This is a genomic window from Cupriavidus sp. MPR-AND1C (assembly GCF_058809705.1).
In genome coordinates, this window is record NZ_JBXASU010000047.1 from 1 (window position 1) to 56,767 (window position 56,767).

General features: G+C 65.8%; 49 protein-coding genes and 1 tRNA gene (1 of these 50 cut by a window edge). 16 read left to right on the plus strand and 34 right to left on the minus strand.

What is annotated here, in order from left to right; translation table 11 throughout:
- Positions 1-203 (minus strand): hypothetical protein (locus AC1RWI_RS23025; protein WP_492868964.1); only part of this gene is annotated, 203 nt, incomplete at its 3' end.
- A gap of 17 nt (positions 204-220) precedes the next feature.
- On the minus strand, positions 221-2,275 hold the full coding sequence (locus tag AC1RWI_RS23030) for a hypothetical protein (protein ID WP_492868966.1): 2,055 nt from the start codon (positions 2,273-2,275) through the stop codon (positions 221-223).
- A gap of 282 nt (positions 2,276-2,557) precedes the next feature.
- Between AC1RWI_RS23030 and AC1RWI_RS23035 the strand changes: the two genes are divergently transcribed.
- Both AC1RWI_RS23035 and AC1RWI_RS23040 read left to right on the plus strand, forming a co-directional pair.
- Positions 2,558-2,770 (plus strand): DUF6566 family protein, encoded by a 213-nt coding sequence (locus tag AC1RWI_RS23035; protein WP_043355591.1) that lies wholly within the window; start codon positions 2,558-2,560, stop codon positions 2,768-2,770.
- A 141-nt stretch (positions 2,771-2,911) separates the two neighbouring features.
- Positions 2,912-2,987 (plus strand) — tRNA-Met (locus tag AC1RWI_RS23040).
- 314 nt (positions 2,988-3,301) lie between these two features.
- Here AC1RWI_RS23040 and AC1RWI_RS23045 read toward each other — a convergent pair.
- The 6 genes from AC1RWI_RS23045 to AC1RWI_RS23070 form a co-directional block, all read right to left on the minus strand.
- On the minus strand, positions 3,302-3,445 hold the full coding sequence (locus AC1RWI_RS23045; protein ID WP_492868968.1) for a hypothetical protein: 144 nt from the start codon (positions 3,443-3,445) through the stop codon (positions 3,302-3,304).
- A gap of 85 nt (positions 3,446-3,530) precedes the next feature.
- Complete coding sequence (locus AC1RWI_RS23050) at positions 3,531-4,859, minus strand: CsgG/HfaB family protein (RefSeq protein WP_492868970.1); 1,329 nt, start codon at positions 4,857-4,859, stop codon at positions 3,531-3,533.
- A gap of 37 nt (positions 4,860-4,896) precedes the next feature.
- Complete coding sequence (locus AC1RWI_RS23055; RefSeq protein ID WP_043355589.1) at positions 4,897-5,571, minus strand: hypothetical protein; 675 nt, start codon at positions 5,569-5,571, stop codon at positions 4,897-4,899.
- Between the two features lie 81 nt (positions 5,572-5,652).
- Positions 5,653-6,726 (minus strand): hypothetical protein, encoded by a 1,074-nt coding sequence (locus AC1RWI_RS23060; protein WP_043355587.1) that lies wholly within the window; start codon positions 6,724-6,726, stop codon positions 5,653-5,655.
- A complete protein-coding gene (locus tag AC1RWI_RS23065) occupies positions 6,717-7,877 on the minus strand; it encodes a hypothetical protein (protein ID WP_492868973.1) in 1,161 nt (386 codons plus the stop codon). The genes AC1RWI_RS23060 and AC1RWI_RS23065 overlap by 10 nt, the downstream gene beginning before the upstream one ends.
- A gap of 312 nt (positions 7,878-8,189) precedes the next feature.
- Positions 8,190-8,840 carry a TetR/AcrR family transcriptional regulator gene (locus AC1RWI_RS23070; RefSeq protein WP_492868975.1) on the minus strand — a complete coding sequence of 217 codons (651 nt, stop codon included), beginning with the start codon at positions 8,838-8,840 and terminating at the stop codon, positions 8,190-8,192.
- A 192-nt stretch (positions 8,841-9,032) separates the two neighbouring features.
- Here AC1RWI_RS23070 and AC1RWI_RS23075 point away from each other — a divergent pair, with 192 nt between their 5' ends.
- Positions 9,033-10,604 (plus strand): flavin-containing monooxygenase, encoded by a 1,572-nt coding sequence (locus AC1RWI_RS23075; protein WP_082055161.1) that lies wholly within the window; start codon positions 9,033-9,035, stop codon positions 10,602-10,604.
- Positions 10,605-10,658: 54 nt separating this feature from the next.
- On the plus strand, positions 10,659-11,597 hold the full coding sequence (locus AC1RWI_RS23080) for an alpha/beta fold hydrolase (RefSeq protein WP_043355585.1): 939 nt from the start codon (positions 10,659-10,661) through the stop codon (positions 11,595-11,597).
- A gap of 30 nt (positions 11,598-11,627) precedes the next feature.
- Here the strand turns inward: AC1RWI_RS23080 and AC1RWI_RS23085 are convergent, their stop codons facing one another.
- Positions 11,628-12,605 carry a tripartite tricarboxylate transporter substrate binding protein gene (locus AC1RWI_RS23085; protein WP_043355584.1) on the minus strand — a complete coding sequence of 326 codons (978 nt, stop codon included), beginning with the start codon at positions 12,603-12,605 and terminating at the stop codon, positions 11,628-11,630.
- A 218-nt stretch (positions 12,606-12,823) separates the two neighbouring features.
- On the opposite strand from AC1RWI_RS23085, the gene AC1RWI_RS23090 reads away from it, so the two are divergent.
- Positions 12,824-13,081 carry a hypothetical protein gene (locus tag AC1RWI_RS23090; protein ID WP_144409994.1) on the plus strand — a complete coding sequence of 86 codons (258 nt, stop codon included), beginning with the start codon at positions 12,824-12,826 and terminating at the stop codon, positions 13,079-13,081.
- 28 nt (positions 13,082-13,109) lie between these two features.
- Here AC1RWI_RS23090 and AC1RWI_RS23095 read toward each other — a convergent pair whose 3' ends face one another.
- The 3 genes from AC1RWI_RS23095 to AC1RWI_RS23105 all read right to left on the minus strand — a co-directional run bounded on the left by AC1RWI_RS23095 (position 13,110) and on the right by AC1RWI_RS23105 (position 15,910).
- Entirely contained in the window at positions 13,110-13,316 is a 207-nt protein-coding gene (locus AC1RWI_RS23095) for a hypothetical protein (protein ID WP_043355581.1), read from the minus strand.
- Positions 13,317-13,503: 187 nt separating this feature from the next.
- Positions 13,504-15,021: an MFS transporter gene (locus tag AC1RWI_RS23100; protein ID WP_236702080.1), complete on the minus strand. Its 1,518-nt coding sequence runs from the start codon at positions 15,019-15,021 to the stop codon at positions 13,504-13,506.
- 133 nt (positions 15,022-15,154) lie between these two features.
- Positions 15,155-15,910, minus strand: coding sequence for a hypothetical protein (locus AC1RWI_RS23105; RefSeq protein ID WP_052495088.1), 756 nt, complete (start codon positions 15,908-15,910; stop codon positions 15,155-15,157).
- Between the two features lie 721 nt (positions 15,911-16,631).
- Between AC1RWI_RS23105 and AC1RWI_RS23110 the strand changes: the two genes are divergently transcribed.
- Positions 16,632-18,056, plus strand: a complete 1,425-nt coding sequence (locus AC1RWI_RS23110; RefSeq protein ID WP_043355574.1) for a DUF1254 domain-containing protein — start codon at positions 16,632-16,634, stop codon at positions 18,054-18,056.
- Positions 18,057-18,129: 73 nt separating this feature from the next.
- Here the strand turns inward: AC1RWI_RS23110 and AC1RWI_RS23115 are convergent, their stop codons facing one another.
- Complete coding sequence (locus tag AC1RWI_RS23115; protein WP_492868978.1) at positions 18,130-20,241, minus strand: TonB-dependent receptor family protein; 2,112 nt, start codon at positions 20,239-20,241, stop codon at positions 18,130-18,132.
- Positions 20,242-20,521: 280 nt separating this feature from the next.
- Positions 20,522-22,909 carry a 5-methyltetrahydropteroyltriglutamate--homocysteine S-methyltransferase gene (gene metE / locus AC1RWI_RS23120; protein ID WP_492868980.1) on the minus strand — a complete coding sequence of 796 codons (2,388 nt, stop codon included), beginning with the start codon at positions 22,907-22,909 and terminating at the stop codon, positions 20,522-20,524.
- Between the two features lie 145 nt (positions 22,910-23,054).
- On the opposite strand from metE, the gene AC1RWI_RS23125 reads away from it, so the two are divergent.
- Positions 23,055-23,978: a LysR family transcriptional regulator gene (locus AC1RWI_RS23125; protein ID WP_492868982.1), complete on the plus strand. Its 924-nt coding sequence runs from the start codon at positions 23,055-23,057 to the stop codon at positions 23,976-23,978.
- 10 nt (positions 23,979-23,988) lie between these two features.
- On the opposite strand, the gene AC1RWI_RS23130 is transcribed toward AC1RWI_RS23125, so the two are convergent.
- Both AC1RWI_RS23130 and AC1RWI_RS23135 read right to left on the minus strand, forming a co-directional pair.
- The gene (locus AC1RWI_RS23130; RefSeq protein WP_043355565.1) at positions 23,989-24,918 is read right to left on the minus strand and encodes a diacylglycerol kinase catalytic domain-containing protein; all 930 of its coding nucleotides are present in this window, start codon (positions 24,916-24,918) and stop codon (positions 23,989-23,991) included.
- Positions 24,919-24,997: 79 nt separating this feature from the next.
- Positions 24,998-26,029 (minus strand): SPFH domain-containing protein, encoded by a 1,032-nt coding sequence (locus AC1RWI_RS23135; protein ID WP_492868984.1) that lies wholly within the window; start codon positions 26,027-26,029, stop codon positions 24,998-25,000.
- 155 nt (positions 26,030-26,184) lie between these two features.
- Here AC1RWI_RS23135 and AC1RWI_RS23140 point away from each other — a divergent pair, with 155 nt between their 5' ends.
- Positions 26,185-26,898: an NUDIX hydrolase gene (locus AC1RWI_RS23140; protein ID WP_492868986.1), complete on the plus strand. Its 714-nt coding sequence runs from the start codon at positions 26,185-26,187 to the stop codon at positions 26,896-26,898.
- 55 nt (positions 26,899-26,953) lie between these two features.
- Here AC1RWI_RS23140 and AC1RWI_RS23145 read toward each other — a convergent pair whose 3' ends face one another.
- Complete coding sequence (locus tag AC1RWI_RS23145; protein WP_492868988.1) at positions 26,954-27,274, minus strand: hypothetical protein; 321 nt, start codon at positions 27,272-27,274, stop codon at positions 26,954-26,956.
- A 172-nt stretch (positions 27,275-27,446) separates the two neighbouring features.
- On the opposite strand from AC1RWI_RS23145, the gene AC1RWI_RS23150 reads away from it, so the two are divergent.
- Positions 27,447-27,917 (plus strand): Lrp/AsnC family transcriptional regulator, encoded by a 471-nt coding sequence (locus tag AC1RWI_RS23150; RefSeq protein WP_492868990.1) that lies wholly within the window; start codon positions 27,447-27,449, stop codon positions 27,915-27,917.
- 16 nt (positions 27,918-27,933) lie between these two features.
- Here AC1RWI_RS23150 and bluB read toward each other — a convergent pair whose 3' ends face one another.
- From bluB to AC1RWI_RS23185, 7 genes are all read right to left on the minus strand, one after another.
- Positions 27,934-28,611, minus strand: coding sequence for a 5,6-dimethylbenzimidazole synthase (gene bluB / locus AC1RWI_RS23155; RefSeq protein ID WP_492868992.1), 678 nt, complete (start codon positions 28,609-28,611; stop codon positions 27,934-27,936).
- Between the two features lie 121 nt (positions 28,612-28,732).
- Positions 28,733-29,152: a type II toxin-antitoxin system VapC family toxin gene (locus tag AC1RWI_RS23160; RefSeq protein ID WP_043355556.1), complete on the minus strand. Its 420-nt coding sequence runs from the start codon at positions 29,150-29,152 to the stop codon at positions 28,733-28,735.
- Positions 29,149-29,394, minus strand: coding sequence for a FitA-like ribbon-helix-helix domain-containing protein (locus tag AC1RWI_RS23165; protein ID WP_043355554.1), 246 nt, complete (start codon positions 29,392-29,394; stop codon positions 29,149-29,151). The genes AC1RWI_RS23160 and AC1RWI_RS23165 overlap by 4 nt, the downstream gene beginning before the upstream one ends.
- Before the next feature lie 57 nt (positions 29,395-29,451).
- Complete coding sequence (gene metC, locus AC1RWI_RS23170) at positions 29,452-30,669, minus strand: cystathionine beta-lyase (RefSeq protein WP_492868995.1); 1,218 nt, start codon at positions 30,667-30,669, stop codon at positions 29,452-29,454.
- A 105-nt stretch (positions 30,670-30,774) separates the two neighbouring features.
- Positions 30,775-31,773, minus strand: a complete 999-nt coding sequence (locus tag AC1RWI_RS23175) for a Bug family tripartite tricarboxylate transporter substrate binding protein (protein WP_492868997.1) — start codon at positions 31,771-31,773, stop codon at positions 30,775-30,777.
- A 285-nt stretch (positions 31,774-32,058) separates the two neighbouring features.
- Positions 32,059-33,699, minus strand: a complete 1,641-nt coding sequence (locus AC1RWI_RS23180) for a rhodanese-like domain-containing protein (RefSeq protein WP_492868999.1) — start codon at positions 33,697-33,699, stop codon at positions 32,059-32,061.
- 137 nt (positions 33,700-33,836) lie between these two features.
- Positions 33,837-34,424 carry a cysteine dioxygenase family protein gene (locus AC1RWI_RS23185; RefSeq protein ID WP_043355550.1) on the minus strand — a complete coding sequence of 196 codons (588 nt, stop codon included), beginning with the start codon at positions 34,422-34,424 and terminating at the stop codon, positions 33,837-33,839.
- A 137-nt stretch (positions 34,425-34,561) separates the two neighbouring features.
- Here AC1RWI_RS23185 and AC1RWI_RS23190 point away from each other — a divergent pair, with 137 nt between their 5' ends.
- Positions 34,562-35,428: a LysR substrate-binding domain-containing protein gene (locus tag AC1RWI_RS23190; RefSeq protein ID WP_043355548.1), complete on the plus strand. Its 867-nt coding sequence runs from the start codon at positions 34,562-34,564 to the stop codon at positions 35,426-35,428.
- 46 nt (positions 35,429-35,474) lie between these two features.
- Here AC1RWI_RS23190 and AC1RWI_RS23195 read toward each other — a convergent pair whose 3' ends face one another.
- The gene (locus AC1RWI_RS23195) at positions 35,475-37,031 is read right to left on the minus strand and encodes a methyl-accepting chemotaxis protein (protein WP_043358229.1); all 1,557 of its coding nucleotides are present in this window, start codon (positions 37,029-37,031) and stop codon (positions 35,475-35,477) included.
- A gap of 245 nt (positions 37,032-37,276) precedes the next feature.
- On the opposite strand from AC1RWI_RS23195, the gene AC1RWI_RS23200 reads away from it, so the two are divergent.
- The gene (locus AC1RWI_RS23200; RefSeq protein ID WP_492869002.1) at positions 37,277-38,818 is read left to right on the plus strand and encodes a methyl-accepting chemotaxis protein; all 1,542 of its coding nucleotides are present in this window, start codon (positions 37,277-37,279) and stop codon (positions 38,816-38,818) included.
- A 266-nt stretch (positions 38,819-39,084) separates the two neighbouring features.
- Positions 39,085-42,078 carry a transglycosylase domain-containing protein gene (locus AC1RWI_RS23205; protein ID WP_492869004.1) on the plus strand — a complete coding sequence of 998 codons (2,994 nt, stop codon included), beginning with the start codon at positions 39,085-39,087 and terminating at the stop codon, positions 42,076-42,078.
- A gap of 97 nt (positions 42,079-42,175) precedes the next feature.
- Here the strand turns inward: AC1RWI_RS23205 and AC1RWI_RS23210 are convergent, their stop codons facing one another.
- From AC1RWI_RS23210 to AC1RWI_RS23220, 3 genes are all read right to left on the minus strand, one after another.
- A complete protein-coding gene (locus AC1RWI_RS23210) occupies positions 42,176-42,355 on the minus strand; it encodes a hypothetical protein (protein ID WP_043355544.1) in 180 nt (59 codons plus the stop codon).
- A gap of 123 nt (positions 42,356-42,478) precedes the next feature.
- Positions 42,479-43,621, minus strand: coding sequence for a DUF1275 domain-containing transporter (locus AC1RWI_RS23215; protein ID WP_492869006.1), 1,143 nt, complete (start codon positions 43,619-43,621; stop codon positions 42,479-42,481).
- 25 nt (positions 43,622-43,646) lie between these two features.
- Positions 43,647-43,934, minus strand: a complete 288-nt coding sequence (locus AC1RWI_RS23220) for an HPr family phosphocarrier protein (RefSeq protein WP_492869025.1) — start codon at positions 43,932-43,934, stop codon at positions 43,647-43,649.
- A gap of 220 nt (positions 43,935-44,154) precedes the next feature.
- On the opposite strand from AC1RWI_RS23220, the gene AC1RWI_RS23225 reads away from it, so the two are divergent.
- Positions 44,155-45,519 (plus strand): M20/M25/M40 family metallo-hydrolase, encoded by a 1,365-nt coding sequence (locus AC1RWI_RS23225; protein WP_492869008.1) that lies wholly within the window; start codon positions 44,155-44,157, stop codon positions 45,517-45,519.
- Positions 45,520-45,537: 18 nt separating this feature from the next.
- Here AC1RWI_RS23225 and AC1RWI_RS23230 read toward each other — a convergent pair whose 3' ends face one another.
- From AC1RWI_RS23230 to AC1RWI_RS23250, 5 genes are read right to left on the minus strand one after another with little or no spacing between them, the layout of a single operon-like run.
- Complete coding sequence (locus tag AC1RWI_RS23230) at positions 45,538-47,343, minus strand: dipeptide ABC transporter ATP-binding protein (RefSeq protein ID WP_492869010.1); 1,806 nt, start codon at positions 47,341-47,343, stop codon at positions 45,538-45,540.
- On the minus strand, positions 47,340-48,164 hold the full coding sequence (locus tag AC1RWI_RS23235) for an ABC transporter permease (RefSeq protein ID WP_492869012.1): 825 nt from the start codon (positions 48,162-48,164) through the stop codon (positions 47,340-47,342). Before AC1RWI_RS23235 ends, AC1RWI_RS23230 begins: the two co-directional genes overlap by 4 nt.
- Positions 48,165-48,170: 6 nt before the next feature.
- Complete coding sequence (locus AC1RWI_RS23240; protein WP_492869014.1) at positions 48,171-49,112, minus strand: ABC transporter permease; 942 nt, start codon at positions 49,110-49,112, stop codon at positions 48,171-48,173.
- Positions 49,113-49,119: 7 nt separating this feature from the next.
- Entirely contained in the window at positions 49,120-50,673 is a 1,554-nt protein-coding gene (locus AC1RWI_RS23245; protein ID WP_492869016.1) for an ABC transporter substrate-binding protein, read from the minus strand.
- Positions 50,674-50,701: 28 nt separating this feature from the next.
- A complete protein-coding gene (locus tag AC1RWI_RS23250) occupies positions 50,702-51,811 on the minus strand; it encodes a C45 family autoproteolytic acyltransferase/hydrolase (RefSeq protein WP_492869018.1) in 1,110 nt (369 codons plus the stop codon).
- 229 nt (positions 51,812-52,040) lie between these two features.
- Here AC1RWI_RS23250 and AC1RWI_RS23255 point away from each other — a divergent pair, with 229 nt between their 5' ends.
- The 3 genes from AC1RWI_RS23255 to AC1RWI_RS23265 all read left to right on the plus strand — a co-directional run bounded on the left by AC1RWI_RS23255 (position 52,041) and on the right by AC1RWI_RS23265 (position 56,002).
- A complete protein-coding gene (locus AC1RWI_RS23255; RefSeq protein WP_492869020.1) occupies positions 52,041-52,907 on the plus strand; it encodes a GntR family transcriptional regulator in 867 nt (288 codons plus the stop codon).
- Between the two features lie 318 nt (positions 52,908-53,225).
- Positions 53,226-54,524, plus strand: coding sequence for an omega-aminotransferase AptA (gene aptA / locus AC1RWI_RS23260; protein WP_492869027.1), 1,299 nt, complete (start codon positions 53,226-53,228; stop codon positions 54,522-54,524).
- Positions 54,525-54,538: 14 nt separating this feature from the next.
- Positions 54,539-56,002, plus strand: a complete 1,464-nt coding sequence (locus tag AC1RWI_RS23265) for an NAD-dependent succinate-semialdehyde dehydrogenase (RefSeq protein ID WP_492869022.1) — start codon at positions 54,539-54,541, stop codon at positions 56,000-56,002.
- 48 nt (positions 56,003-56,050) lie between these two features.
- On the opposite strand, the gene AC1RWI_RS23270 is transcribed toward AC1RWI_RS23265, so the two are convergent.
- Positions 56,051-56,767, minus strand: the end of a protein-coding gene (locus AC1RWI_RS23270; RefSeq protein ID WP_158408325.1) for a sensor domain-containing protein. Its footprint extends 1,851 nt past the window's final position; only the last 717 of its 2,568 coding nucleotides appear in the window; its start codon lies beyond the right edge, outside the window; the stop codon is at positions 56,051-56,053.

The window sequence follows — 56,767 nt, forward strand, 5'->3', positions numbered from 1 at the left end:
CAGGCTCTCCCTTGAAACCCCCCAGTACGAAAGTACTGGGGGGTTTTGCTTTTGTGCGATCGAAATAGCGATCGAAAATAGCGGCGGAAATGGCGATGAATTGCCGATGCCGAGATGGAGATATCCGGCTCATTCGTGATGAAAAAGGCCGGCAAGCGCCGGCCTTTTTCCATCCATGCGTAATCGCCGCTGACCATTGTCAACGGCGATAGCATTTCCGTTACCGCACTGTACCAACAATACGCACGAACTTCTGCGTGTCGTCCGCAGTCGTGGATCGGATTTCGACAGTGCGCTGGTCGCCCGCCAGGCCAAATGCCGGGAACACGGCGGTGCTGCAGGACGTCAGCGCGCTGGATGCCGAATTGGTTGCACTGACCGTATCGCTGCGAGCGGACCGCGCGACAGGCAATCCCTGAATCAGCACGCGCTCCGGCAGTGGCACCGCACTCTGCAGGGCGCCAAACGCCAGGGCGCGGTCGACAGGCTCTGCGTTCTGCGTCCAGCTGATCTGCGTGCCGGACTGCGCCGCAGTTTTGCTGCCTCCCGTGGTGACAAAGTCCAGGCTGCCTGCGCCGATGCTGTTCCAGGTCTGCCGCGCCAGTACCGACGGCGTGAGCACGCTGCCCGACGTAGTCACGTAGAACGAATCGTCAGCCGCTGCCAGGCTGGTTTTGTAGCTGGTGTCGAGGTTGCGGTTCCACACCTCGAACTTGTAGCGGCCATAGGCCGGAAGGTTCTCGATGGCGGAGTCCGACAGGGCTGCAGGCAGGTACGTGTTGCCGCCGCTGGATAGCCCGCCCCACTTCACTGCCTGGTTGCTATCGATTGCCGTGGCCGCCAGGACCACAGTGCTGCTCGATTGCCCGCTGTTGCCGATGATCTGGTTGGGCATCACAGGATCGTCTGTGGCGTAGGTCAGCGATCCGGCCAGATTTTGTACTACCAGATTGCTGTAGCTGCCGCAAACGCGCGAGCGCGAGAGGGTAATGCCCGCAGCCGGCAATCCCGGGCCCGTCACCCGTACCAGTTGCACATTCGTACCTGCGCCCCGGGCGGGGTTGAACAGAAAACGTAGCGAACTCTCATAGCGCGATACGATTCCCTGCGCCGATAGCGGATTCAACTCGGTGACCTTGCTGATTCGCCGCGTGACCGCAGCTTCGTAGCTGCGCTGGTTGCCCGTCAACTGCCAGCCGGCGGGCGCGCGATTGGTGACAATGCGTGTGATGTGGTCGGTGGACTTGTCGGCGCGAATGAAGGGCAGGCGTACCAGCGCGGTTGCCTGGTTCTGCGCATTGGTCGAATTGAACAGGACAACTGGCGCCTCGAACTTCGCGCCCTTCATGTCGCTCGCAGCCAGCAGGGCGAACAGGTCGTCGCGAGCGGTGTAGCTGTTGTTCAGGTAATCGCTCGACAATGCGGTGCTGCAAGCGCCAAGCACGCTGGTGCCATCCGCGCGGGCGGTGGGGTCCAGCGCAAAGCAGGCCTGAAGGGCCGCGCGGATGCCTTCAAACGTTGCTGCATTGGTCTTGACTTCGGGCTTGGGCAATGCGGGCGGAGGCGATGCCAGCGAGTCCGCCGTCAGGATGACTTCGTGCGCGGCATTGTTGCCGGTGATCACGGAGCCGGTGCTCGTCAGCTTTGCGCCGCTCGTTGTCAGCGTGACCCGGATGACGTCGAGAACGCTATCGGCGCCTTCCCCCTGCTTGCTGAGCGGCGTGGATATCGGATCGAAGACGGCGGGGTCCAGCCCCGCATCGCGCGTGACATTGGCAAGCACGGAGCGCAGCAAGCTGACGACTTGCTGCACCTGGGCACTGCTTGCCTTGCTGCCAAGCACCGACGATTTCGTCAGGTCCAGGGGGTTGCCACCAACCAGCAGCGCTGCCACGGCGGTCGTCAGCGGCGTCACGTTGACGGTGGCGGAGCCATTGGTTGGCTTGGTCGCCAGCACCGAGACATAGGTCAGCTGGTCGCCGCCGCTGCTGCCCGTTGCGACAACTGCAAACGGTGCGCGGAAAGCGGTGACATCGAATTCAAAATGGCCACTGCCATCCGCCGTGTTGCTGCCCACGACTTTTCCGTCGGCGTCATAGACGGTGACCAGGGCATTGGCCATAAAGGCGCCGCTGGCTGCCGTGCCTTGCAGCGTTACCTTGCCGGCCTGGCTCGCCGCCGTGCTGCCGTCTCCGCCTCCGCCTCCGCCACACGCACTCAATACGGCAAGCGTGATCGCTGCAACTGCGGGCGTGAACAGGGTGCGGCGATTCATCCCCGACCTGGATTCCCCTCTAATATTCATTGGTTTTCCCTTTCATTATTATCTGTAGATACAGCGGGTTTTCGCGTCCCTGACCACGCTGGGCATGCAGGTTACAGGAAGAGATGTAGGCGGCACTCCCCCCGGTGGTGGGGTTATTTGGCAATTTTGCAAAAAATGACAATTGGCACTTTGTGTCGGGGATACAGCGGTGCTCATGCGAATGAAGAACCCTGCGCGTGCTAGGATCCAGCGAGATTTCGACGAGAAGCATGCAGGGGAGCCAGGACTCAGATGGAAAGCGGCATCACAGAGTACAAAGGGTATGTAGTCCACGTCTTCTGCAAGACGATCAAGGACGGTTTGCACATCGCGTCATGCGCGATCTGGGAGGATGGGGCGGTAGTGCAGGATTCCAAATCCATTGGCCGTAATCACGCCACGGCAGCCGATGCAAAAACCGCGGCTTACGAGTGGGCGAAGCAGTGGATCGATGGAAATGGCTGAGTGGCGCTGACGCGGCTGGGTGCACTCGCGAGCGTACATGGAGCGGCAGTCGCCGCACGCCAAAAGAATGGGCGCTAGCACTTTTCAGTTCTTTTTGTATTAGGGCTATCCAGATGCCGCCAATCCGCGTATATTCTCATTCGCGGGGTGGAGCAGTTGGCAGCTCGTCGGGCTCATAACCCGAAGGTCGCAGGTTCAAGTCCTGCCCCCGCAACCAAATTCCAAAAGCCCGTCCGGTTCAAGCCGCACGGGCTTTTTGCTTTGTCGCCCTGCAGTTGTGCGCTAGGCGAAATCACCCGGTGGGTCGTGCGGGATGGTCCACTTGACCGGCTTTTCTTCCGTGGCCGGTGGCGGCTTCTGCGATCGCGAAGGGGGTTGGGGCGCAATCTGAGACAGGAGTTGATCGGACGATACATTGACGGTTTCCTCATTACCGTCTTCTGACCAATACCTGAGCGTCACTGACATGTTCCTCTCCGGTAAGTGACTCAAGGAACCCCACCTGCCAGTCGCGCAGGAGGGGGCCAACTCTCACCTTAGGACCATTTCGCGCGCTTGCCTGTCGTCAATGGCAATGGCAATGGCGATGGCAATGGCAATGGCGATGGCGATGGCGATGGCAATGGCGATGGCGATGGCATGCGCAGGCGGCGCCCGGAATGGACAAAGCCGCACGCCAGGACGGCATGCGGCTTTGTGGTGCGAGCCGTCTTTCAGACCGGCTGGCGCCAAGGCTTCAACAGATCACCTAATCACCCGATCACCAGTTCGAGTCGCTCTTGGGCGGCCCGAAGGACTCTTCCTTGCGCGGTGCGGCCTTCTTCCTGGGCTTGGTATCAGCCGCCGGCGGCGCCGGCGGAATTTCCGCGCGCAGCTGCAGGGAGCCAGCCGGCACATCGTCGAGCTTTACCTTGACGTCTTCCAGATGCCCGTACGACAAGGAGGGCGTGACCCGGTCCACCACCACGGTGCAGCACTCCTGCTCGGTGCGTCCGAGCGAGCGGCCGGTCTGCGGATCGCGCAGCTCGTTGCCCAGCATGACGACCTGATAGGCCGTGCCGCTGCTCACCGACTGGCCACCCTGGCTCAGCACTACGTTGTGGCCATCGCGGGAGGCTACGCTGACCGGGTAGAGGCGCACCAGGATGTCGGCTACCACCTTGGAGACGACGGCGCTTTCCATGGCTTGCACGCGCTCGCGTGCCGCGCGTCCGGCGTCGCCCTTGGCGGTGTTGCTGAACAGGACTTCGCTGGTGGTCACGTTGACGAACTTTTGCGAGACCGACCACTGCCCTGGCGCGCTGCCCTCACCATCCGCATTGGCGCGGCGTCCCGGCTCAAATGCATTGACACGGCCAAACCAGATCAGGTCCGCACCGAGTCCCTGGCCGAGCTTGGCGAACTGGTCCGCCGAAGTCTGGCCGTTCGAGATGCGATCCATTTCGTCACCGAGTTCCGGCGCGAAATCGCGCTCCAGCACGGTAAAGCGTCCGCTCTGCGTCAGCGCGTCCATAATGCGCTGGCGCAGCTCGGCGGCGATGCGCACGGTGTCGCCGCCGGCGCGGCTGTCCACGCGTAGCGGCGCAATGGCGATGCGCAGCTTGCCCTGGTCCGCCGGCGCCTTGTACTTGGCCACATTGGCTTCGATGGTGGCCTTGATCATGCGCTCGGTCAGGCCGGGCTCGCTGATTTCGATCACCTTGAAGTTGCTGATGGCGCCACGGCTGCTCTGGCTCACCAGCTCCGCGAAGCCGGCCGAGCTCAGCGTGAGCGGATCGCGTCCCACGGCCAGGCCCAGCACCGACTTGAACTGCGTCGACGACTGCTCGATGGTCATGCCATTGACCTGCATGACGGCCTGGCGCAGTGCCTGGTCGATGGCTTCGGCCGGCGTATGGCCAAGCCCGGTGGTGGTGACCCGCACCGTTTCGACCTGGCCGACGTCGGGTGCGCCACTGCCGCTCGCCACCGGCGCGGAAGCGCCGGCGGATGCGGCGGCGGGTGGCGTCTCTGCGTCACGGCCTTTGCAGCCAGCCACCGACACCGTCAATGCGAGGCCGCACACGGCCAGCGCACGATGCCATTTCATGGGGAGTGTTCCGCTCTTGTTCACGATGGCAACAGGCTTAGAACTTGGCCGAGAGTGCCGCGGTGGCATCCTTCGGCACGGGGATTTCGTTGCTCTTCGCGTAGGCGGTGGCAGCCTGCAGCGTGCTGCCCAGGCGGGTCACGTGGCCCGGTGCTTCGCTAGCGATGTAGGTGCCGGTCGACAGCTTGTTGGTCAGCGTCAGCTTTTCCATCACCGATGCGCTGGTGAGTTGCGACTGCGCGGCATCCTTGAAGGCGATCAGGCTGGGACGCAGGCCCACATAGCGCAGCACGCCCAGGCCAAGGTGCTTCATGCCTTCGGCGTACGATTGCTTGCCGGCGGCGTCGATCTTGGTGTTCGAGTCTTTCAGCTTGGCTTCGATGGCGGACGAGGCTTCGCTCTGCAGCTTGTCGGAGTCTTCCAGGTTGCCCTTGGTGGCGCCGTCGGTCAGCGCATCAGCCGTCGCCTTTGCCTTGGCCGACAGTTCCTTCAGGCCAACGGCGTCCGCCAGGTAGGACTGGGCCACCAGCACTTCGCGGCCGGCAGCCACGTAGGCCTTGGACAACTGATCTTGCGCGCCGCTTGCATCGGCGGTGGCGCCGCTGCTGGACGAGGAGGAACCACCTGTCAGGCTGCCCAGCGAGGGCAGGGCGTGGGCCTGGCCAGCGGCCAGCAGGGACAGTGCAGCGATCGAGATGACTTTCTTCAACATGTTTGTTCTCCAGGGAAAGCAAAGGGGGAGGGCGGCCGGCCGTACGGTACCGTGACGCGCTTGCGCCGGCCTGGGGGGCAATCAGCGGACCTTGGCGTTGTTCAGTTGTGCCGCCAGCTCGCGTGCGGCCGAATCGGCCGCGCGCTTGAGCGCGTTGGTCTGTGCCACGCTGGCATCCGGGCCGGTGCCGGCATACTGGACCGGGCCGACCGACGACACCGTGCGCGGGAAACGCGTGGTCACGTCAAGCAGCTTGGCCGTTACTGTCACGTACACGCGGGTCAGGCCGGTGACCGGGTCGCTGTCCTGCATGCCGATGTCGAGCGTGCCGAGCGCCAGGTAAGGGACCTGTGCGGTCTGCAGGCCCAGCACGGCCTCTCGCATGGTGGCGGGCTGCAGGTCGTTGCCGCTCTTGTAGTCGTTTTCCAGCGCGCTGATGCGCAGGTGGCCACCCGAGGAGGGTTCGACATAGGCGGCTTCCACCACCTGGAAGCCCGACTGCGCGAACACACCGGTGAACACTGAGTTCAGGTTGCCAGACGGCACCAGGCGCCAGCTCACGTCATCCGCCTTGCGGGTGCGGCTGCCGCCAGTTTCGACGGAGACGGAGGCATTAGCCGAATAGCTGTTGCGGGTCGACTTCTCGTTGACGTTTTCTTTCACGTCCGCGCGCTTGTAGACACGCGTGTCGAAGGACTTGACGGAGTCCTGCTGGCGCGCCACGAACAGGAAGGTCAGCGGGGATTTCTGCGCGTCCGAGGCGGTGGCCACAGCCGCGCCGCCCTTGACCGCGTTACGCAGCTTGGCGACGTTGATGTCGACGCGGACCACTACCGAATACTGGTTTGCGTCCTTCTTGTCTTCCTCGCTGATGATGGTCGCGCCCAGCACGAACTTGTCGAGGTTGGCCGCGACCTTGTCGCGGATGCTGTCGAAATTCTCGGCTTGCGACTCACCGCTCTCAGCGTAGTAGCGCTCGATGGCGTTGACCTGCGCGGTCTTGAAGGCGCGGTCCTTGTCCTCGGCGCTGGCCTTGCTCGAGAACACCGAGCTGTCGTACTTCACGTTTGCCATGCCCTTGGATGACACTACTTGTGCCGACGCCAGGCTGCACGCGAACAAAAACAGCCAACAGAGCTGACGGATTACTTGCATGACTTGACCACTCCTCTTGTGACATCTACTTGTTTACTAACGTTATCGCCCGACGAAGCCGCAGCCAGCCAGTCGCTGTCCTGGCCGCCCAGCGAACTGGACAGCTTGGTGAACAGGCCTCGCAGGGAATCCGCGTAAGCCGGGAAATCATCGATCTCTGACTGCGTGACGGGGACGGCTTTCACTTCGCCGTTCTTGAAATCGGCGTCAAGGTACTGCTTGCCGGACATCGGCTCGCCCAGCTTGACGTGGCTGTACACCGCATAGATGTAGCTGGTGCCGGCCGCGGAGCTGCCGTACTCGACCCGCTTGAAGCCCTTCAGGTCCACCTGAATGGTGTAGTCGGGCTCAGGCAGCTTGAGGTTGAAGACCTCGCCGTCGGCGAAGCGCATCGCCATCGCATTGCCAATGGCATAGCCTTTGGTGAATGGCAGGATCGGCACGCCAGCCTTATCCAGCAGGGCTTCGCCGAACATGTCGGCGAGCCAGCCTTCGGCCACGCCGGAGCCCGTCTTCAGGCCTTCGGGCAACTGGGCCAACGCTTCAGGCGCCACGTTGACTTGCGATACCTGCAGGTAGCGTGTGCCCGATGATGGCAGCTTCGCGCCCGACAGGACCTGAGCGTAACGATCGAACAGGCCCGGCTTGTCGCCGCCGAGCAGCAGGCGCTTGACGCGGTCACGCTTCTCGCGCTCGCTGGGCTGATGGTCGAGCACGTCGAGGTAGGTCACATTGATCGGGTAGGCGCGCAGCACCGTCATGGCCTTGAAGTCGAACACCAGGGCCTGGCCGCGCACGTTGGCCAGCACCTTGTACAGGCGGCCGAAGCGCTCGGACGAGATCGTCTCGCTGGTCACCACCAATGCGGTAGCGAGAGCCTGGTCGCTATGCTTCAGGCTGGCCATGCCGTCGCTGGACAGCGAGAAATTGGCGGGCGGGCGCGCGGCCAGGGACCGGCTGATGGCCTTGTTCGGCGCGCCGCCGGAGGCGGTCAGCTCGGCCTCGACCTGTCGCGTGACCGGGAAGCGGGCCGCGATCTGCTGAGCGTCGCCGGCATAGGCAAAGCCGGCAAAGGCGACGCTGTCGGCAGCGGCGGCCTGGGTGGCCGCGAGGGCAGTAAACAGCAAAACGACAAGTCGGAAAGCTTGCATGGGCAGAGTCAAAAATGAAGGGAAGGCGGCGAGAGATTCAAGGTGCCGCGCATTCAAGCCAACGCGCCGGCCTATGAAACCTGGTGGGCATTCGGCAATGTCTTAGGACTGAATCCGAAATGTCTTAGGACTCGCGCGCTCGCAAGGCCGGGATTCTACTGTAGAAAAACAGCAAAAGTGACTTTAGTGACTTTTTTTAGAAAAATTGAGAATTGCCTTATTGACTTCTACACACCTTTAATGGCATGGCATGCTGGAGTTGGCAATTAGAGGGCGGTGGAGAACCGCCTCTCAAGGTCGCGGCGCGCTGCGTCAGCCTTCGCTTGGCTGGATATTCAGCAAGCCGGTGCCGGCCTGCGTGAGGAAAGGCGAGAACAGGCTCATGACCTGCGACGCGCCCCAATGGATGTGCTCGCGCTTGATGGCATCGATGCCATGGCGTGAGCGCAGGTAGTCGATCCAGTAGGTCGATACGATCCACGTGTTGACGACTAACTGGTCAAGTTGCTCGGGCGTGGCGCGCAGCAATCCTTGCGCTTGCATGGCGCCGAACACCCGGCGGACATGGTGCTGTCCGTCGTTGGCCAGCGCTTCGGTGCGCAACCTCAGCGTTGGCGCCAGGCTGCGGATGGACGCCGCATCGCGATAGAAGAAGCGCCACTCCCACATCAGGTTGAACCAGCCGCTCAGGTAGCCCGCGAAACGGTCGGGTGCATCGCCTTGTGCCAGATCCGCGACCGAGGTGTCGCGCAGCGCCCGCTCGAAGTTGTCGAACAGGGCATCGAGGATCTGTTCCTTGCGGTGAAAGTGATAGTAGAGATTCCCTTCCTGTATGCCGACCGCCGAGGCGATCTCCGCGGTGGTTACGACGACTGGCCCGCGCTCGTTGAACAGGCTCAGGCACGCGTCAAGGATGCGCTCGCGCGTTTTGGGGCGCCGGGCTGGCGCGATTTGCACCGTCATGACTGGTAACTCCCTGCATATTGCGTTATCTGCATGTTTGCACGGCAGATGGTTAGGGGTAAGCCCTAGTTTTGGCAATCTCGGTTGATTAATTAGGGTGAACACCCTAGTATAGTCTGAATACAGCACGGACGCACCGTGAGAATTCGACGCGACAAGCGCCGGCTCGGTTTGGCCAACAGGAGACGATCGATGCTATCAGGCAATCCGAAGCACCCGCATCCCGACGTTCGCGCCGGCACGGCGGCGGCGGGGCACCAGGACGAGCAGGCGCCAGCGCAGGCCGCGGCGCAGCACGTCGATGTGCTGGTAGTCGGGGCGGGGCTTTCCGGCATCTGCGCTGGCTATCATCTGCAGACCAGTTGCCCGGGCAAGACTTACGCGATCCTGGAAGGGCGCGACGCCATCGGCGGCACATGGGACCTGTTTCGCTATCCCGGCGTGCGGTCCGATTCGGACATGTACACCCTGGGCTTCAGTTTTCGCCCATGGCGAAGCGAAAAATCCATCGCCGATGGTGACTCGATCCTTGACTACATCCGTGGCACGGCGAAGGAATTCGGCATCGAGCGGCACATTCGCTTTGGCCATCGCGTATTGCGTGCGTCGTGGTCGTCCGAGACCGCAAAGTGGACGGTCGATGCCACGGTAGGCCCGCAAGGCACGCCTGCCCGCTTTACCTGCAGTTTTCTCTACTTGTGCAGCGGCTACTACGATTATGCGGACGGCTATATGCCCGGGTGGCCGGGCATGGAGCGCTTCAATGGCCGTGTGGTGCACCCTCAGCACTGGCCGGCGGATCTGGCGTACGACGGCAAGCGCGTGGTCGTGATCGGCAGCGGCGCCACGGCCGTCACGCTGCTGCCGGCGATGGCCGAGCGGGCGGCCCACGTGACCATGCTGCAGCGCTCGCCAACGTACATCGTGGCGCGCCCGTCCAGCGACGCTGTCTCCGCATGGCTGCAGCGGCGGCTGCCGGCGTCCATGGCGCATCGCGCCACGCGCTGGAAGAACGTGCTCTTGGGCATGTACTTCTACAATCTTTCGCGCAAGAAGCCTGACCTGGTCAAGAGCAAGATCCTCAAGGGGGTGCGCGCGCAACTCGGTCCTGACTACGATATCGACAAGCATTTCACGCCCTCCTACAAGCCGTGGGACCAGCGGCTCTGCCTGGTGCCGGACTCGGATCTGTTCAAGTCCATCCGCTCAGGGAAGGCTTCAGTGGTCACCGACCAGATCGAGTCGTTCACCGAGACTGGCTTGCTGCTGCGCTCCGGCGAGCGGCTCGACGCGGATGTCATCGTCACGGCTACCGGGCTTCAGTTGAAGGTGGCCGGGGGGATGAAGATCGAGGTGGACGGCACCCCGATGAACCCGGCGCAGGCCTTCATGTACAAGGGCATGATGTATAGCGACATGCCGAACCTGGCGGTAGCCATGGGCTATGTCAACGCTTCCTGGACGCTGAAAGCGGAGCTCTCGTCGACCTACGTGTGCCGCCTGATCAATCATATGGACGCGAAGGGCCACGCATGGTGCGCGCCGCGCCGCACGGATCTGGCCTCCGATGAGGAGCCTTCGCTCTCGCTGAGCTCCGGCTATGTCCAGCGCGCCAGCAGCATCTTGCCCAAGCAGGGCTCCAGGCGGCCATGGAAGGTGCATCAGAACTACCTGTTCGACCTGATGGCCCTGAAGTTCGGCAAGGTGGAGGACAGCGAGATGGCGTTTGGCCGTGCGGGCACGGCCGCCTCGGTGGATGGCTGACGGATAATGGCTTGAGCGTCAAGGTTGAATTTCAAGGTTGAAGGTACATAGACAATGACCATATTGATTGCCTGCGTCGCCGTGGGCGCCGTCGTTCTGCTTGGGTTGGTGGCATTCTCCGGCCTGATTGCGCGCAAGGTGGAAAATGCGCTGCCGCCCAAGGGGAAGTTCATCGAGATCGATGGCGCCCGCCTCCATTACATCGACAAGGGCGAGGGCCCGGCTATCGTGATGGTTCACGGGCTGGGGGGGCAGACCGGCAATTTTTCCTATGCGTTGCTCGAAAAGCTGACCGGCCGCTTCCGCGTGATCCTGGTCGACCGGCCCGGCTCGGGCCATTCGACCCGGCCATCGGCGATGTCGGCCCGCCTGAGCGTGCAGAGTACGGTCGTGGCCAAATTCATCCGTGCGCTAGACCTGCAGAATCCGCTGTTGGTCGGGCACTCCCTGGGGGGCGCGGTGGCGCTTGGCGTTGCGCTCGATCATCCCGGCACGGTCGGCGGGCTGGCGTTGATTGCTCCGCTGACGCATCCGGTGGAGGGCGTGCCGCCCATGTTCCGCACGCTGTCCATTTCCTCGGCTACGATGCGCCGCGTGATCGCGTGGACGTGGGCGATCCCACGGTCTATCTTGCGCGGTAAGGCCATGGTCGAGCTGGTTTTCAGCCCCGACCGTCCGCCTCAGGACTTCGGCACCGCAGGCGGCGGCCTTCTCAGCTTGAGGCCGCGCAGCTTCTATGCCACTTCGACGGATATGGTCAGCGTGGAGGAGGACCTGCCGTCCATGGCGCAGCGCTATGCCTCGCTGGCCTTGCCGATCAGCATCCTCTACGGGACCGGTGATGCCGTGCTCGACTGGCAGGCGCAGGGCAAGGCGATGAAAGACAAGCTGCCGGCGCTGGATCTCGAACTTGTCCCTGGCGGCCATATGCTGCCGGTCACAATTCCCGACCAGACCGCGGCCTGGCTCACGGCGGCTGCCGCGCGGCTCTGACGCGGCGCGCGGCAGCCGCCGCGCTGCCGGTCAAGCGTCGATGGTGAAGCCGATCTCCTTGATGAACTCGCCCCAGCGCAGGTAGTCCGCCTTGACCTGCGCGGCGAAGGCAGGCGGGGTGATGGCCTGCGGCGGCAGCACGCCGACCGCGAACAGCCGCTTGTGATAGGCCGGATCGGCGAGCACCTTCTGGATCGCCGCCGAGACGGCGCCAACCACGTCCGCCGGCATGGCCTTGGGGCCGAACAGCGCGAAGTAGCCGCTCAATTGCTCCATGCCCGGAAACCCCAGCTCACGGAACGAGGCAACACCCGGCGCCATATCGGAGCGTTCCGGCGTGGTGATGGCCAGCGCCTTGGTCTTGCCCGATTGATAGAGCGGCACGGCGGTGGTCAGCCCGTCGATCATTACCGGCACCACGCCACCCACCAGGTCTTGCGTGGCAGGAGCCGAACCCTTGTACAACACCGGTTCGAGCCGGCTGCCAGATAGCTTGTTCAGCAGCAGCGGGCCAAAGTGCGACGAGGTGCCCGGACCATACGAGGCCGAATGCAGCGGCGACTTCGCGCTCTTGGAGTAGGCGATCATCTCCGCCAGCGTGGAGAAGGGCGCGTTCCTGGTGGCGACCAGCAAGACGGGTGCGCGCGCGGCTTCGGCCAGCGCGGTCAGGTCAGTGAGCGGGTCGTAGGGTACCTTGTTGATATGGGCGCCCGAAGTGGCAGAGGAGCCTAGCGTCATCAGCAGCGTGTGGCCGTCCGGCTTGGCGCGGATCACGTCGAGCGTCGCGGGAATCGTCGCGCCGCCCGGCTTGTTCTCGACCACGACCGATTGGCCAAGAGTCTTGCCAAGGAAGTCCGCGAACAGCCGCGCGACCACATCGGTGCCGCCGCCAGCAGGGTAGGCCACGACCAGGCGCAGGGGGCGGCTTGGCCAGCCATTGGCAAAGGCGGGGGCTGCCCCGAGTGCGGCGGCTGCAACCGCGGTGGCAAGGAAATGACGACGATCCATGTTTTTGTCTCCTGGCGGTGATGCACTTTCATGTGCTCTTCAGTGCGCAAGGAAGATACTCATGGAAGAGGGAATGGTCATGGAATCGGGCGATACCCTTCCCATGACGGCATGCATGGATGCGGATCGTGCACCTTGATGGCGTGAGCCGGCTCCCGGCCGAATCGCGCGGAGTCGCTCATGCTACGATCCAGCCTCTGAATCAACGTGAGCTAACGATGTCGACTGCCTTCCTGATATTCAATCCGGCCCCGTCCGAAGATGGCGAGCAAATCGGCTTTTCCATTGCGGCAAACGGCGAGGACAGAAGCGGCTTTGTGTCGCGCTCGGCGCTGGATGAACTGGCTCAAGGCCAGATTGGCAGCCACCTGGATATTTTCGAGCGTAATCTCGATCGCATCCAGGAAGTGGCCTTGCAGAAGTGGTCCGAGGACCCGTCTCTCAACCCCCTCATGCTGGGGGACCACGATTTCTGAGAGGGTCACGCAGCCCCCCCGGCTCGCGCTACGCCTGCGAGAACGTGCGGACCAGCTTGGTCTTCAGTGGCCAGGGGCGTGAAGCGAGGATCCAGATGCACAGCAGCGGCCCGATGAGCGGCAGCAGCGCCAGATACGCGTAGAGTGCACCAAAATGGGCAGCCTTGAATACCTTCCTGAACGGGAAGAACCACAAGGCTTCGAAGAATAGGAATCCGAGTAGATAAAGCGTCATGGTTGTGCTTCCTGTGCAGCTTGCCTGGCGAGGCATATGCCTCGCGCAGCCGCATTGTAGAGCCCATTCGCGCGCTCACAATCCCGCCACTTCGGGGGATTTTTGCCGGTCGGGCATCCATACTTACGTCGCAATTCCGTGCGCTGCCGTGTTCTCCGCCCCCTCCCGCCCCCTTCTTTGACGTGGCTTAGCGCAGCGCGCGCTGCGCCACGGCGATCAGCGCCACGCCCACGCACGCTATTGCCAGCAGTGCGAACAGATTGCTCACCGCGATCAGCTGCGCCTGTTGGTCGATCAGCGCCGACCAGTGCGCCAGCGTGGCGGCGTCAAAACCATCGGGCAGGTCGAAGGGCGTAATCCGCGCTACCAGCTGTGTGCGTGCCATGGCCTCGCCATACTGGAGCCACAGGCTCGCCACACCCGTGCCGGCGGCCGTTGCGATCTGGCGCACGATGTTCTTGAATTGATAGGCGTGGGCAAAATCCTCGACGCTGAATTCCGCATAGGTCAGCCCCGCCACCAACGCCAGGATGAAGGGCGTGGTCAGGCTTTGCAGGGTCAGGGCCGGCAGCAGGACGGCCATGGAAGCCCCCGGCATCATCCGCTGGCTCAGCATCCAGGCCGCCCCGGCAAACATGCAGTAGCCCAGGGCGATGTAGCGGCGTTGCCCCGTCAACCGGGCGCCGGCATAGGTAAAGACGCAAAGACCCGTGAAGCCGATCAGTCCGGTGATGGTGAGCACCTTGCCGGCGGTCTGGAAGGTAAAGCCCAGCCCGGACTGCAGCGTGGTAGATACCACATAGCCCCATAGCCCGTTGAGGAAGTAATACAAGGTATAGAAGCCCAGCCCGACCAGGTAGCGCCGGCCGAACAGCAGCTTAGGGTTAAGCCAGGGGTCGGGGTGGCGATGCTGGTGGACGAAGGCGCTAGCCACGAGCAACAGCCCGACAATCGGGGTGATCGCTACCGACGGCGAGCTCGCCAGTTCGTAGAATCGCAGGTCGCCCAGCCCGTGCAGCAGCACTAGCGCGCCCGTGCCCAGCAATATGACGGTCACCCAATCCATGCCGCCGACGTCCACCTCCCACGGTGGCAGCGAGGCCGCGACACGGCGCGGATACGAGAGCAGCACCAGCAGCATCGCCGCGACCGACATCCCGGCCTGCACCACGAAGATCATCCGCCAGCTCGCATCCTCCACCAGCATCGCGGTAATCCATGGCGCCAGTGCCGCCAGACCCATGCCGCCGGTGTTGAAGCCCAGGAAGAGGGGGCGGCGCTCTTCACGGGCGGCTGCCAGCTGGATGATGATGCGCGATGCGGTAAACAGGCCGCCCGCGCCAAGACCTTGCACCGCGCGCGCAAGGCTTAGCTCGATCGGTGTATTGCAGACGGCGCAAAGCGCGGCGCCCACGGTGGCGATGAACAGGCCGAGCAGGGTAAATCCGCGATAGCTGATGTCCTGTGCGATGCGCCGCAGCACCAGGTTGGCGACGGTGGCCGCGGCGGCATAGGACGTAAGGCTCCAGAGAAAATCCTCGGGCGAGGCGTGAATGCCACCCCGGATATGGGTGCCCGCGACGCCCATCATGGACGACGCCACGAAGTCCACGCCGGTGGCGCAGCCCAGGGTAAAGGCGAAGAGATAAACCTGCGCAGCCGACAGGTCGGGGTGCTTGCCCAGCATCGCGCTGCCAGTTGCCATGACGGTCCCATCTGTCGCGTAGATGCGATTCGCGCTCGGGCGCCGCCGGGGCGACGACCTGCTTACCCAGTATCGGCGAAATGATCCGGGCGCCCAAGCGGAACCGATGGGGGGATGACAGGAAGGGGGGGCTCTATGCCCGCGGCCTGGTGTGCTGGAGCGCGTCGAGCAGCCGGTCGCGCAACGCGCGACATGCGCGCGGCACCGTGCTGAGCCCGGCGGTCAGGCCGGGATCATAATAGTGGACGATCAATGAGCGGCGCTCGCCCGCCTCGGCATGCAGGTTGGCATGCAGCGTGACGAAGCCGTTGAACGCATAGACATTGCCCGGCACACAGGCGATGCGGTCGCACAGGTGCTCGGCAAGATGGCGGAAGGTCTGCGCGCGGCGAATGACGAACGGCAGGTTACGCAACAGGATCAGCCGGATCTTCGCAACGATATTCGACATGGCCGTCACCGCATGGCGCTGGCGCCGGTAGAGGATCAGGTCCCCGTTTTCCTGCGTGGCCTGCGCCTGTTGCAGCGGAATCAGCAGCGTCAGGATATGGGAGTCGTAGTGCCGCAAGTGGCTCTGGGCGGGCAAGCCGCTATTGACACAGCGCAGCACGCACAGTGGCGGCTCGCCGTTGAGTTCCCAACCGGCCTTGCGCGCCCATCGTCTTGAGATCTCGCAGGCCTGCCGCTCCGCCAGCTGAAAGCCTTCGTTTTGCCGCAGCATGTCTGCGAAGCGCCGCGCTGCCTGCGTGGCGCGGCGGCCATCCGCCGGCCGCCATGTCTCCCGGCTGGCGTCGATTGTCGCATTGATCTCATCGAGCAGATGTCGAGTCACGACGCCTTCGAATACCTGGAGCCTGGGCGGCTCCGCGTCGATGTCGTAGTCACGCATCGCATGTTGCTCCGCTTACCGCCCCGTTCCGCCCGGTACAAGGGCCGGGAAGGGAGCGACATGTTGCGGCCGGCCACAAATGGCCCGCCGCTACCGGACTAGGCGCGGCCCGCGTTGCCGGCCTTCCTCCTGAGTATCTTGCGCAGGCCGCCGCCGGCATCGATCGGTGTTGCCAGGGAAGGAAACGCGGGCGATTCCATATCCGGTGTTATGAATCTACGGCTTCGGAGCGTTACCGAACGGACAAAACTACTTTCAGATCCGCCAGACGACAGAATCCAAGTCGTTTCGCCTGTACGTCTTGCGATGCACTTTTTGATGCCGCGCGTACGGGCGGGGCGTTGCAGTCTCACGCGCTCGCGCTCCAGCTTTGCCGCAGAGCAGTCCAGGATGAAGGTGTTGGGCCAATAATGGATTTTGGGGCTTGGTCAGATTAATTTCTCAGGCGGCTCTTATCACCAAAGTAATCGCCAAGATAATCGCAACAGTAATGAGATGCGGCACTAGTCCGTCAACTTCCCCATCAAATGCATGGCGGCGGGGCCAGCGCTGGTGGGCGTTGGTGCGTTTGCCCTCACTGTTTAGTGTTGTTCAATTGACAACTCCGGTTGCCGGGAACATCATCGCTCGGGGAAATTAGACGCGCCTCTGTGCAACGATGTCGCCCGTTCGTCGGCGAAAAACGCGTGGAAGGTAGCCATTCCGACGAGGAAACGGGGTCATGATTATTTCGCTACGCCGAATTGCGAGTGCGCTTGCGCTCGGTCTGCTGTTGTCTGCCTGCGCCGCGGGCCCGCAAACTTTTGCGGTGCCGCAGCCAGCCTCGCCGCCGTCCGATGCGGCGATCAAGGCTTTATCTGCCCAGATTTTTGTCTACGCCTACCCGCTGGTGCTGATGGATGTCACGCGTGAGGTCATGAGCGCCCGCGTGCCGGCCAATACCTTCTCGCATAAGCGCAGTTTCCCGGACGCTACCTTCACCGACGTGGTCAGCCCGAATGCCGATACGCTTTACTCGATGGCATGGCTGGATTTGTCCGAAGGGCCGGTGATCCTCTCGCTGCCCGACACGCACGGGCGCTATTACCTGATGCCGCTGATGGATGCCTGGACCAATGTCTTCGCGTCGCCGGGCAAGCGCACCGCGGGCACCAAGAAAGCGGTCTACGCCGTAACGGGACCGATGTGGAATGGCATGTTGCCGCCAGGGGTCACTGAAATCCGTTCGCCGACCGAGATGGTGTGGCTGATCGGCCGTACGCAAACCAATGGCAAGCAGGATTACGCTGCGGTCCACCGCTTGCAGGACCAATATCGCCTGGCGCCGCTCTCCGCCTTGCAGCGTGGCGGCAAGGCGCGGCCCAGGCCCGCCGAGGCGATGCTTCCCGAAGCGGTTCCCGTGGATGTGGAAACGCCGCCCGTCGAGCAGGTGGCGGCGATGGACGCGCAGGCATTCTTCACCCGCTTTGCCGAATTGCTGCCGGCCAATCCTCCGGCCGCGGCCGATGCGGCGATGGTGGAATCGATCAAGAAGTTCGGGATCGTTCCGGGCAAGCCCTTCTCCGTGACCGCACTGGAGCCTTCGACGGCCCGCGCGGTGCAGGAGGGCGCCACCACCGCCCTGGCGGGCATCGTGGCCATGGCCAAGCGCGGCGGCGGCGAAGGGGATGGCAAATGGGCCGTGCACCGGGATCTGGGCAACTACGGCACAGCCTATGGCAAGCGCGCGCTGGTGGCCTGGGTAGGGCTTGGCGCCAACCTGCCGGCGGATGCGCTGTATCCCAGCACGCGCGTCGACGCCGCCGGCAAGCCGTTGAACGGGGCAAACCGCTACGTACTGCATTTCAACAAGGGCCAGATGCCGCCGAGCACGGCCTTCTGGTCACTGACGCTCTACAACGACAAGCAGGCGTTTGTCGCCAATCCGCTCAACCGCTATGCCATCGGGGACCGCGACCGGCTGCGGTTCAACCGCGACGGGTCGCTCGATATCTATATCCAGAATGCGCGCCCGGCGGGCAAGCGGGTGGCCAACTGGCTGCCGGCACCGCCCGATGGATTCAACCTGATGATGCGGGTGTATTGGCCCCGGCAGGTGATGCTGGACGGTACGTGGCGCGCGCCGCCGGTGATGCGGGTGGAGTGATTGCGAGCCCCAAGCCGCGCGCTGAGATGAAAAAAACCCGCCGAGGCGGGTTTTTTTATGACAAGGCGCAGGCTCAGAACTTGTATTTGACGCCAGCATAGAGCGCGCGGCCTGAACCAGGATAGAACACCGCGGTGTTGGCTGTCCGCGCGTCGGCCACGGTGCTGAAGTCGCTCACATAGCGCTTGTTGCCGAGATTGCGCGCATCCAGGAACACCGTCACGCCACGCTGGAATTCGTAGCTGGCCTGCAGGCCAAACAGCACGTAGCCAGGCGTGCGCAGCGTGTTGGCGTAGTCGACATAGGCGCCGCCCGGCACCCAGTCGATGGTGGCGGCAACGCGCAGCCCGGCCGCGCGGCTGTAGGCAACGGTAGTGCGCAGCACGTGCTCGGGTATGCCGGCGATGCGGTTGTTGCCGTACTGCGGATCATTGTCGAAACGGAAGTCGCCGTAGTTCCACAGTTGCGACAGCGTGAGCTTGTCGCCGGAGCCGAACAGGTTTTGCAGCACGTCGCCGTGAACGCCGAGCTCCACGCCTTGCAGCGTGGTGCGGTTGGCGTTGAAGGTAGCGGCCGGGATATTCGGGTTGGTGGTGTATTGCAGCAACTGGTCGCGCACCAGCGAGCGGTAGGCCGTCACGTCCCAGGAGAACCGTTCGCGCTTGCCCCGCGTGCCCAGCTCCAGCGTCCAGCCGCGCTGCGCGCTCAGCGGCACAAAGCGGGTGGTGGTGGTCATGGTCTGGCTCAGGTCCGTGAAGTCGGGTACGTCCGCGCTGCGCGTGATGTCGGCAAATGCCTGCACGTCAGGCACCGGCTCCCACAGCACGCCGAATTTCGGGTTCACGCCGCTGTAGGTGGCGCTATCGGATTTTGCCGTGGGATTGGCCGGCAGGCCGCCATCGTCCTGATAGCGGCGGAAATTGCGGTAGGCCTTGGCACCGGCCATCAGGGCGATGGTGGGCGTCAGGTAAATGCGGTCTTCGAGATAGGCCTCGTAGTTGTACGCATCCTGTGCGGCGTTGAGCGTCTGCGCGCCGCGGTTGCCGGCGTTGTTGACGTACTGGCGCGCATCGTTGTTGCCGCCGAAGAAGCGCGCGCCGACGATGAGCTGGTTGCGCAGGCCGCCGATGGTCTGCGTGCCGGCGTAGCGCGGCGCGAAGCCATAGGTCCAGTAGTCCTGGTCGATGACCTGGAAGATCGGGTGATACAGGCTCTTGTGGATGACCCAGGTGCTGAAATCGAGCTGGCCGCTGTCGAGCTTGATGGTGGTGACGTTGGCCACGCGCTCGGTGCGCGTGTTGCGCGCCTGGTCGCCGGACAGCGCGGCCGGCGCGGCCTTCTTCGGATTGTTCAGCGCATCGGTGAGCGACAGCGCGCCGGGCAATTGCTGGTCGACGATATAGGCGCCCACGTAGAAACGGGTTTCCACCGCCGGGCTGAACCGATAGCCGAAGTTGGCGTTGAACTGCTCGTACTGGCCGCGCTCGTGCGCACGGAATCCGTCCGAGTGGTTGACGCTCAGGTTGGCGAGAAAGTCGAAGGCGCCGATCTGGCGCGAGACCTGGCCGCTGGCGCGCGCCGCGCCGAAGCTGCCGCCATCGACGCGCACCTGGTTGGGCGCATCGGTGGTGAGCGCGGTGGGCGTGGTGAAGTTGATCGCGCCGCCCAGCGTGGTGGTACCGTAGGCCAGCCCGTTGCCGCCCTTGTAGATTTCAGCCGCGCTCAGGCCAAGCGGGTCGATCTGGTAGTAGTCGCCGCTGCCGTCGGCAAAGTTGGTGGGCACGCCATCCTGCAGGAGATCCAGGCCACGCGCATGATAGCCGCGCGCAACGCCCGAGCCGCGGATCGACAGGCGCAGTTCCTGGCCGTAGCGCTCCTGCACATACACGCCGGGCGCATCCTTGAGCACGTCGCGCAGGTTGCTGGCGTAGGTGTCGCTGTAGGACGCGGCGTCGACAAAACCGACCGAGCCGGCTGTCTGGTCCAGTGCCTGTTGTTGCTGCTGCACGTTCGGCGCGGTGAGCGAGCCTGGGGTCTTGGCCGTCACGGTCGCCGCAGGTAACGTGACAGCGGCATCGGGTGTGGCAGGCGCGCCGGCCTGTGCGAGCGCGGCGGTGGTGAATGTGGCGAAGGCGGCGGCGGGCAGGGCGGCGGCGCGCTGCTTCCAGTGTCTGGCTCGTTTCATGATTTCCCTTGTGGCGCCAAGCCTGCGTTGGGCCGCGCCTTTTAATCGTGCTTGGATAGCCGCGTACGATACGGAGGGGAGCCTGGTGTGCGCTATGTGACACAGTGCCGCAACGGGCGTGCAGGGCAGTCTGTCCGTCGCGGTGCGGCGTTTTGCCGCTTTGCGTGCAAGGGAAAGCAAGATGGCCAACGGGCCGGCATGCGATGCATGCCGGCCCGTTGGCTTGGTAAGGCTGTTGGTAAGGCTTGGCGGAGTTTGATCGGACCCGCCCGGGCGCGTATCAGGCCGCCTGGCTAGCGCAATCGACGCAACCCGCTGCGTGCGCGGCGCCATGGTGTGCCGTGTGCCCGCCCAGCCCGGTGCGGCGGGTGGCGCGCTGCCACGCGGTCGCGCCGTCCTTGCCGATCTGCTCGCGCAGGCCGCGCGCGGCGGCGACCATATTGGCCAGCGCGGCTTCGGTTTCGGGCCAGGCGCGCGTCTTCAGCCCACAGTCCGGATTGACCCACAGCCGTTGCGGCGGAATCACCTCACAGGCGCGCTCCAGCAGGTGCGTGATGGCTTCCACGCTAGGCACGCGCGGCGAGTGGATGTCGTACACGCCCGGTCCGATCTCATTGGGGTAGTCGAACTCGCCGAAGCCTTCGAGCAACTCCATGGCGGAGCGCGAGGTTTCGATGGTGATCACGTCGGCGTCCAGCGCGGCAATGGCGGGCAGGATATCGTTGAACTCGGCGTAGCACATGTGGGTGTGGATCTGCGTTTGATCCGCCACCGAGGCGGCCGAGATCTTGAACGCATGCACGGCCCAGTCCAGGTAGGCGGCCCAGTCGCCCTTGCGCAGCGGCAAGCCTTCGCGCAGTGCGGGCTCGTCGATCTGGATGATGCGGATGCCGGCTTGTTCCAGGTCCGAGACCTCGTCGCGGATCGCCAGCGCGAGTTGCAGCGTGGTGGTGGCGCGCGGCTGGTCGTCGCGCACGAAGGACCATTGCAGCATGGTGACGGGGCCGGTGAGCATGCCCTTCATCGGACGCTCGGTGAGCGATTGCGCATAGCGGGTGGTTTCCACCGTCATCGGTTCGGGGCGATACACATCGCCGTAGATCACCGGCGGCTTGACGCAGCGCGAGCCATAGCTTTGCACCCAGCCGTTTTCGGTGAAGGTGTAGCCGCACAGCTGCTCGCCGAAATACTCGACCATGTCGTTGCGCTCGGCTTCACCATGCACCAGCACGTCCAGGCCGAGCGCTTCTTGCTTGCGCACGGCGGTCTCGATTTCACCACGGATGCGCTGCAGGTACTCCAGCGCGCCGATCTCGCCGCGGCGGTAGGCGGCACGGGTCTGGCGGATTGCCGTTGTCTGCGGGAAGGAGCCGATGGTGGTGGTCGGCAGTGCCGGCAGCTGCAGCGCGGTGCGCTGGCGTTCGATGCGGGTCTGGAACGGGCTCTTGCGCTGCGCCATGGCAGCGGTGACTGCCGCGACCCGTGCCTGCACCTGCTGGTTGACCACGCGGCTCGAACTGCGGCGCGAGGCCAGCGCGGCATCGGCGGCGGCCAGCTCGGGGGCGACCGCTGCCTCGCCTGCGTTCAGGGCCCGGGCCAGCACGCTGACCTCGGCCAGCTTCTCGGTGGCGAAGGCCAGCCAGGTCTTGATTTGCGCATCGAGCTTGCGCTCGGCCTCTAGCGAGACCGGCACGTGCAGCAGCGAGCAGGACGGCGCGACCCACAGGCGCTCGCCCAGCTCGGCATGCAGCGGAGCCAGCACGGACAGCGCGCGGCGCAGGTCGGTGCGCCAAATGTTGCGGCCGTCGATGACGCCGGCGGACAGCACCGCGCCGGCTGGCAGCACCTTGCGCCAGGCGTCGAGCTGCTGCGGTGCGCGCACCAGGTCGATGTGGAAGCCATGCACCGGCAGAGCGGCGGCGCGCGCGGCGTGGTCGGCGGCGCTGTCGAAGTAGGTAGCCAGCAGCAGCTTGACGCCGGACTTGGCCAGTTCGGCATAGGCGCCGTCATAGGCATCGAGCCATGCCGGCTCCAGGTCCAGGCACAGGGCAGGCTCGTCGATCTGTACCCATTCGATGCCGCGTTCGCGCAGGCGGGCCAGGATGCGGCCATAGGCGGCCACCAGGCTGGGCAGCAGGCTCAGGCGGTCGAAACCGTCCACGTGGGTCTTGGACAGCCACAGGTAGGTGACCGGCCCGATCAGCACCGGCTTGGCCTTGAGGCCCAGCGCCAGCGCTTCTTCCACCTCATCGAAGAACCAGTCCACGCCGCCGTCGAAACGGGTGTCGGGGCCGAGTTCCGGGACCAGGTAGTGATAGTTGGTATCGAACCACTTGGTCATTTCCATGGCCGGCTGGGCTTTGTTGCCACGGGCCAGCTCAAAATACTGCGCCAGGCTCAGCTGCTTCGGGTCGAAGCCGAAACGCGCGGGCAGGGCGCCCAGCAAGGCGCTCAGGCCCAGCACCTGATCGTAGTAGGCGAAGTCGCCCACCGCCACGCTGTCCAGCCCGGCTTGTGCCTGCGACTGCCAGTGGCGCTGGCGCAGGCCGGTTGCCACCTGGCGCAAGCTGGCCTCGTCCGTTTCGCCGCGCCAGAACGCCTCCTGGGCGAATTTCAGTTCGCGCTGGACGCCGATGCGCGGAAATCCAGCGATATGAGTGCGTGCCATGCAGTGCTCCGTATTGGGAATGTGACGATGGCGCACAGTGTGGAATCCAGCGTAAAATGAATCAAGCGATAAGATTTAATCAACGTATGAATGAATTTCATATCAAGCCATCCGGGCGCTATTCTTCACATTCCAGGAGCAAGCCGTGATCGAAGTCAGGCACCTGCGCTCGCTGGTAGCGATTGCCGAATCCGGCAAGCTCGCCACGGCCGCCGAGCGCGTGCACGTCAGCCAGTCGGCGCTGTCCCATCAGATCAAAGGCATCGAGGCGCACTACGGCCTGCCGCTGTTCGACCGCACCCGCCAGGGCCTGCGTTTCACGCCGGCCGGCGACCGGCTGCTGGTGCTGGCGCGCGAGATGCTGGCGGCCATCAGCATGGCCGAGCGCGACCTGGCCCGGCTCAAGGGCGACACACGCGGCGAGCTGCGCATCGTGCTGGAGTGCCATACCTGTTTTGACTGGCTGATGCCCGTGATGGACGAGTTCCGCCGGCGCTGGCCGGAGGTGGAAGTGGACTTGGTGGCCGGCTTCCATGCCGATCCCCTGGCGCTGCTGGCCGAGGGCCGCACGGACATGGTGATCGGCTCGATGCCGCCGGCCAAGCGTGGCCTGGCGGTGGCGCCGCTGTTCCGTTTCGAGATCCTCGCGGTGATCGCCAACGAGCACCGGCTGCGCAACAAGCGCCGGGTCGAGGCGGCCGACCTGGACGGCGAAACGCTGATCACCTACCCGGTGCCGGAGCAGCGTATCGACCTGATCCGCGAAGTGCTGGAACCCGCCGGCATCAAGCTGCAGCGGCGCACAGCGGAGCTGACGGTGGCTGTGTTGCAACTGGTGGCCAGCCGCCGCGGCGTGGCCGCACTGCCCAACTGGGGCGTGAAGAACTACGTCGACCACGATTACGTGCTGGCCAAGCGCATCGGCGCCAAGGGTTTGTGGAGCGAGCTCTATGCCACCACGCCGGCGCCGCTCGCGCAGCGCCCTTATGTGCGCGACTTTGTCTCGATCGTGCGCGATACCTGCGCCGCCGAGCTGGATGGGATCGAACTGCTGCCCGAGGGCGAATGAGGGGGCGGCCCTACTGCACGAGCTGCCCGCTGCGCTCGGCCACGCCGATGCGGGCCTCGGTGCCCGCGTTGAATTGCAGAAAATCCGCTTCGATGCCGTCGCTGAAGATCACGCCGGTTTCCGGCATCAGCGAGCGCAGCACGATCTGCTCGCCGCGCGGCACGTTGCCGTAGACCAGTGTGGCCTGGCTGGCGCGGCTCGGAAAGGGCTCGCGCACCGCAAACACCAGCCGGTCGGTATCCCATGGCAAAGGTTGATACGCGGCTTCGGCGCCACCATCTGGCTGCGCAATGGCGCGCGCGCCGGTCACGATGCTCTTGAGCCAGGCAGTGGACCCAAGTCCCGTGGAGACAATGACGCCGCTCGATGACTGCACCTCGCTGCGCGCGCCGAGCTGGATCTCGTAGCGCGCCGAGGTGTGGCTGCGCGGGCCGATAAAGAAGTCGTTGACCGCGTACAGTACCTGCTGGTCCGACAGTTCTGCGCGCGCCATGGTGACCGGGCGCGCGGGGCGGCGGTCCTGCATGGCTTCGGCCAGCACGCGCGCCAGGTCGCCCACCTTGAATGGCAGCAGCACACCGTCGTGGCGCGCCGGATCCGGGTTCACGCCGAGCAGCGGCTGGCCGTTCAGGTATTTCATGGTGTTGGCAACCAGGCCATCCTGGCCCAGCGCCACCACGATGTCTTCCGGGCCGAACAGGAAGTTGGGCAGGAACTGGCGGTCCACCACCTGCCGGCGCAGGTAGCGCGACAGCACGGCGGCAACCTGTTCGCGCGCGGCAAGATAGGTGTCGTGCTCACGCTGGTAATCGGTGATGTCCGCGCCCAGGTGTTCCAGGTAGAAGCGTGCCTGCGCCAGCGAGTGGTAGCGCGCCAGCAACTCTTCCAGCCGTGTCTTGCGGGTCACCAGCACTACCTTGCGATCGGCGGTTGCGCTCATCGTTCTGGCTCCTTTTCTTTCAACTACTTGAAGCGTCTTGAAGCGTCTTAAAGCGTCTTGAAGCTGCGCGGATCTTCGGTCATTTTGCGCGGCCGCCGCTCTGTGGTGCCAGCAGCGACTGAAGCAGCTCCGGCGACATATTCAGCTGCCCGATCTTCTCGGCATTGTCGGCAATCCCGCCGAAGGCCTGCGCGATCAACTGGCCCGGCGCCATGCCCGATGCGGCCAGCGCCTGCACGATGCGCGCGTCGGCGCCTTGCAGGGCCTGCATCACGGCGCCCAGGCGGTGTGCCTCGGCCTCAGCGGTGGTGCGTGTGTTGTCGGCCTCCAGGCCCACGAACTCCTTGCGGCGCGCTTCCAGCGTGATCTGTGCTTCCATGGTGCTGGCCTCCAGTTCCGCCTGTTTCTTCTGCACCGCGGCTTCGGCTTCCATCTGGGTTTCGCGGATCGTGCGCTGCTTGAGCTCCACCGCGACTTCGGTGTCGAGCTCGCTTTCCTTGATGGCGCGTTCGTTTTCCACCGCGGCGTTGCGGCGGGCGTAGATGGCGTCGTCGGCCGTCTTCAGGATCTGCTCGCGGACCTCGGCTTCCAGCGCCCGCGCCGTTTCGGCGCGCGGCTTCACGGCCACCATCGAGAACGACAGGATTTCGAGGCCGAGGGCCAGCACGTCCGGATGCGCCTTGAGCGCGCCTTCGACCTGGCGGGCCATGCGGTCGGACGCCTGCAGCGCGCAGCGCAACGTTTCGACGCTCACGGCCTGCTGCACCAGTACCTCCACCACGCCCTCCACGCGGGTGCGCAGGTTCTGCGGATCCTCGGAGATATAGTTGCGGCCGTCCGGCTTGAGCGCGAAATTGAGCATGGCGGCCGTCTTGCGCGGCTCGGTGATGCGGTAGGAGAGGTTGCCTTGCACGGTGACGGACTGGAAGTCGGTGGTGATCAGCTCGAAGATATACGGCAGGATCTGGCTGCCCACGGGCACCGCAACGAGCGATGTGGTGGGCGCGTAGTAATAGAACGACTGGCCGCTGCCTTCGCGGATGATCTTGCCGCTCTTCATCTGCATCAGATAGGTGGTGGGATCTGCCTTGATGAATCGGATGCCGAACATGGTGGTCCTTTCCGGTGGTGTTGCTGGATTCGCCCGCGCCGGGCGCCTGGCATTAAGTGTGTCTGTGCCACTAATATAAGTGTGGCTGAGACACTTGTCAATCTATAATCCGGCGTGAATCGCTTGAATCGCCTCCTTCCAGGAACGCCCGCCCCATGACGAAACCCGCCACCGCCGCATTCCCGCGCCCGCTGACCACCGTCGATGTGGTGATCCTGACGATCCGTGCGGGGGCGCTGCAGGTCCTGCTCGTGCAGCGGCCACAACAATCCGGTGAGCCATTTCCTGGCCAATGGGCCTTGCCCGGCGGCTTTGTCGATATCGAACGGGACCAGGATCTGCAGGGCTGCGCGTTGCGCAAGCTGGCGGAGAAGACCGGGGTCAATAGTCCCTATCTGGAGCAGGTAGGCAGTTGGGGCAGCGCCACGCGTGACCCGCGCGGATGGTCCACCACCCATGTCTACGTTGCCTTGCTGGCGGATGACACGCTGGATCTGCAGAAGGGCGGCAACGCTGCCGGCCTGCGCTGGGCGCCGGTGCAGGGTGACGGCGTGGGGATGGCGCTGGCCTTTGATCACGCCATGCTGCTGAGCGCGGCGCTCGGGCGCGTGCGGGGCAAGACCGAGTACACGTCGCTGCCCGCGCATTTGCTGCCGGCCGCATTCACGTTAGGCGAACTGCAGCATGTCTACGAGATCGTGCTGGGCCGTCCTCTCGAAAAAAAGGCCTTCCGCACCCGCATGCTCGCCGCGGACTTGCTGGAAGACCTGGGCGCGCAAAAGGAGACCGGGCGCCGCCCGGCCTCCTTGTACCGCTTGCGCGAGCAGGCCGGCCTGGTCTACTTCACGCGCAGCTTCGAGCAGCGCTGAATCGGGTGGGAGCGGTGCCGGGCCCCATACCGGGCCCCGCTCTTTGGCAACGAGCCTAGGCCAATGCCAGTGAAGGTTCCACCTTGTCACGCCGCGCCTCGGCGTGCGCCGGCGTCCCGGCAGCACGCTTGCCCGGCGCCGCGATCTCGAAGACCTCCAGCACGTCCACGCCGTTTTCCAGGCGCCTGACGAACAGGTCCAGCCGGTCCGCATCATCCGCGCCGACCGACAGCGTGAGCTGGTAGGGCGCGGCCGCTTGCCCGAAGCACAGGTCGATCAGGTGCAGGCCAGTGCGGCGGGCGTTGGCTAGCGTCCATTCGACGGCGCCGAAGAGGTCAGTGCGGTCCAGCCGCAGGGCGAGGTTCAAGGTTGACATGGTATCGGCAGCAGTTTCAGTGGGGTTTGTGGCCGGGAAGGCATGCGACAAATCTACCAGCGCCACCCCAGAATGGGCTTCTTTATTGCCTCCGGTTTTGATCGGTTTGGAGATGAATTATCTGTAGATGGTAGAGTTACGGGTGATTCCTTCCTTATGCTCGGCAGAAGACATGACAACCTCCCCCAAACTGGACGAAACCGACCGCCGCATCCTGCGCGCGCTGCGGCGCGACGGCAGGCTCTCCAACCTCAAGCTGGCCGAGCAGGTTGGCTTGTCGCCCACGCCGTGCTGGAACCGCGTGCGCGCTTTGGAAGAAAGCGGTGTGATCGAGGGCTATGCGGCCCTGCTGAACCAGAAGGCGCTCGGCCTGCCCGACACAGTGCTGATCGAGGTCACGCTGGACCGGCACGACGACGACATGCTGGATCGCTTCGGCCAAGCGCTGGCCGAATTACCGGAAGTGATGGAGGCGTATCTGCTCACCGGCGAATACGATTACCTGATCAAGGTGGCGGTGGCGGGCACGCAAGGGTATGAGGAATTCCTGCGCCACAAGCTCTACAAGCTGCCGGGCTTGCGGCACAGCCATTCCACCTTTGTGCTGCGCTGCATGAAGCGGGAGCCGTCAGTGGCGCCTTGATTGGCCCGATGGGGCTTCAGGCGTCCGGGCGGTCCCAGGTGTTCGTGGACATCAGGTCCGCTAGCGGGCGGCCCTGGCGCCAGCCTTCCAGCTCCAGCATCGGCGCGGGGTAGAAGGCCTGCACGGGGCCGAGGCAGAGAATGGCGATAGGCTGGCCACCCGGCGGCAACCGCAACAGCGCAGCCAGCGCGTCGGGCGCGAACATCGAGACCCAGCCCAGCCCAAGGTTCTCCACGCGCGCCGCCAGCCAGAGGTTTTCAATGGCGCAGGCCGCCGAGCACAGCGCCATCTCGCGCGGCATGGTGCGCCGGCCAAACACGGTGCCGTCATCCGGTGCCATCGCCACCACCAACAGCTCGGCGCACTCGCGCACGCCCTCCACCTTCAGCCGCAGGAACTCGCCATCGCGCTCGCCCAGCGCCACGGCGGTCTTCTGCCGTTCGGCCTCGACCAGCGCTGCGATCTCTTCGCGCAAGGCGGCATCGGCGACGCGGATAAAGCGCCACGGCTGCATCAGCCCCACCGAGGGCGCACTGTGCGCAGCCCGCAGCAGGCGCATCAGGACAGTGTCATCGACCGACGCCCCCGCAATGAAATGCCGCATGTCGCGGCGCGACGCGATGAGACGGTAGAAGCTCTCCTGTTCCTCGGGCGAGAAAACGGCGGAGTGGCTTTCGGTCAGGGGTGCAGGCATCGCGGGGCGCAAGGGCAAAAGCCGGCATTGTATGCCTGTGCGAAGCGGCGGATCGCAAGGTGGGTTTGCGAAGGGCATGGTCAGGACGTAGCGCAGAGTCTTTGCGCTGACATGCTCGACGTTACTCGAGCCAAGGGTTCACCAGGCTCAGGCCTATTCCTTCGAAGTCCTTGCCGTTGCGAGTGGCAAGCACGGCGCCGTGGTGACGGCAAATAGCTGCAATCTGCGCATCTGCCATGCTGACGGGCCGTCCAGATCGTTCCCGCTGAGCCACGACTGCTGCGTAATGGCGGGCCGTATGTTCGTCGAATGGAAGTACCATGCCCGCGAATTCATCTTCAATCATTTGGAGTGCCGCTTCCTGGAGCCCGCCTTTCCTGCGTCCTTCGGGCAAACGGGCAATGCCATATAGAAGTTCAGCAACAGTCACCGCCGTAATCGCGTATTCATGCTGCGAGTGCAGGTCGAGCCAACGTACGACCGCTGGCTCAGGCTGGCCTCGCATGAATTCGGATAGCACATTGGTATCAAGTACGATCATTCGGGTAAATCCGCGGCCCGCGGTTGGTCGTCGCGCGGGGGAAGCTCGAGCCCTGGATCTGACAGGTTTGCGAAGCGCTGGCGCAGTCGACTTCCAAATGCACCGGGGCCAGGGGGTTTGTTCAGCGCACGCCGCAGAATGGCGCGAACTTCCTCTTCCATCGAGTGGCCGTGCTGCGCGGCCTCCATGCGCAAACGGGCCTTGAGTTCCTCATCCACATGACGGATGGTCAGTGTCGCCATGTCAGTCTCCTATGCATGCAATGCATGCAATGCTAGCATAGGACGCAGATTGGTTCGCTAAGCCGTATCCAGGCGCGCCTCCAACGCCCGCCCGGCAACCCGGCCGCCGCCAATCACCTCGAATCCCCGTGCCAGATCCGCCAGCAGGTCATCCACATCCTCCAGCCCGATATGCAGCCGGATCACCTGGCCGCGCCCGGACCAGTCGGTGACGCTGCGCGCGCCGCGCATGTCGGCGATCACGGCGAGGCTTTCGAAGCCTCCCCAGGAGGCGCCGATGCCGAACAGTGCAAGGTTGTCGATGAAGCGTTCGGCGGCGTCTGGTGCCGCGGCGCGCAGCGAGAACGACAGCAGGCCGTTGGTGCCGTGGCAGTCGCGCTGCCAAAGCGCGTGGCCGGGGTCGCCGGGCAGGGCGGGGCAAAAGACCTCCGCCACTTCGGGGCGGGTGCGCAGCCAGTGCGCGACCGCCAGCGCGCTGCGCTCGTGCTGGGACAGGCGCGCGCCGAGCGAGCGCATGCCGCGCTGGACCAGGTAGGCGTCGTCCGGGCTGACACTGATGCCGAAGGCGTCGGCCACCGCGGCGAGTGCGGGCCAGGCGGCTTCCAGGGTACAGACCGTGCCCATCATCACGTCCGAATGCCCGGACAGGTATTTGGTCGCGGCCATCAGGGAGATATCGGCGCCCAGCGCAAGGGGCTGGTACAGCAGGCCGGAGCCCCATGTGTTGTCAGCCGCCACCAGCGCGCCGTGCCGGTGGGCGATGTCGGCGATGGCCGGCAGGTCGCACATCTCATAGGCCAGCGAACCTGGCGCCTCCACGTACACCAGCCGGGTTTCGCGCCGCAGCCTGGCTTGCAGGTCGTGGCCATCGGCCGCGTAGAAGCTGGCGGCGATGCCGTGCTGCGCCAGGAACCCTTCGGCCAGCTTGCGCACCGGCTCGTACACGCAATCGGGCAGCAGCACGTGCTGTCCGGGGCGCAGGTAGGCCAGCAGCGTCATCGCGGCGGCTGCCAGCCCGCTGGGGAACAGGCGCGTGCGATAGCCGGCTTCCAGCTCGGTGACCATGTCTTCGAGCGCAAACGCCGTGGGATTGCCGCGCGCGCCGTAGGTGAACAGGCGTTCGCTGCCGCGCCGCGAGCGCATCTCGCGCATCTGTGCCACGGAATCGAACAACACGGTGCTGGCGCGCACCACGGGCGGGTTGACGGGCTGTCCGCCATCCACGGCGCTGGCGCGGCCGGCGTGCGCGAGGTGGGTAAGGATGCTGGGCTTCATGGCTTGGCCTGGTGGGGGGCCGCGCCAGGGTGGCGCGGCTGGAATGACAACTTGTGGTGGCAGGCAGCAGCAAGAGCCATGCCGCCTGCACCGGCTGCAGCCGGATCAGTCCACGCGGGCGCCGGAGAGCTTGACGATCTGCGACCAGCGCGCGATGTCACCCTTGAGCTGCGCGGCGAATGCCTCTGGCTTGCTGCCCACCACGTCGCTGCCGCCTTCGTTGATCAGCTTCACCACCTCGGGCATCTGCAGTACCTGCAGGATGGCGCGGTTCAGGTAGGCCACGCGCTCGGGCGAGGTGCCGGCGGGGGCGAACACGCCGTACCAGTCCTCGAAACGGGCATTGCGGTAGCCCAGTTCCTCCAGCGTCGGCACCTTGGCGAACACGCCCAGGCGGCGCGGGCTGGTGACCGCGAGCGCGCGCATGCGGCCGGCCTGGATAAAGCCCGCCACCGAGGAGGTCGAGGTGATCAGCACGTTCACCTGCCCGCCCAGCAGGTCATTGATGGCCGGGCCGGCGCCTTTGTAGGGCACGTGCTGCAAGGCGATGCCGCTATCCTTGTCCAGCACCACGCCGACCAGGTGCGAGAGCGTGCCGTTGCCGGGCGTGGCAAAGGTGATCTTTTGCGGCTGGGCCTTGGCCTGCGTGGCCAGTTCGGCAAAGGTCTGCCACGGCGCGTTGGCCGCCACCACGATGGCCAGCGGCGCCGCATTGATTTGCGTGACCGGCATGAAGTTCTTGACCGGGTCGAAGCCAGGCGCACTGTACAGCGTCGGGTTCACGGCCATGACCGACACCTGCGAGGTCAGCAAGGTGTAGCCGTCCGGCTTGGCCTCGGCGACGAAGCGCGTGCCGATATTGCCGCCAGCGCCGCCACGGTTGTCGGTGACCGCGGTCTGCCCCAGCACTTCGCCGAGCCGCGTGGTGACGATGCGCGTGACGGCATCGTTGCCGCCGCCAGCGGGAAACGGCGAGACGAAGCGCAGCGGCTGCGAGGGAAAGCCGCCGACCGGCGCGAGCGGCTGTGCGCTGGCGGGGGCGCCGGCCATGGCGAGGGTGACGGTGGCGACGGTGCTGGTCAGGACTTGTCTGATGCGTGGCATGAAAAACCCCTGTGTACGTAGAGAGATGGGAGAGCAAAGGGGGCTGGGCAGGCTTTTCGTGGCTCCGCTGGCCGCCGTGGCGTACCGGCTGCTGCCACTTGCCTGTGTGTCCCCGGAGAGCCGGGGCGTCCCCTTGGCGCTGCACCGTCGAGCGGGATGGGAATCAATGCCTTGCGACTCGCCTTGCCAGCCATGCGTACCCTTGTCCGCCGCGAGGGGCGGGACGTGGCTGCGTGACGGGCTCGGTCGCTGATGGCGGGTCATGTTGAGTGGACGCTGCGCGGATCAGGCAAAGCGGAACGTGGCCAGTTCCTGGGCGTCGAGCTGGCCGATCAGGTTGGTTTCCCAGGCCAGGTAGCGGCGAGCAGCCTCCTTGTTGCCGTCGTGACGGTCATGGACGAAGAACAGGAAATCGATGCAGCGCGCATCGGGCAGGCTGCTTGCTGCGTCGCCATCCCCGCCATCGCTTGCCAGCGCATGGCCTGCCGCTTGCCAGGCGCCTGTGCCACCGGCGAGCAGCCTGATGTCGCTGTAGCCAAGTGCGGCCAGTTCGCCGGCGGCCAGCGTGGCCATACCCGGTTGATCGTCATCGCCGATGAGCGCGATTGGCGTGTCGCGCGGCACGCCAGCGAGGTCGCGGGCAAACACCGGGCGGATCGACCAGCGGCTGCCCGGCACGTGCCCGGCGCGATACGCCATGCTGGCGCGCACGTCGAGCGCCAGCATCTGCCGCCCGGCCAGGCCCGCCGCCAGCGAGCGGGCATCGATGCCCGGCAAGGCACGGGAGGACGCCGCGGGCCCGGCGGGCGCGGCGAGGCCGTAGGCAAGCGCAGCCGCAAGCCCGCCTTCGAGCACCACGGCGTCATGGCCCATCTGGCGCAGCCAGCTCGCCACCACCGTGGCGCGCACGCCATCGGCATCGATCAGCACGAGGCGCGCGCGGCGCACGCCCACGTATTGGTCGGTAGCCTGCATCAGCTGGCCGCCCGGCGTGCTCTGGGCGCCGGGCACGGAGCCGGCGGCGTATTCCTGCGGCGTGCGCACGTCGCACAGGAAGGTGGTGCGCGAGCGGTCGTTGAGCCAGGCGAGCGCTTCGGCGGCGTCAATGTGCGGTACCGCAAAGCGCACCGCCATCGTCTGCGCCGCGGCCTGGGCGGCATCCAGCCCGGCAGGCGCGGCGCTGTCGGGATAGCGCCGCGTGCCGCCGTGCTCCAGCTTGTAGTCGTTCAGGTACCAGCCCTGGGTGCCGTTTTCCAGCGCGAACACAGGGTTGGGCACGCCGAAGTTGATCAGGGTTTGCGCGCCGATGATGCTGCGCGTGCGGCCAGCGCAGTTGATCACGATGGGCGTGGCCGGATCCGGCACCAGGTCGCGCAGCCGGTAAGCCAGCTCGCCGTTGGGGCAGCAGATGGCACCGGGAATGTTCATCTTGCGGAATTCCGAGACGGGCCGCCCATCAAGCACCACCGGGGCCTGCTCGCCTGCCTGCATGGCCGCCAGCTCCGTGGCCGAGACGCGCGGCGTGCCGTAATGGTGCTCGGCCAGCTCGCCGAAGGTCTTGGAGGGCACGTTGACGCCAGCGAACAAGGCGTAGCCGGCGGCCTGCCAGCCCGGCACGCCGCCGTCCAGCACGAACAGGCGGGTGTAGCCGAGAGTGGACAGGGCCTGGGCGGCGCGCGCTGCCACGCCGTCGGCGTTGTCCGCCAGCACGATGCGCGCCGCGGTGTTGGGGGCCAGGCGGCCGATATCCAGTTCCAGCCGGCTAAAGGGGAGCGGCACTGCGTAGAACGGATGGCCTTCGCCATACTGGCCATGCTCGCGGATATCGAACAGGGCGATCTCGTCTTGGTCGTGCAGCCAGGCCTTGAGGGTGACCGGGTCGACCTGGGTGTAGCGGGTGTCGGGCGTGTTCAGGATGGCGGGCATGCGTTTGTTCAGGCAAAAAGGGGGCCAGGCCTCCTGGCCGCACGCGGGCGGGAGGCAACTGGAAATGCGTTGGATATGGGCTTCGGCTGAAGCCGGGAGGTGGGTGGGTGGTTAGCGCCGCACCTCCCGGGTGCCGTTTAGCGGCGCGTCTTGACGCCCACGCTCATGGCCTGGCAGCGGCCGGTCTCGAGGTCGTAGGCAGTGCGCCCCGTCAGGGTTTCCAGCGCGCGGCCGTACATGTGCAGGTGGCGGATCACGGATTCGCCGCGGATTTCCACCGAGTGGATGTCCTCGGGCAGCAGCGCGATGCCCGACCCCGGGCCCACTTCCACCGTGTGCGAGTGCTTCAGCGTGCCGACGCCCGGCTCGCTGCCATCGTCGGTGCGCAGGTAGACGTCGTTGTACTCGGTGCCCACCACGCCGGCCACGCAGGCCCAGGTGGTGTGGTCGTGCGGGGGAATGCGCTTGCCGGGGCGCATGACGTTGAGGTACAGCGCGAAGGTCTGGTCGGGATCTTCCGCGATCAGGTAGCGGGCCTGGCGTTCGCCTTCCTCCGGTGGGGCGAACTCGCTCTGCGCCCACAGGTGCGGCTTGGCCGCGAGCTGCTCCACCTGGCCCAGCACGCTGGCCAGCGATTCCCGGGTGACGCCACCGCTAGCTACGATTTCCTTGATGGATTGAATTGTGTCCCCGACGGCGGCCTGGCGTTGTTGTGCGATCGACATGTCTCTAGAATCCTTGCTGAGTCTTGATGGTTCTCGGTTTGCGGGGTGGTACATAACCTTGCATGGTTTCACTGTAATGAAGGCTGGCGCCTGAAACCACTTAATCACTCATGAAAATACTTAAGCAAGTCTAATGGATGCGTAATCTCGATCTGGACCTGTTGCGCACTTTGGTGGCGATTGCCGATCACGGTACCTTTGCTGCAGCGGCGCAGCGGCTGCACCGCACCCAGTCCGCCGTCACCCAGCAGATGCAGCGGCTGGAGGAGCAGGTGGCGCTGGCGCTTTTCGAGCGGCAAGGGCGCGGCAAGCAACTCACGCGGCACGGCAACAAGCTGGTGGAATACGCGCGGCAATTGCTGAACCTGAACGACGAGGCGCTGCGCGTGCTGCGCGAAGGCGATCTGACAGGCTCGTTGCGGATCGGGGCGCCGCACGATGTGGCCGACACGATCCTGCCGCCACTGCTGTCGCATATCGCGCGTGCATCGCCCGCCCTGCGGCTGGAGATCCATGTGGGACGCAGCCCCTTCCTGATGGAATCGTTGCGGCGGGGGGAGATCGACCTCACCGTTTCCACCCGGGAAGACACCAGCCTGGACGGCCTGGTCTTGCGCACCTCACCCACGATCTGGGTTTGCGCGGCGGATTTCGCCTATGAGAACGGCAGCACGGTGCCGCTGATCCTGGCTGACGAGCCCAGCCTGTTTCGCAAGCTGGCGCTGGATGCGCTGAAGGAGGCTGGCGTGCCCTGGCGCGCGGCGTATTTCGCGCCGAGCCTGATCGGCATCAAGGCGGCGATCCGCGCCGGGCTGGGGATCACGGCGCGCAGCATCGACCTGCTGGGCGCAGACATGCGGGTGCTGGGCGACAAGGACGGGCTGCCGCGCCTGCCCGATGTGACGTATTACTTGTGGGCGCGGCCCAATGCGGCCAACCCGGTGGCGCGGCAGGTGTTCTCCATGCTCAAGACCACCTTGCAGCGCGGCATCACGGCCGTGTGAAGGTGGCTTGAGGATGGCTTGAGCTTGGCTTGGGGCCAGCAGTCCCTCAGGCTGCCGGCGCAAGCCGGAAGGCACCCACCGCCTCGGCAAGCTGGCGCGCCTGCGCTTCCAGCGATCCGGCCGCGGCGGCTGCCTGCTCAACCAGCGCCGCATTCTGCTGGGTGACGGTTTCCATCTGCGTCACCGCCTGGCTGACCTGCACGATGCCGGCGCTTTGTTCCAGCGACGCCGACGAGATGTCTTCCATGATCCGCGCCAGGCGGCCCACGGCATCCACGGTCTCGCTCATGGTCTGGCCGGCCTGGGCGACGAGCGCGTTGCCGGCGCCCACCTTGCTGGCCGAATCGTCGATCAGCGACTTGATCTCCCGTGCCGCGTTGGCGCTGCGCTGCGCCAGCGCGCGCACCTCGCCCGCCACCACGGCAAAGCCGCGGCCCGCCTCGCCCGCGCGCGCCGCTTCCACGGCGGCGTTGAGCGCCAGGATATTGGTCTGGAAAGCGATGCCGTCGATCACGCCGATGATGTCGGCGATCCGTTGCGAACTGCTGCTGATGTCGCCCATGGTCTGGACCACGCCGCGCACGTCGTCGCCGCCGCGCGTGGCCAGCCGCGCCGCTTCGGCGGCCAGCGCGCTGGCCTGGCGCGCGCTCTCCGTGTTGTTGCTCACCGTGGAGGTGAGCTCCTCCATGCTGGCCGCGGTTTGCTCGAGCGACGCGGACTGCTGCTCGGTGCGCGAGGACAAGTCTGTATTGCCGGCCGCGATCTCGCGCGCGCCGATGTTGACCGAGTCCGAGCTGGCGCGCACCTGGCTGACTGTGCGCGTGAGCGCCGCCTGCATGCGTGCCACGGCGGCCAGCACGCGGCCCACCTCGTTATTGCCGGCGGCAGCGGCGGGATGGCTCAGGTCGCCGTGCGCCACGCGGTCGAGGTGCTCGGCGGCCGTGGCCAGCGGCGCCACGATGGCCGCGCGCAGCCCGAGGTGCACCGCGACGATCAAGCCTAGCGCGGCAGCGATGCCAACCACCACGAGCTTCACCACCCACTGGTAGCGCGAGCTGCTAGTCTCGCTTTCCTGCTGCGCCAGCTGGCTCGCCTGTTCCTGGAAGCGCTCGACGCCCACCGAATATTCGGCCCCGGAGGCGGTGATGTCGCGCTCGTTGATCGCCGCGTAGGCGGCGGGGTCTCCCGCGCGCAAGGCGGCCAGGGCTCGCTCGACCGTGCCGGCATGCCGGCGCGCGGCATCCACGACCTGGCGGCGCTGGGCGTCGTCCTGGCCTTCCAGCACGGGCGCGGTCGCGAAGCGCTGCAACGCCTCGGCCGAGCGCTTGAGCGATTTGCCGGCGGCGTCGAGCGCGCCGGTGTTGACTTCGGTGCTGCCCTCGCGGGCCGAGGCGTAGGCGCGCGCGAGCGCCGAGCGCGCCCGGGTCATGTCCTTGTACGCGTCGTTGAGCAGCAGGGCGCTGGCGGAAAGCTGCTCCACGCGACCGGTCGCCTGGTCCGCGGCGCGCAGCGCGAGCACGCCAACGCCCGCGCCGAACACGATCATGCAGGCAAAGGTCACCAGGACTGCCAGCAGGGCAGTGCGCACGCTCAGGTTTTTCATCATCGTCTGGAACAAGGGTTTGAGATCACTGGGCTAACGGACGGCTTTGGCCGGACTTGACCGAGGCCGGCGCGCGGACGCATGAAAATTTGCGCAAAATCAATCGCGGGCCCTGAATTCGCCCTTCAGGTGCGGTTTTGCGCACAATTTATAGCGCGGCCTCAAGTTGTTGCTGCACCACACCGATAGATTGGTTTTCCGCCCAGCGCGGCATTCCAGCCTTTCACTATCCGGGCCTCTTTCCCATGCTTGCCAGCCTCACCATCCGCGCCCGCCTCATTGCCACCGTCTCCCTGCTGTTCCTGCTTGCGCTTGGCGTGGGTGTGGCCGGCTTGCTTGGCTTGCGCGCCGCCAACGACGCCCATGAGTCCACTTACTCGAACCAGCTTGCCTCCGCCCTGGCGCTGGGCGAGGCGGACCTGAGCCTCACCCGGGCGCGTACCGCGCTGGACCGCGCCATGCTGTACCCGGACAGCCCGGAAGCTCCCGGCCTGCTGGAGCGCACCGAAGAGCTCACGCGGCGCTCTGACGAGGCCTGGAAACGCTTCATGGTCCTGCCGCGCGACAGTGAGGAAGACCAGCTCGCGGTGGCCGTGGCGGCCAAGCGGGATGCCGCCAACCGCGAAGGCATCGCCGCCATCATTGCTGCGCTGCGCGCCAAGGATCGCACACTGGCCGACCAGATCATGGATGGCAAGCTGTCCCGGCTGTTTCGGGATGCCAACGACAGCAGCCTGAAGCTGAGCCGGTTCCAGATGAAGATGGCCGCGGGCAATTTCGAAGCGTCGCAGGTGGCGTACCGGCATTTTCGCCATGGCGTGATTGCCGCGATCGTGCTGGCGCTGCTGGTGGCGGCCGCCTGCGCGGTGTTCCTGCTGCGTGCCATCGTTGGCCCGCTGGAACTGGCGCTGACGCAATTCGACCGTATCGCGGCCGGCGATCTGAGCCACGCGGTGCAGGTCACGCGCCGCGATGAAATGGGCCGCTTGCTGGAAGGCCTCGCGCGCATGCAGGCCAGCCTTGCGCTTACCGTGGGGCGGGTGCGCCAGGGCTCGGATGCGATCACGGCGGCCACCCGGCAGATCGCCGCGGGCAACGCGGATTTGTCCAGCCGCACGGAAGCGCAGGCTGCCTCGCTTGAGGAAACCGCATCTAGCATGGAGCAGATGACCTCCACCGTGCGCCAGAACGCAGATAACGCGCGCCAGGCCAGCCAGCTTGCCGTCAGCGCGGTCGAGGTGGCTAGCCAGGGCGGTGCGGTGGTGGGCGACGTGCTGGCCACCATGGGCGATATCAGTACGGCGGCCAGGACGGTCGCAGAGATCATCGGCGTGGTCGATGGCATCGCCTTCCAGACCAATATCCTGGCGCTCAACGCCGCCGTGGAAGCTGCCCGCGCCGGGGAGCAGGGGCGCGGGTTCGCGGTGGTTGCCGGCGAAGTGCGCGGGCTGGCCCAGCGCAGCGCCGGGGCGGCCCGCGAGATCAAGTCCATGATCGAGACGTCGCTGGCGCATGTGGCTTTGGGCAGTGGCCAGGCCGGGCGCGCGGCCAGCACCATGGAGGAGGTGGTTGCGGCAATCCGCCGGGTGACCGATATCATGAGCGAGATTGCGGCGGCTTCGGTCGAGCAGAGCAGCGGCATCGAGCAGGTCAATCAGGCGGTGGCGTCGATGGACCAGTCCACCCAGCAGAACGCAGCGTTGGTCGAGGAGGCCGCTGCGGCTGCCGCGTCGCTGGAGGACCAGGCGCGCCAGCTTAACCAGGCCATCGCGGCGTTCCGCGTATAGGCGGCCCCAGGGCGTGCCGGGAGCGTCGGGAGCGCCGGTGAGCGGCGGGAAATGATGGGAACATGGCAGCAAACGCCGGGATGGCGCACGCGCACTTTGTGCGTTAGGCCCCATTAGACTAGGGTATACGTTGTGACGAGAGTGGCGGAATGGTGCCATCGTTGCCAGCAGGCGCCCGGCATAGGCCGACGCGCCGGGAAAAGCCCCGGTTTCCTCGCAAACGGACCTGAATCGTGCGTCGACGTGTCTGGCCCAGGCTCCTGGTATTGGCTCTGCTTGTAGGGGGCGGTTACCTCCTTTGCGCCGTCGTTGCCGAGGAACTTGCCACCTCGCGGTTGCAGGCGCGCTACTTCGCCGGGCGGGCGAAAGATGTCGCCTTCGCGGTGAAGGACGGCCCGAGCGAACGCATCCGCTTTCCGGACGACGGCCCCTATGACCTGCGCTTCGGCTATAGCCGGATCCCGCAGTTCACCGAATTGCTGGAAGCGCGGGGCTTTCGGCGCGAACGCCAGGCACGGTGGTCCGACCGCATGCTGGAACTGACGGACTCCGGCCTGTTCGCGCCCTATCACGAGAAGACCCAGGCCGGCCTGGACCTGCTCGACTGCAACGACCTGCCATTTGGCGCCAGGCGCACACCGCCTCGTACCTACGCCAGCTTCGCGGACATTCCGGCCCTGCTCGTGAACGCGCTGCTCTTCATCGAGAACCGCGATCTGCTCGATCCCGAATTTCCCACGCGCAATCCCGCGCTGGACGTGCGGCGCTTCACGCGCGCCGCATTGGATCAGGGCGTGCATTTCTTCAACGACAAGCACGACGCCGCCGGCGGCAGCACGCTCGCTACCCAGATCGAGAAATACCGGCATTCGCGCGCCGGCCGCACCGGTTCGCCCAAGGAAAAGCTGCGCCAGATGGCCAGCGCATCGATGCGCGCCTACCTGGACGGCCCGAACACCGTGGCCGCCAGGGAGCGCATCTTGCTGGATTACCTCAACACCGTGCCGCTCTCGGCCCGGGCCGGCGTGGGCGAGGTCAACGGACTGGGCGATGGCCTGTGGGCCTGGTACGGGCAGGACTTCGACGAGGCCAACCGCTTGCTGGCGAGCGCCGCCGGGCCGGGACCCGGCGCGGGACAGGGCGAGGGCGAACTCGGCCAGCGGCAGGCGCGGGTGTTCAAGCAAGCGCTCTCGCTGATCATTGCGCAGCGCGGGCCATCGCATTTCCTGCGCCGCGATACCGCCACGCTGGTGGAGTTGACCGACAGCTATATCCGCTTGCTCTCGGCCGCCGGCGCCATCCCGCCCTGGCTGCGCGACGCTTCGCTGGCCCAGTCCTTGACGCTGGGCGCCCCGGCGCTGGACCGGCCGGAGGTGTCATTCATCTCGCGCAAGGCCATCAGCGGGGTGCGCACCGATTTGCTGCGCTATCTTGACCTTGGCAGCAGCTACGAGCTGGACCGGCTCGACCTGACTGCCCACAGCACCATCAACACGGGCCTGCAGCAGGTGGTCACCGAGGCGCTGTTGCGCGCGGGCACGCGTGATGGCGCGCATGGTTTCGGGATGTACGGCCACAACCTGCTGCGCGAGGGCGACGACCCGGGCAAGCTGGCGATCAGCTTCACGCTCTACGAGAAGGTCGACGGCGCCAACCTGTTGCGCGTGCAGGCCGACAACCTGGACCTGCCGTTCGACCTGAACCGCGGCGCGCGGCTGAACCTGGGTTCCACCGCCAAGCTGCGCACGCTGGTGACCTACCTGGAAATCCTCTCCGAGCTCCACGAGAAATATGCCGGCATGTCCGCCGCCGAGCTGCGCGAAATCAAGCCGGCCAAGCTGGACGCACTGACCCAGTGGGTGGTGAGCTACCTGCTCGCCGCGCCCGACAAGAGCCGCCGCGCCATGCTGGAAGCCGCCATGCTGCGCCGCTATTCCGGCAGCGCGGGAGAGGCCTTCTTTACCGGGGGCGGGCTGCAGACGTTCAGCAACTTCGAGCGCTGGGAAAACATGAAGATCATGACCGTGCGCGAAGCGTTCGAGCACTCGGTGAACCTGGTCTTTATCCGCCTGATGCGCGATATCGTGCGCTACGAAACCTATCGCCTGCATCCCGATGCCGACGACTGGCTGAACAATCCGGCCGCGCCGCAGCGCCGCGCCTACCTGGTGCGCTTTGCCGACAAGGAGGGCAGCGACTACCTGCGTGCCTTCTATGGGAAATATCGCGGCATGAGCCAGCAGGAAGCGGCCAGGCGCGTGCTCCAGAACCGCCACTTCTCGCCGGTGGGGCTGGCGGTGACGCTGCGCAGCATCGATCCCGACATCGATCCGGCGCAGTTCAACAAGGTGATGCTCGCCACCCTGCCCAAGGCGGGGCTGACCGATGAGAAGCTGGCCAAGCTGTACAGCAAATACGGACCGACCAGCTTTTCGCTCAATGACCGGGGCTACCTGGCGCGGGTGCACCCGCTTGAGCTATGGCTGCTCAATTACCTGCGCCAGCACCCGGACGCCAGCCTGGATGAAGTCTTGCGCGACAGCACCGAGCAACGCCAGGAGGTGTATGCGTGGCTGTTCAAAACCCGCCATCCCGGCGGCCAGACGCGCCGCATCCGCAGCCAGCTGGAGCGCCAGGCCTTTGTTGAAATTGCGCGCCGGTGGCAGCGCCTGGGCTATCCGTTCAGCGCGATCACGGCGTCCTATGCCTCGGCGATCGGCGCGGCGGGGGACCGGCCGGCTGCGCTGGCCGAGCTGGTCGGCATCGTGCAGGGCAATGGCGTGCGCCAGCAGGCCATTGCCCTGCGCAGCCTGGAGTTTGCGGCAGGCACGCCGTACGAGACTGATTTTGGGTTGGGGCAGAAGGGCACGCGCTTGCTGAGCGAGGATATCACCGAGGTGGTACGCGCCGCGCTGATCGGCGTGGTGAATTCGGGCACGGCAGGCATGCTCAAGCCAGCGCTGGGTGGCAGCGGCATCGTGGCAGGCGGCAAGACCGGCACGGGCGATCATCGCTACGAAGTCTACGGGCCCGGTGGCAGGCTGATTTCGTCGCGCGTGGTCAGCCGCTCGGCCACCTTCGTGTTTTTCCTTGGCGAGCGCTACTTCGGCAACGTCACGGCGTACGTGCAGGAGCCCTATGCCGCGCGCTACGCCTTCACCAGCGCGCTGTCCGTGCAGTTGCTCAAATCGCTGGCGCCAACCATCCTGCCACTGGTGCGCGACGGCGGCGTGCGTTCGCCGCTGGCGTGCAAGCACTGAGCGGCAGCGCTGCCGGGGAAACCTTGGCCGATCCACTTGCAGTGTCTGCGGCCGTGCGCCTGGCCAGAACCGCTTCGCTTCATTTTGAAACGGCCTCTCAATCCCAGCTATGTCGTCGGGCGCAGTAATTGTCCTCGGAGGTGCGGGCGTGCCGTTCGTACTCGGCAATGACCTGCAAGGTGGCGGACTGGAGCAGGGAGCCTGCGGTGAGCAGGGCCGCGAGATCGCGCAGGCCCTGCAGGCAGGTCACGGTGGGGGGTAAGGCTTGGTCCTGCATGATGCGTTGCTGGCTCGGTGATGGGCGGGATGTGCCTCCCGACGATTCGATTGTAGGTAGCGCCGGCCGTGCCAAATGCAAACCAATGTGTCCACGCGTACCTTCAGGGCCTGGAATCGAAAATCAGTTGCTCCGGAGCCACGGAACATAGCGCGCGAGCAGCGCCGCCATCACAATGGCGCCGCCTATCCACAGCACGATGATGACCGCGGCCGCTACGCGGCTGCTTGGGCGTTGCCCGGCCGCAACGGCGGCGGCCCGGTACTCGCGCATGAGGTCCGGCGGGATCATCCGGATGGCCAGCATGACCCCGAGCGGCACCAGCACGACGTCGTCCAGGTAGCCGAGCACCGGGATGAAGTCGGGGATCAGGTCGATCGGCGACAGCGCGTAGCCCGCCACCAGCAGGGCCGTGGCTTTTGCGTACCACGGCGTGCGCGGGTCGCGCGCGGCCAGCCACAGGGCATGGACATCGCGCAAGACCTCGCGCGCCCATTTGCGCCCGTTGGCGGCCAGCCGCGCGCCGTGGGCCCGCGCATCGTCCACCACCGGCACGAACGCCAGCACCAGCAGCAACGCCGCCAGCGCCAGCGTGGCGCTGAATCCCAGTTGCTTGAAGCCCAGCGCGCCGACGACGCCGCCGAAGAAGAACAGCGTCACCAGCGCGGCCAGCATGCGCAGCCGGGACCGGTTGGCCAGCACCGGCGGCCTGGCCTCGTCGGATTTGGCGAGGTTCCAGTAGAACAGCTTGCCGAGCTCGATGCCGATATCGGTCACCATCCCGGTGAGATGGGTAGTGCGGATCTCGGCGTGGGAAATCTTGGTGATCATGGCGTTTTGCAGGCCCATGATGAAGCACAGCACCATCACCGTGGCGGGTATGAACAGCCATTGGTGATTGCCAAGGTTGCCGCCGAGCAAGCCAAAGCACAGCAGCAAAATGGCCTCCAGCATCAGGGGCAAGGCATATTCGCTGTTCAGGTGCTCGCGCCGCGCCCAGTTGATGAGCACGGCGGAAGTGGCCGCGCCAGCCAGGAAGGACAGCAGTGCGCCAAGTCCCTGCAGGAGCAGCCCGACCTGCCCCAGCGCCAGGTGGTCCGCCATGGCCGAGACGATGCCCGTCATGTGGGAGGTGTACTGCTGGACGGCAAGGAAGCCCCCGGCGTTGGTGGCGCCGGCCACAAAGCTGAGATAGCCGGCAAGCTGCCGGTTGGCGCGCGGGCTGCGTACCCGTCCGGTGAGGTTGCGCAGGTAGGTGATGGGCATGGTCGCTGACTGCCGGGCCGGCCGCTTAGTCGGTCAGCAACGCGCAGATGACGCGCAGCGCCACCGACTCGTCCGGGCCGCTGGCCTGGATGCGCAAGCGCAGGCCGGCGCGCGCCGACAAGCGCATGACCTCGGAGACATTCTTGGCGTCCGCCGCGCAGTCGTTGCCGCTCAGCTGGATGTTGCACTCGAACTGGCTGGCCGTGGTGGTCAGCCGTGTGGCCCTGCGGCCCTGCAGGCCGTGTGGGCTGGACATCTCAATCGTTGCTTCTACCACATCACCCTCGGTAAAACCTCTATGCAGCGTGGACACCGGGCAAGCCGGAAGGCGGGCAACAGGCACGGCATGGCCTGACGCCAAGTACTGAATGGTAATCCAATTACCTTGCCCGGCACATGGATGCCACATGCCGCCCACTGCTTGCTGCCCACTATCTCCCGCCTCGCTGGCAGAATATGGCTTCGCCCGGCCATGCCCGATGCCTGTGCCGTTTGTCTTGCCGCCATGTTCTTTCCGGAGCCATTGCCCCACCATGCAAGCACGCCCCCAATCTGTTGCCGTCCCGTTCCGTCCGCTTTCCCTGGTGCTCGCGGCGCTCGCCCTGGCAGGCAGCCATGCCGTTGCGCAGACCATCCCCGTGCCAGCGGTCTCGCCCGCGGTGGAGCGCACGTACGCCACGCTCGAAGCCGCCCCGCTGGTCAGGAAAGTGCTGGCCGACGTGAGGGCGGATGACGCGCGCTCGCTGAGCGATCTCAAGGCGCTGACCGAGATCCCCGCGCCGCCGTTCAAGGAGAAGGCACGGGCCGAGCATTTCCTCTCCCGGCTCAAGGCGCTTGGCCTTGCCGATGCGCATATTGATGCCGAGGGCAATGCCATCGGCATCCGCAAGGGCAGCGGGAATGGCCCCAAGCTGCTGATCTCGGCGCATCTGGACACGGTCTTTCCCGAAGGCACCGATGTCACGGTCAGGCCGCGCGATGGCCGTCTCTATGCACCAGGCATCTCGGATGACACGCGCGGGCTGGCGGTCCTGTTGTCATGGCTCAAGGTGCTCAACGACAACCAGGTGCGCACCGTGGGAGACCTGGTGTTCGTTGGCAACGTGGGCGAGGAAGAACTGGGCAACCTGCGCGGCATGAAGGCCGTGTTCCGCGACCACCCGGATATCGACGGCATGGTCGGGCTGGAGCCAGGCGTGGGCGACCGGGTGCTGTCACTCGGCACCGGCAGCCATCGTTACGAGGTGACGTTCCGTGGCCCGGGGGGCCACAGCTTCGGCGCCTTCGGCCTGCCCAGCGCCATCCACGCGATGGGACGGGCCATTGCCAAGGTGAGCGACGTGCGCCCGCCCGAGGATCCCAAGACCACGTTCACGGTGGGCACGGTGGGCGGCGGCACGTCGGTCAACGCGATTGCGGGCGATGCGCGCATGGCGGTGGATATCCGCTCCAACGCTACGCCGTCGCTGCTGGAAACCGAGAAGCAGATCATGGCGGCCATCGAGGCCGGGGTTGCCGAGGAAAACCGCCGCTGGCATCCGGCCGACGCGGCCAGCCAGATCACCTACCAGGTCAAGCAGATCGGCGACCGTCCGGCGGGCCGCACGCCGCCTGACGCCACTATCGTGCAGGCGGCGGTGCGCGCCATCAAGGGCTACGGCAAGGGCACGCCCAGCCTGCGCGGCGGCAGCACCGACGCCAATGTGCCGATGTCGCTCGGCATTCCCGCCATCATCATCGGCAGCGGCGGCAAGACCGGCGGCTTCCATGCCCGCGATGAGTGGTACGACCCGACCAACGCCTGGGAAGGCGCCCAGGTCGGGCTAACCACCGTGCTCGGGCTGGTGGGCGTGCAGGGCGTGAGCCAGCCGTTGCTGGAAAAGCGCGCCGCCAGGTAGCCAGCGGGCGGTGTCGGCCTAAGTCGCCACCGCGACCAGATGCGCGAAGCGCGCATCCGCCGGGGCGGGGGGCGCTGCACATGCGGCTACCAGCCGGCGGGAGGCTGGCGCATCGCCACTCGGGTCGTAGTAGCGCCGCGGGCCGCCAGGGTTGGGTGGTACGGCGCGGGTCTCGATGCGAAACCCTGCTTCGCGGCTGCCGCGAAGCTCCGGCACCGCCTGCAACAACCGCTGCGTATAGGGGTGCGTGGGCCGGTCGAACACGGCATCGCGCGTGCCTTGCTCGACCGCATGGCCGCGCAGCATCACGATGACGCGATCGGCCACTTGCTCGACCACGCCCAGGTCATGCGAGATCAGCAGGCAGGCAAAGCCATAGCGCCGCTGCAGCTTGGTTAGGGTATCCAGCACCTGCTTCTGCACGGTCACGTCGAGCGCCGACACGGGTTCGTCTGCGATGACGATATCCGGGCGCATCACCAGCGCCCTGGCGATGGCCACGCGCTGGCGCTGGCCGCCCGAGAGCTCATGGATATGGCGGGTGGCGTAGCCCGCATCGAGGCCGACATCGGCCAGCGCCACCAATACGCGCTCACGCCGCAGGGCCGGAAGCACCGAGCGGTCCGCGTGCAGCCCCTCGCCAACGATGGCCTCGATACGCATGCGCGGGTCCAGCGCCGAGTACGGGTCCTGGAACACCATCTGCACACGATGGCGCGCGGCCTGCAGCGTCGCCCGGGAGGCCTCGGCGAGATTGCGCCCGTGCAGCAGGATTTCGCCTTCGGCTGTGCCTGCCAGGCCCAGGATGGCCTTCATGATGGTGGTCTTGCCGCTGCCCGATTCGCCGACGATGGCCAGGGTCTCGCCGGGGGCGAGTTGGAAGCTGGCGTCGTGGACCGCGCGTACGGCCTTGCGCCGGAACCAGCCATCGGCAACGTGATAGTCCACCGCCAGCCCGCGCACCTCCAGGATGGGTACGGTTGCCGCGGCGGGCGCCGCCGGCTCGTTGCCGCGCTTGGGCAGGGCATCCAGCAGGCTTAGGGTATAGGGATGGCTCGGGTGTGACAGTACGTCCGCCACGGCGCCGGTCTCCATTGCCTCCCCGCGTTTCATCACCAGCACGCGCTGGGTGTACGCGGCGACGAGCGCCAGGTTATGGCTGATGAAGATCAGCGCTGTGCCTTCGGCCCGCGTCAGTTCCATCATCAGCTCGAGCACTTCCTTTTGCACCACGCAATCGAGCGCGGTGGTGGGCTCATCGGCAATCAGCAGCTTTGGCTTGAGCAGCATCACCGCGGCCAGCAGGATGCGCTGGCGCATGCCGCCGGAGAACTCGTGCGGGTAGCGCTGCATCGCCGCGCCGGCGTTGTGCACCTTGACGCGCTCCAGCATGGCGACGGCCTTGTCGCGAGCCTCATCGTGGCGCAGGCCGCGCCTGAGCACCAGCGCCTCGGTCAGCTGGCTTCCAATGCGAAAGGCTGGGTTGAGCGAGACCATGGGTTCCTGGAACACCATGCCGATCTGCGTGCCGCGCGTGGCCAGCCAGTCCTGCGCCGGCTGGGCCAGCAGGTCGCGGCCCTGGAAGCTGGCGCTGCCGCCGGTGATGCGGGCGGCGTCGGGCAACAGCCCCAGCAGCGCCTTGCCAATCATGGTCTTGCCGCTGCCGGACTCGCCCACCACGGCCAGCGATTCGCCGGCGCACAGGTCAAAGGAGATCGCGTCGACCACGGTATTGAGCGTGTGCCTGGCGCCGGGGAAGGCGATACTGAGATTGCGCACGCTCAGCAGCGGCGCATTTGCGTTGGAATCTGCCATTGCGGTCATGCCGAAGCTCCCTTCATGCGCGGGTCGAGCATGTCGCGCACCGCGTCGCCGAACAGGTTGATGCCAAGCAACGCGAGCGAGATCATGCCGCCGGGAAACGCCGCCAGCCAGATGGCCTGGTCCATGGCGCTGCGGCTCTCCGCCAGCATGCCGCCCCAGGTGGGTGCCGGCGGCGGCACGCCCAGGCCAAGGAAGCTCAAGGCGCTCTCGGCCAGCAGCGCGGAGCCGAACAAGGAGGTGGAGAACACGATCAGCGGCGCTACGCAGTTGGGCAGGATGTGGCGCGTCACGGTCCAGGTGCCGCTGTTGCCCATGGCCTGCGAGGCCACGACGAAATCGCGCTGGCGCAGCGACAGAACCGCGCCGCGCGCGATCCGTGTGACCGAAGGGGTGTACGCAAGGCCAAGTGCCAGCACCACGCCCCATTTGGAGGGCCCGAGGATGGTCATGATGCCAAGTGCGAGCAGCAGGCCGGGGAAGGCCATCAGCGATTCGATGAAGATCATGATGCCGCGGTCCCACCAGCCGACAAGGTAGCCACACAGTACGCCGATGACGGTGCCCACGGCCAGCGCGAACAGCACTGAGCAAACGCTGACGGTCACGCTCACCGCGGCGCCGGCCATCACGCGCGACAGCACGTCCCGGCCGAAGTCGTCGGTGCCGAACCAGTGTTCCGCGCTGGGCGGCGCAAAGCGGGCGAGCAGGTCGCCGTCGATGGGATCATAGGGCGTATGGATCATGCCCGCGATGGCTAGCAGGAGCACCAGCGCCATCAGCGCTGCACCCACCACGGCATTTGTGTATTTGAGTTTCGACATAGCGTTCTACAGCTTGATGCGTGGGTCGAGCAGCGGATAGAGGAGGTCTACCACCAGGTTGACGGCGACATAGAGCAGCGCGATAAACAGCAGGCAACCCTGGACCACGGGATAGTCGCGGGCGTAGATGCTCTCGATCAGCAGCCGCCCGATGCCTGGCACGGTAAACACGGTCTCGATTACCGCCGCGCCGGAGAGCAAGTGGCCGAGGATCAGGCCGATCACCGTCAGCGTCGGGCCAAAGGCGTTGGGCAGCGCGTGGCGCAACAGCACGCGGCGCTCCGGCAGGCCCTTGGCGCGTGCGTGAGCCACGTATTCCAGGCGCAGCACTTCAATCGTGCTGGCGCGCATCATGCGCGTGATCGCGGCGATCTCGGTCAGCGCCACGGCGATCACCGGCAGCACCAGGTAGCGCACCGCGCCGAAGCCGGACTCGGCAATCGACTCGAAGCCATAGGTGGGTAGCCAGTTGAGCTTCACCCCGAACAGCCAGATCAGCAGGATGCCGATCCAGAAGCTCGGCATCGACACCAGCAGGATGGACGACGAGACAATGGCCACGTCCGACGCCTTGTTCTGCCGCCACGCGGAGAACAGCCCGGCCGGCACCGCGATCAGGCAGGCCAGCGCCGTGGCGGCCAGCACGATCTGCGCGGTCACCGGGAAGTGCGACAGGATCAGGTCGCGCACCGGCTCCTTGCGGGCGATCGACATGCCCAGGTCGCCATGCAGCGCGCGGGCGGCCCAGATCGCGTACTGCTGCGGCAGCGGGCGGTCCAGGCCGAGCGAGGCGCGCACCTCGGCCAGCACCTGCGGGTTATCGATATCGCCGAGCATCAAGGTGGCAGGATCACCGGGAATGGCGCGGATCATGCCGAACACCAGCAGCGAGACGATCAGCACGGTGGGGATGGCGGTGCCGATCCGCTTGAGCATGTAGGACAACATGGCGCGCTCAGTGCTTGGTGAGGTTGAACAGACGGGGCTTGCGCAGCGCCCAGCCCTTGAAGCCGGTCACGTTGCGGCTGACCACGACCATGCCGGGCTTGTTGTAGACCATCGCCATCGGCACGTCGGCAATCATCATGTCGTGCAGCTTCTCGAAGGTTTGCCTGCGCACGGCTTCGTCCGGGTTGCCCTCGATGCTGTCCAGCAGCGTGAGCGCTTCGGGGCTTTCCCACTGCGCCATCGGCGTCTTGCTCTTGTTGCCCAGCATGTCGCGATAGAGCAGGGCGGGCTCGGTGCGGGCCGAGTAGCCGAAAGCCATCAGCTGGAACTTGCCTTCGCGGAAATTGGACACCTGCGTGGCCCACTCCAGCATCTCCAGTTCGGTCTTGATGCCCGCCTTCGCGAGCAGCGATTGCGTCACCACCGCCAGCCGGTACATGTACGGGTAGCGCTTGTTGGCCTGGATCTTGATCACTTCGCCTTTGTAGCCCGCGGCGTCCATCAGCGCCTTGGCCTCGGCGAGGTTCTTGGCGTAGCCACGCTTCTCGGCCGCGGAGTAGTAGCGGCTTGCGGCGGGGACCAGCGACGGGTTGTACTGCGTGAGCCCGTTGTTGAGGGCCTTGGTGACGGCCGGCAGGTCCAGCGCCAGCACGATGGCGCGGCGCATGCGCACGTCCTTGAGCAAGGGGTCGGTGCCCTGCATGAGCAGGTTCACGGTATCCAGCCCTTGCTCCACCACCACGCTCCAGCGCGGGTCCTTGGGCGGCAGATTGTCTTCGTCGGCGTTGATGATGTCGACCTGGCCCGCCATCAGTGCGGCCTTTTGCGCCGCTGCGTCGGGGATCACGACAAAGCGCAGGTTGGCCAGCGCCTGCTTGTTGCCCACCATGCCGTCGAGCGGCTCGGGCCGCGGCTTGTAGCCGTCGAAGCGGGTTAGCAGCACCGATTGCCCCTTCTTCCAGTCGGCGAACAGGTAGGGGCCGGTTGCCACCGGCTTGACCCATGCGCCTTGGGCATCGACGCTGCTCGGGTGCAGCACTGCCAGCGGGCATTGCACGTTGGCCATCTGGTCGAGGAACAGGGCGTACGGTTCCTCCAGCCGGAACACCACGGTATCCGGCGTGGGCGTGTCGACTGCTATCACCTTCGGCCCCTTCGTGCCGTCATAGAGGTTGCGGCACATCCACTCCGACTTGGGGTTCATCAGGAAGTTGTAGCTCCACTTCACCTCGGCGGACGTGACCGGCGCGCCATTGTGGAAGGTGGCGCCCGGACGCAGCTTGAACGTATACGTCCGTGCGTCGCGGGACACGGCCCAGCTGTCGGCCAGCATGGGTCCCACGCTCATGTCGGCGCGCAGCGCCACCAACGACTCCACCACGTGCAGCAGGATGTTGTCGGTCGAGGTGTTGCGGGTCCGGTTGCCGGGCATCGAGGTGGCTGTCCCGGCGCCATCCGCATAGCGGATCTCCGGCAGCGGCGCGGCGCTTGCTGCAGTTGCCGCGCCGGCAACTGCTAGCACTAGCGCGAGCCGGCGGGCGATCATCGTGATCTTCGTCATGGTCTCTCCTCCGCTTGGGGGGGCGTTCTTATAGGCGGTATTCGACGAAGTGGCGCGATTCGTAAGGCTTGCGGGCAATCCACATCGCGCCCGAGGCCGGCTCCATCAAGGCGGTGGCCACGGTCGCAGAGATGCTGGCGAAGCTGGCCGGCTTGGGCGAGCGCAGCACGCCGTCGGGCTTGGGCAGTTCATCGGCCAGCGCGGCCTTGATGATGTCCCAGTCGATGCGGCCGGCCGCGCGGGCGAGCGCGGCTTCGGTGCGGCGCTGGCGGTAGATGGAGTCGGGGTTTGCGGCCAGGCCCTTGTCCTGCAGCTTGGTGCGCGCCACCGGGCACATCCAGTGGTTGGCGTGGACCAGCACGCCGTTTTGCGGGGTGATCCAGAAGATCTCGTCGGGCGCGCATTCCAGGTCGACCGCTTCGCCCTCCGCCTGCGCCAGCAGCAGGTTGTTGGAGCAGAAGCGGGTGGAGGCCCACAGCACCTTCATGGCGTTGCAGATGTTGTCGGCTTCCAGCATCTTGCGGCGCACCAGCACCAGCGGCACCTCGGCGGGGCGCTTGTAGTCGAGGTTGGAGGTCAGGAAGTTGCCGCTCAAGGACACGCCGGCGCTGTTCATGCCGAGCCGAGCGAGGCTGCCCGCTTCGGTGAACATCAGGAGGTCCGGGCCGTTGTCGCGCGCCATGCGCACCACGATGCCAGTGTCGACGCATTCCTCGCGCCAGTCCCAGTTGTGCGCGTGAAGCAGGCGGCCATTCGCCGAGGCTTCGGGCAGCACGATGAGGCCGGTGCAGCCATCGTCCGGCTCGTCGCCCGCGGGCTTCAGCTCGGCGTGGCCGAACATCATTTCGGTGCGGCAGTTGATGACGATGATGTCTTCCAGCGCAACCTGCGCGCCGGCGGCGATGCCCTTCATTTCTTCGAGGTAATCGGGGTCGTAGCGCGTGATTGCCGGGGCCATGGCCATGGCCAGCGCCTTGAGGCGTTCGGCGCCGACGCCGCGGCGCTCCAGTTGCGTGCGGTACAGCGCGACGCTGCGGGCAACCCGTTCCGGCACCGCGGCGCCGTGCTGCCGGCCCCGCTCGAACGGGCTGCCATGCAACTCAACCAACGGGAAGGACGATTCTTGGGGTGACGACATTGGCAAGGCTCCGGCATGTGTGGTGGTACGGTGGGAAATATTTTGTACTAAATTAGAATGAAGTGCAATGTGACAATCCGATTATTTGCGCCGCCCCGTTTTCAGCGCTACCATCGCGGCTCTTGTCACGCCGTCTTGTGGCGGATGCACCGCACCCTGCCCGCGGAGCTCCACCAGGACTGATTCCATATCCCTGCCAATGCCAGCTTCCAGGAAACGGTCGGCGCCCGTGCGCGTCTCGCCGCTGCAAATCGATCTAGCGCGCCGCATCGCGCGCCAGGTGGTGGAGGGCGAGCTCCAGCCCGGCGCGCACCTGGCCGAGGAAACGCTCGCCGCCCAGTTCGAAGTGTCCCGCACGCCGGTACGGGCCGCGTTGCGACTGCTGGCCGAGCGCGGCCTGATCGCCTATCGCGCCAATAGCGGCTACTTTGTCGAGGCCAAAGCCGAAGGGATGGAAGTGCCTGACTTTGGCGAGTCGGGGATGGGCGGCGATGAGTTGTATCGCCAGCTGGTGGATGGGCGGGCGCGCAAGCTGTTGCCGGATACGCTGACCGAGATCGACCTGCTGCGCACCTATCCGGTGTCGCGCAGCCTGCTGACCAAGACGCTGATGCGGATGATGGCCGATGGCCTGGTGGAGAAGCGCGCTGGTCATGGCTGGCGCTTCCTGCCGTCGCTGGAGACGCCGGAGGCGCTGGCCGAAAGCTACCGTTTTCGCATGATCGTGGAGTGCGCAGGCTTGCTGGAGCCCACCTTTGCGGTCGACCCGGTGCAGATGGATCGATGCCGCAAGGCGTATGAGCAGGTGATCGAGCAGGGGTACACCAATCTTTCCCCGGGCGAGTTCTTTTCGCTCAACACTTCCTTTCACGAAATGCTGGCGCGTTTTTCCGGTAATCGTTTCATTCTCCAGGCGGTGCAGCAGCAGACTCAGTTGCGCCGGCTGGAAGAGCACGCCGCCTTCTATCGCCAGATCAACCTGATCGAAGCTTGTCAAGAACACCTGCAGATCATCGACGCGCTGGCGCTGGGCGATCGCGAATGGGCCGCCGCCCTGATGCGCCGCCACCTGGTCACCGCGCGCGACCTTAGCTAGCGGTTTCCTTTCTTCCCCGATTTGCCGCCACCTCCACCGCTGATCAGCGCGGTGCGGTGGCGTTCGTCCGTGCGCGCTGTTGGTGCTGGCGGAGGTGCGCATGCACTGCGGCTGTGAATCGTAATTGCACTTTATAAGTGTTTGGTACAAAATGGGCGGCACGTTGTTCCTCTGGCTGATCCTCCTCCTCTTCTTCTTTTTCTTCTGTCCCCGACCCAGACGCCGCCCATGTCCGCTCAGACCGTATTGCCCGATTCCCTTTCTGCCACGGCCGCCGCCCGGCCCGATTGCTCTCCCGAGCGCTCTCCCAATGGCTCGATGGACGCCTACTGGATGCCCTTTACCGCCAACCGCCGCTTCAAGCAGCAGCCCCAGCCCCAGCTGTTCTCCGAGGCCGACGGCATGTATTACGTCCGCCCCGACGGCAGTCGCGTGCTGGACGGCATCGCGGGGCTTTGGTGTGTCAACGCTGGCCACCGCCGCACCGAGATCGTCGATGCCATCGCCCGCACCGCGTACCAGCTGGACTATGCGCCGTCGTTCCAGATGAGCCACCCGCTGGCCTTTGAATTTGCGGAGGCCTTGATCGCCGAAGCGCCGGCGGGCTTCTCCAATGTGTTTTTCTCCAATTCCGGCTCGGAGGCCGTGGACTCGGCGCTCAAGATCGCGCTGGCCTATCACCGTGCCCGGGGCGAGCCGCAGCGCGTGCGCCTGATTGGCCGCGAGCGTGCATACCACGGGGTGGGATTCGGCGGGCTGTCGGTGTCCGGCATTGCCGGCCATCGCAAGCCCTACGGTAATCTGCTGCCGTGGGTCGACCACCTGCCGCATACCTACAACCGCGAGGCCATGGGCTATTCGCGCGGGCAGCCCGAGTGGGGCGCCCACCTGGCCGATGAGCTCGAGCGCATCGTGGCGCTGCACGATGCGTCCACCATCGCCGCGGTCATTGTCGAACCGGTGTCTGGCTCCACCGGTGTGCTGGTGCCGCCCGTCGGCTATCTGCAGCGGCTGCGCAGCATTTGCGACAAGCACGGCATCCTGCTGATTTTCGACGAGGTCATCTCGGGCTTCGGCCGGGTTGGCGGAGCCTTCGCGTCCGAGACCTTCGGCGTGGTGCCCGATATCCTGACCAGCGCCAAGGGCCTGACCAACGGCGCGGTGCCGATGGGCGCCACACTGGTGCGCAGCCATGTGTACGACGCTTTCATGCACGGCCCGGCCGGCAGCATCGAACTGCCTCATGGCTATACCTATTCCGGCCATCCGATGGCTTGCGCGGCGGGGCTGGCTGCGCTGGACATCTATCGCCACGAGGGGCTTTTCACCCGCGCCGCCGAGCTGTCCGAGCGCTGGGCCGACGCGGCGCACAGCCTCAGGGGGCTGCCGCATGTGGTCGATATCCGCAATATCGGCCTGCTGGCGGCGGTTGAGCTGGCGCCGGTAGCCGGCCAGCCCGGGCAGCGCGGCTATGCCGCGCACCTGGCTTGCCTGGACAAGAACTGCCTGATCCGCGCCTCGGGCGACATCATGGTGCTGTCGCCGCCGCTGATCATCGAGGACGCGCAGATCGATACCCTGTTCTCCACGCTGGGCGACGTGCTCAAGGCTCTGTAAGCGGGGAGATGTCCATGGATGCAATGACAAAGACAAAGGACGGGGCGGCGGCCGGGGTGCCAATGCTGATCGGCGGTGAATGGGTGCGCGGCGAAGCCGGTGGCTTTGTGCTGTCGGATCCTGCCAGCGGCAACGTATTCAATGAATTCTCCGGGGCTTCGGGCGCACAGGTGGACCGCGCAGCCGCGGCAGCCGCGAGCGCGTTTGCCGGCTGGAAGGGCCGCAGCGCGCAGGACCGCGCGGCGATCCTGCGCGCTGCGGCGGACCTGTTGCGCGCGCAGGCCGAGCCCCTCGCCGTCACGCTCACGCGCGAACAGGGCAAGCCGCTGGCGGAGGCCAGGGCGGAGTGGCGCAGCGCCATCGAAGTGCTGGCGTGGTACGCGGAGGAGGGCTTGCGGGCTTACGGGCGCATCGTGCCGGCCCGCGCCAGCGGCCTGAGTCAGCTGGTCACACGCGAGCCCATCGGGCCGGTGGCCGCCTTTGCGCCATGGAATTTCCCGGCGCTCACGCCAATGCGCAAGATTGCGGGCGCGCTTGCCGCGGGCTGTACGTGCGTGATCAAGCCGGCGGAAGAAACCCCCTTGTCCACGCTGGCGATCGCACGTGCCTTGCGGAGCGCCGGGCTACCCGACGGCGTGCTCAACGTGGTTTGTGGCGATGCGCCCGCCATTGCCTCGCGCCTGCTGGCCTCGCCTGCGATCCGCAAGATGTCGTTTACCGGCTCAACCCCCGTCGGGCGGCTGCTGGCGGCCCAGGCCGCGCAGCGCAATATCCCGGCCACGCTGGAGCTCGGCGGACAGGCGCCGGTGCTGGTGTTCGCCGACGCCGATCTCGACCTGGCGGTGGCGCAGGCAGGCAGCGCGAAATTCCGCAATGCCGGGCAGGTCTGCACGGCACCCACGCGTTTTCTGGTGGAGGCGCCGGCGTATGAGGCTTTCGTCCAGCGGCTCTCGGCCTATGCGCACGGGCTGCGCGTTGGCGCCGGCACGGACTGCGCCACGCAGATGGGGCCGCTGGCCAATGCTCGCCGGGCCGCGCAATTGCAGGCGCTGGTCGACGACGCGCTGGCGCAGGGCGCCGAGGCGTGCCCGGCCGGGAGCCTGCCTGCCGGGGATGGCTTTTACTTTGCACCGACGGTGTTGCATGGCCTGGGCGGCAACACGGCCCGCATCCTGCAAGAGGAGCCGTTCGGGCCGGTGGCGGCTTGCCAGCGTTTTGCTAGCTTCGACGAGGCGATCACGCTGGCCAACAGCGTGCCGTTCGGGCTGGCGTCCTATGTGTTCACGCGTTCGCTGAAGACCGCGCATCGGGCTGCGCAGGGGCTGGAGACCGGCATGGTGGGGGTCAATACGGCACGGGTGGCCGTGGCCGAAACGCCGTTTGGCGGCGTCAAGGACAGCGGCTATGGGTCCGAAGGGGGCAGCGAGGGACTAGGCGCCTACTTGCAGACCAAATCGGTCAGCCTGGCTTTCGATTGAGGGGGCAGCCTGCTGGAGGTCGGGAGCGGGGCGCCGCCCCGCTGCTTCCTAACGCCGCGAATGCATCTCTCCATGTTCCGCCGGATGCGGCTCAACCGCCCGCGGCGCGGCGATCCATTTCGCCACCGCCAGGGCATCCAGCGGGCGCGAGAACAGGTAGCCTTGCCCCATATGGCATCCCTGCGATAGCAGGAAGCGCCGCTGGGCTTCGTTTTCCACGCCTTCGGCGATCACCGCAAGCTTCAGGCTGTCGCCAATGCGGATGACGGCGCTGGCCAGCTCGCGGGCGGCGGCATCGCTTTCCAGGTCGATCACAAAGCTCTTGTCCAGCTTGAGCTGGTGCACCGGCAATTGCCTGAGGTAGCCCAGGCTGGAATATCCGGTGCCGAAGTCGTCCATGGACAAGCGCACGCCCTGCGCGTGGATGGCGGCAACGGTGGCGGCGAGGCTCGCGTCATCTTCCATCAGCAGCCCTTCGGTCATTTCCAGCACCAGCGCCTGGGCGGGCAGCCCATGGCGGGCCAGGGTCTCGGCCACTTGCGCCGGCAGCCCCGGGTCGCGGAAGCTGGCGGGGGAGATATTGACGGAGATCGTGGGTACGGAAAGCCCTTCCCGGCGCCACGCGGCCAGCTGCGCGCACGATTGCTCCAGGACCCAGCGATCCAGCGCGCCGATCAGGCCGCTGTCTTCGGCCAGCGGCACGAAGCGGTCCGGCGACACCATCCCAAAGTGCGGATGGTGCCAGCGCACCAGCACCTCCAGGCC

Bases quoted from the DNA above. Each gene is read 5' to 3' on its own strand.
- AC1RWI_RS23030 (WP_492868966.1), bottom strand. From the start codon at position 2,275: ATGAATCGCCGCACCCTGTTCACGCCCGCAGTTGCAGCGATCACGCTT.
- AC1RWI_RS23035 (WP_043355591.1), top strand. From the start codon at position 2,558: ATGGAAAGCGGCATCACAGAGTACAAAGGGTATGTAGTCCACGTCTTC.
- AC1RWI_RS23050 (WP_492868970.1), bottom strand. From the start codon at position 4,859: ATGAAATGGCATCGTGCGCTGGCCGTGTGCGGCCTCGCATTGACGGTG.
- AC1RWI_RS23055 (WP_043355589.1), bottom strand. From the start codon at position 5,571: ATGTTGAAGAAAGTCATCTCGATCGCTGCACTGTCCCTGCTGGCCGCT.
- AC1RWI_RS23060 (WP_043355587.1), bottom strand. From the start codon at position 6,726: ATGCAAGTAATCCGTCAGCTCTGTTGGCTGTTTTTGTTCGCGTGCAGC.
- AC1RWI_RS23065 (WP_492868973.1), bottom strand. From the start codon at position 7,877: ATGCAAGCTTTCCGACTTGTCGTTTTGCTGTTTACTGCCCTCGCGGCC.
- AC1RWI_RS23070 (WP_492868975.1), bottom strand. From the start codon at position 8,840: ATGACGGTGCAAATCGCGCCAGCCCGGCGCCCCAAAACGCGCGAGCGC.
- AC1RWI_RS23075 (WP_082055161.1), top strand. From the start codon at position 9,033: ATGCTATCAGGCAATCCGAAGCACCCGCATCCCGACGTTCGCGCCGGC.
- AC1RWI_RS23080 (WP_043355585.1), top strand. From the start codon at position 10,659: ATGACCATATTGATTGCCTGCGTCGCCGTGGGCGCCGTCGTTCTGCTT.
- AC1RWI_RS23085 (WP_043355584.1), bottom strand. From the start codon at position 12,605: ATGGATCGTCGTCATTTCCTTGCCACCGCGGTTGCAGCCGCCGCACTC.
- AC1RWI_RS23090 (WP_144409994.1), top strand. From the start codon at position 12,824: ATGTCGACTGCCTTCCTGATATTCAATCCGGCCCCGTCCGAAGATGGC.
- AC1RWI_RS23095 (WP_043355581.1), bottom strand. From the start codon at position 13,316: ATGACGCTTTATCTACTCGGATTCCTATTCTTCGAAGCCTTGTGGTTC.
- AC1RWI_RS23100 (WP_236702080.1), bottom strand. From the start codon at position 15,021: ATGGCAACTGGCAGCGCGATGCTGGGCAAGCACCCCGACCTGTCGGCT.
- AC1RWI_RS23105 (WP_052495088.1), bottom strand. From the start codon at position 15,910: ATGCGTGACTACGACATCGACGCGGAGCCGCCCAGGCTCCAGGTATTC.
- AC1RWI_RS23110 (WP_043355574.1), top strand. From the start codon at position 16,632: ATGATTATTTCGCTACGCCGAATTGCGAGTGCGCTTGCGCTCGGTCTG.
- AC1RWI_RS23115 (WP_492868978.1), bottom strand. From the start codon at position 20,241: ATGAAACGAGCCAGACACTGGAAGCAGCGCGCCGCCGCCCTGCCCGCC.
- metE (WP_492868980.1), bottom strand. From the start codon at position 22,909: ATGGCACGCACTCATATCGCTGGATTTCCGCGCATCGGCGTCCAGCGC.
- AC1RWI_RS23130 (WP_043355565.1), bottom strand. From the start codon at position 24,918: ATGAGCGCAACCGCCGATCGCAAGGTAGTGCTGGTGACCCGCAAGACA.
- AC1RWI_RS23135 (WP_492868984.1), bottom strand. From the start codon at position 26,029: ATGTTCGGCATCCGATTCATCAAGGCAGATCCCACCACCTATCTGATG.
- AC1RWI_RS23140 (WP_492868986.1), top strand. From the start codon at position 26,185: ATGACGAAACCCGCCACCGCCGCATTCCCGCGCCCGCTGACCACCGTC.
- AC1RWI_RS23145 (WP_492868988.1), bottom strand. From the start codon at position 27,274: ATGTCAACCTTGAACCTCGCCCTGCGGCTGGACCGCACTGACCTCTTC.
- AC1RWI_RS23150 (WP_492868990.1), top strand. From the start codon at position 27,447: ATGACAACCTCCCCCAAACTGGACGAAACCGACCGCCGCATCCTGCGC.
- bluB (WP_492868992.1), bottom strand. From the start codon at position 28,611: ATGCCTGCACCCCTGACCGAAAGCCACTCCGCCGTTTTCTCGCCCGAG.
- AC1RWI_RS23160 (WP_043355556.1), bottom strand. From the start codon at position 29,152: ATGATCGTACTTGATACCAATGTGCTATCCGAATTCATGCGAGGCCAG.
- AC1RWI_RS23165 (WP_043355554.1), bottom strand. From the start codon at position 29,394: ATGGCGACACTGACCATCCGTCATGTGGATGAGGAACTCAAGGCCCGT.
- metC (WP_492868995.1), bottom strand. From the start codon at position 30,669: ATGAAGCCCAGCATCCTTACCCACCTCGCGCACGCCGGCCGCGCCAGC.
- AC1RWI_RS23175 (WP_492868997.1), bottom strand. From the start codon at position 31,773: ATGCCACGCATCAGACAAGTCCTGACCAGCACCGTCGCCACCGTCACC.
- AC1RWI_RS23180 (WP_492868999.1), bottom strand. From the start codon at position 33,699: ATGCCCGCCATCCTGAACACGCCCGACACCCGCTACACCCAGGTCGAC.
- AC1RWI_RS23185 (WP_043355550.1), bottom strand. From the start codon at position 34,424: ATGTCGATCGCACAACAACGCCAGGCCGCCGTCGGGGACACAATTCAA.
- AC1RWI_RS23190 (WP_043355548.1), top strand. From the start codon at position 34,562: ATGCGTAATCTCGATCTGGACCTGTTGCGCACTTTGGTGGCGATTGCC.
- AC1RWI_RS23195 (WP_043358229.1), bottom strand. From the start codon at position 37,031: ATGAAAAACCTGAGCGTGCGCACTGCCCTGCTGGCAGTCCTGGTGACC.
- AC1RWI_RS23200 (WP_492869002.1), top strand. From the start codon at position 37,277: ATGCTTGCCAGCCTCACCATCCGCGCCCGCCTCATTGCCACCGTCTCC.
- AC1RWI_RS23210 (WP_043355544.1), bottom strand. From the start codon at position 42,355: ATGCAGGACCAAGCCTTACCCCCCACCGTGACCTGCCTGCAGGGCCTG.
- AC1RWI_RS23215 (WP_492869006.1), bottom strand. From the start codon at position 43,621: ATGCCCATCACCTACCTGCGCAACCTCACCGGACGGGTACGCAGCCCG.
- AC1RWI_RS23225 (WP_492869008.1), top strand. From the start codon at position 44,155: ATGCAAGCACGCCCCCAATCTGTTGCCGTCCCGTTCCGTCCGCTTTCC.
- AC1RWI_RS23230 (WP_492869010.1), bottom strand. From the start codon at position 47,343: ATGACCGCAATGGCAGATTCCAACGCAAATGCGCCGCTGCTGAGCGTG.
- AC1RWI_RS23235 (WP_492869012.1), bottom strand. From the start codon at position 48,164: ATGTCGAAACTCAAATACACAAATGCCGTGGTGGGTGCAGCGCTGATG.
- AC1RWI_RS23240 (WP_492869014.1), bottom strand. From the start codon at position 49,112: ATGTTGTCCTACATGCTCAAGCGGATCGGCACCGCCATCCCCACCGTG.
- AC1RWI_RS23245 (WP_492869016.1), bottom strand. From the start codon at position 50,673: ATGACGAAGATCACGATGATCGCCCGCCGGCTCGCGCTAGTGCTAGCA.
- AC1RWI_RS23250 (WP_492869018.1), bottom strand. From the start codon at position 51,811: ATGTCGTCACCCCAAGAATCGTCCTTCCCGTTGGTTGAGTTGCATGGC.
- aptA (WP_492869027.1), top strand. From the start codon at position 53,226: ATGGACGCCTACTGGATGCCCTTTACCGCCAACCGCCGCTTCAAGCAG.
- AC1RWI_RS23265 (WP_492869022.1), top strand. From the start codon at position 54,539: ATGGATGCAATGACAAAGACAAAGGACGGGGCGGCGGCCGGGGTGCCA.